The 55,536-nt window shown below is 68.0% G+C and carries 52 protein-coding genes (1 of these 52 cut by a window edge); 27 read left to right on the top strand and 25 right to left on the bottom strand.

What is annotated here, in order from left to right; all coding sequences use genetic code 11:
* A protein-coding gene (locus FHR96_RS04260) for an ATP-binding protein (RefSeq protein WP_183386414.1) crosses the window boundary here: on the bottom strand, positions 1-2,330 show its 5' portion. 409 nt of this gene lie to the left of the window's left edge; only the first 2,330 of its 2,739 coding nucleotides appear in the window; its start codon is at positions 2,328-2,330; its stop codon lies off the left edge, out of view.
* Positions 2,331-2,449: 119 nt separating this feature from the next.
* On the opposite strand from FHR96_RS04260, the gene cysM reads away from it, so the two are divergent.
* From cysM to FHR96_RS04230, 6 genes are all read left to right on the top strand, one after another.
* Positions 2,450-3,346, top strand: coding sequence for a cysteine synthase CysM (gene cysM, locus FHR96_RS04255; RefSeq protein ID WP_183386413.1), 897 nt, complete (start codon positions 2,450-2,452; stop codon positions 3,344-3,346).
* Positions 3,347-3,398: 52 nt separating this feature from the next.
* Complete coding sequence (locus FHR96_RS04250) at positions 3,399-4,781, top strand: TRAM domain-containing protein (RefSeq protein WP_221195685.1); 1,383 nt, start codon at positions 3,399-3,401, stop codon at positions 4,779-4,781.
* Positions 4,774-7,050, top strand: coding sequence for a GTP diphosphokinase (gene relA, locus FHR96_RS04245; protein WP_183386411.1), 2,277 nt, complete (start codon positions 4,774-4,776; stop codon positions 7,048-7,050). The genes FHR96_RS04250 and relA overlap by 8 nt, the downstream gene beginning before the upstream one ends.
* The gene (mazG, locus tag FHR96_RS04240) at positions 7,050-7,928 is read left to right on the top strand and encodes a nucleoside triphosphate pyrophosphohydrolase (protein ID WP_183386410.1); all 879 of its coding nucleotides are present in this window, start codon (positions 7,050-7,052) and stop codon (positions 7,926-7,928) included. Before relA ends, mazG begins: the two co-directional genes overlap by 1 nt.
* Positions 7,918-10,566: a phosphoenolpyruvate carboxylase gene (gene ppc, locus FHR96_RS04235; RefSeq protein ID WP_183386409.1), complete on the top strand. Its 2,649-nt coding sequence runs from the start codon at positions 7,918-7,920 to the stop codon at positions 10,564-10,566. Before mazG ends, ppc begins: the two co-directional genes overlap by 11 nt.
* Before the next feature lie 238 nt (positions 10,567-10,804).
* On the top strand, positions 10,805-12,007 hold the full coding sequence (locus FHR96_RS04230; RefSeq protein ID WP_281378365.1) for an MFS transporter: 1,203 nt from the start codon (positions 10,805-10,807) through the stop codon (positions 12,005-12,007).
* Between the two features lie 29 nt (positions 12,008-12,036).
* On the opposite strand, the gene FHR96_RS04225 is transcribed toward FHR96_RS04230, so the two are convergent.
* From FHR96_RS04225 to FHR96_RS04215, 3 genes are all read right to left on the bottom strand, one after another.
* Positions 12,037-12,567, bottom strand: a complete 531-nt coding sequence (locus FHR96_RS04225; protein WP_246392765.1) for a hypothetical protein — start codon at positions 12,565-12,567, stop codon at positions 12,037-12,039.
* 148 nt (positions 12,568-12,715) lie between these two features.
* Positions 12,716-13,615 carry a ketopantoate reductase family protein gene (locus tag FHR96_RS04220; RefSeq protein ID WP_183386406.1) on the bottom strand — a complete coding sequence of 300 codons (900 nt, stop codon included), beginning with the start codon at positions 13,613-13,615 and terminating at the stop codon, positions 12,716-12,718.
* Positions 13,612-15,612, bottom strand: a complete 2,001-nt coding sequence (locus FHR96_RS04215) for a DNA topoisomerase III (protein ID WP_183386405.1) — start codon at positions 15,610-15,612, stop codon at positions 13,612-13,614. Before FHR96_RS04215 ends, FHR96_RS04220 begins: the two co-directional genes overlap by 4 nt.
* A gap of 137 nt (positions 15,613-15,749) precedes the next feature.
* On the opposite strand from FHR96_RS04215, the gene FHR96_RS04210 reads away from it, so the two are divergent.
* Together FHR96_RS04210 and FHR96_RS04205 are read left to right on the top strand one after the other, a co-directional pair.
* On the top strand, positions 15,750-16,994 hold the full coding sequence (locus FHR96_RS04210; protein WP_183386404.1) for an ABC1 kinase family protein: 1,245 nt from the start codon (positions 15,750-15,752) through the stop codon (positions 16,992-16,994).
* Between the two features lie 61 nt (positions 16,995-17,055).
* Positions 17,056-18,876, top strand: a complete 1,821-nt coding sequence (locus tag FHR96_RS04205; RefSeq protein ID WP_183386403.1) for an SEC-C domain-containing protein — start codon at positions 17,056-17,058, stop codon at positions 18,874-18,876.
* Positions 18,877-18,934: 58 nt separating this feature from the next.
* On the opposite strand, the gene FHR96_RS04200 is transcribed toward FHR96_RS04205, so the two are convergent.
* Positions 18,935-20,296: an AmpG family muropeptide MFS transporter gene (locus FHR96_RS04200; protein ID WP_183386402.1), complete on the bottom strand. Its 1,362-nt coding sequence runs from the start codon at positions 20,294-20,296 to the stop codon at positions 18,935-18,937.
* A gap of 151 nt (positions 20,297-20,447) precedes the next feature.
* Here FHR96_RS04200 and rfaH point away from each other — a divergent pair, with 151 nt between their 5' ends.
* From rfaH to FHR96_RS04180, 4 genes are all read left to right on the top strand, one after another.
* Complete coding sequence (gene rfaH / locus FHR96_RS04195) at positions 20,448-20,990, top strand: transcription/translation regulatory transformer protein RfaH (RefSeq protein WP_183386401.1); 543 nt, start codon at positions 20,448-20,450, stop codon at positions 20,988-20,990.
* Positions 20,991-21,082: 92 nt separating this feature from the next.
* Positions 21,083-21,589: an FKBP-type peptidyl-prolyl cis-trans isomerase gene (locus tag FHR96_RS04190; RefSeq protein ID WP_183386400.1), complete on the top strand. Its 507-nt coding sequence runs from the start codon at positions 21,083-21,085 to the stop codon at positions 21,587-21,589.
* 149 nt (positions 21,590-21,738) lie between these two features.
* Positions 21,739-22,065 (top strand): hypothetical protein, encoded by a 327-nt coding sequence (locus tag FHR96_RS04185; RefSeq protein WP_183386399.1) that lies wholly within the window; start codon positions 21,739-21,741, stop codon positions 22,063-22,065.
* Positions 22,065-23,240, top strand: coding sequence for a PqqD family protein (locus tag FHR96_RS04180; protein WP_183386398.1), 1,176 nt, complete (start codon positions 22,065-22,067; stop codon positions 23,238-23,240). Before FHR96_RS04185 ends, FHR96_RS04180 begins: the two co-directional genes overlap by 1 nt.
* 359 nt (positions 23,241-23,599) lie before the next feature.
* Here FHR96_RS04180 and FHR96_RS04175 read toward each other — a convergent pair whose 3' ends face one another.
* The 5 genes from FHR96_RS04175 to FHR96_RS04155 form a co-directional block, all read right to left on the bottom strand.
* Complete coding sequence (locus tag FHR96_RS04175; RefSeq protein WP_183386456.1) at positions 23,600-24,037, bottom strand: lytic transglycosylase domain-containing protein; 438 nt, start codon at positions 24,035-24,037, stop codon at positions 23,600-23,602.
* Positions 24,038-24,275: 238 nt separating this feature from the next.
* Positions 24,276-25,988 carry a proline--tRNA ligase gene (locus tag FHR96_RS04170; protein WP_183386397.1) on the bottom strand — a complete coding sequence of 571 codons (1,713 nt, stop codon included), beginning with the start codon at positions 25,986-25,988 and terminating at the stop codon, positions 24,276-24,278.
* 230 nt (positions 25,989-26,218) lie between these two features.
* Entirely contained in the window at positions 26,219-27,130 is a 912-nt protein-coding gene (locus tag FHR96_RS04165) for a carbon-nitrogen hydrolase family protein (RefSeq protein ID WP_183386396.1), read from the bottom strand.
* The gene (locus tag FHR96_RS04160; protein ID WP_183386395.1) at positions 27,127-27,723 is read right to left on the bottom strand and encodes a GNAT family N-acetyltransferase; all 597 of its coding nucleotides are present in this window, start codon (positions 27,721-27,723) and stop codon (positions 27,127-27,129) included. Before FHR96_RS04160 ends, FHR96_RS04165 begins: the two co-directional genes overlap by 4 nt.
* Before the next feature lie 107 nt (positions 27,724-27,830).
* Positions 27,831-29,057: a benzoate/H(+) symporter BenE family transporter gene (locus tag FHR96_RS04155; RefSeq protein WP_246392764.1), complete on the bottom strand. Its 1,227-nt coding sequence runs from the start codon at positions 29,055-29,057 to the stop codon at positions 27,831-27,833.
* A 171-nt stretch (positions 29,058-29,228) separates the two neighbouring features.
* Here FHR96_RS04155 and FHR96_RS04150 point away from each other — a divergent pair, with 171 nt between their 5' ends.
* Positions 29,229-29,864, top strand: a complete 636-nt coding sequence (locus FHR96_RS04150; protein WP_183386394.1) for a helix-turn-helix domain-containing protein — start codon at positions 29,229-29,231, stop codon at positions 29,862-29,864.
* Here the strand turns inward: FHR96_RS04150 and FHR96_RS04145 are convergent.
* The 4 genes from FHR96_RS04145 to FHR96_RS04130 all read right to left on the bottom strand — a co-directional run bounded on the left by FHR96_RS04145 (position 29,783) and on the right by FHR96_RS04130 (position 33,258).
* On the bottom strand, positions 29,783-30,706 hold the full coding sequence (locus tag FHR96_RS04145) for an N-acetylmuramoyl-L-alanine amidase (protein ID WP_183386393.1): 924 nt from the start codon (positions 30,704-30,706) through the stop codon (positions 29,783-29,785). The two genes, FHR96_RS04150 and FHR96_RS04145, sit on opposite strands and share 82 nt — an antisense overlap.
* Before the next feature lie 4 nt (positions 30,707-30,710).
* Entirely contained in the window at positions 30,711-31,454 is a 744-nt protein-coding gene (locus FHR96_RS04140; protein ID WP_183386392.1) for a DUF3307 domain-containing protein, read from the bottom strand.
* On the bottom strand, positions 31,451-32,098 hold the full coding sequence (locus tag FHR96_RS04135) for a hypothetical protein (protein WP_183386391.1): 648 nt from the start codon (positions 32,096-32,098) through the stop codon (positions 31,451-31,453). The genes FHR96_RS04140 and FHR96_RS04135 overlap by 4 nt, the downstream gene beginning before the upstream one ends.
* Positions 32,099-32,265: 167 nt before the next feature.
* Complete coding sequence (locus tag FHR96_RS04130; RefSeq protein ID WP_183386390.1) at positions 32,266-33,258, bottom strand: NAD(P)-dependent oxidoreductase; 993 nt, start codon at positions 33,256-33,258, stop codon at positions 32,266-32,268.
* A gap of 355 nt (positions 33,259-33,613) precedes the next feature.
* Between FHR96_RS04130 and FHR96_RS04125 the strand changes: the two genes are divergently transcribed.
* The 4 genes from FHR96_RS04125 (at position 33,614) to trxC (ending at position 38,004) form a co-directional block, all read left to right on the top strand.
* Positions 33,614-34,252: a LysE family translocator gene (locus FHR96_RS04125; protein WP_183386389.1), complete on the top strand. Its 639-nt coding sequence runs from the start codon at positions 33,614-33,616 to the stop codon at positions 34,250-34,252.
* A gap of 2 nt (positions 34,253-34,254) precedes the next feature.
* On the top strand, positions 34,255-35,016 hold the full coding sequence (locus FHR96_RS04120) for a metallophosphoesterase (protein ID WP_183386388.1): 762 nt from the start codon (positions 34,255-34,257) through the stop codon (positions 35,014-35,016).
* Positions 35,017-35,071: 55 nt separating this feature from the next.
* The gene (locus FHR96_RS04115; protein ID WP_183386387.1) at positions 35,072-37,435 is read left to right on the top strand and encodes a DNA polymerase II; all 2,364 of its coding nucleotides are present in this window, start codon (positions 35,072-35,074) and stop codon (positions 37,433-37,435) included.
* A gap of 131 nt (positions 37,436-37,566) precedes the next feature.
* Positions 37,567-38,004 (top strand): thioredoxin TrxC, encoded by a 438-nt coding sequence (trxC, locus tag FHR96_RS04110; RefSeq protein WP_183386386.1) that lies wholly within the window; start codon positions 37,567-37,569, stop codon positions 38,002-38,004.
* 36 nt (positions 38,005-38,040) lie between these two features.
* Here trxC and FHR96_RS04105 read toward each other — a convergent pair whose 3' ends face one another.
* From FHR96_RS04105 to FHR96_RS04080, 6 genes are all read right to left on the bottom strand, one after another.
* Positions 38,041-39,264 (bottom strand): GGDEF domain-containing protein, encoded by a 1,224-nt coding sequence (locus FHR96_RS04105; protein ID WP_183386385.1) that lies wholly within the window; start codon positions 39,262-39,264, stop codon positions 38,041-38,043.
* 136 nt (positions 39,265-39,400) lie between these two features.
* A complete protein-coding gene (gene yejK / locus FHR96_RS04100) occupies positions 39,401-40,396 on the bottom strand; it encodes a nucleoid-associated protein YejK (RefSeq protein WP_183386384.1) in 996 nt (331 codons plus the stop codon).
* Between the two features lie 82 nt (positions 40,397-40,478).
* On the bottom strand, positions 40,479-41,066 hold the full coding sequence (locus FHR96_RS04095; protein WP_183386383.1) for an NAD(P)H-dependent oxidoreductase: 588 nt from the start codon (positions 41,064-41,066) through the stop codon (positions 40,479-40,481).
* Between the two features lie 69 nt (positions 41,067-41,135).
* Positions 41,136-41,897 (bottom strand): ABC transporter permease, encoded by a 762-nt coding sequence (locus FHR96_RS04090; RefSeq protein WP_183386382.1) that lies wholly within the window; start codon positions 41,895-41,897, stop codon positions 41,136-41,138.
* Complete coding sequence (locus tag FHR96_RS04085; protein ID WP_183386381.1) at positions 41,894-42,835, bottom strand: ABC transporter ATP-binding protein; 942 nt, start codon at positions 42,833-42,835, stop codon at positions 41,894-41,896. The genes FHR96_RS04090 and FHR96_RS04085 overlap by 4 nt, the downstream gene beginning before the upstream one ends.
* Before the next feature lie 217 nt (positions 42,836-43,052).
* Complete coding sequence (locus tag FHR96_RS04080; protein ID WP_183386380.1) at positions 43,053-43,331, bottom strand: peptidylprolyl isomerase; 279 nt, start codon at positions 43,329-43,331, stop codon at positions 43,053-43,055.
* Positions 43,332-43,459: 128 nt separating this feature from the next.
* Here FHR96_RS04080 and FHR96_RS04075 point away from each other — a divergent pair, with 128 nt between their 5' ends.
* Both FHR96_RS04075 and FHR96_RS04070 read left to right on the top strand, forming a co-directional pair.
* Complete coding sequence (locus FHR96_RS04075; RefSeq protein WP_183386379.1) at positions 43,460-43,918, top strand: HIT family protein; 459 nt, start codon at positions 43,460-43,462, stop codon at positions 43,916-43,918.
* 162 nt (positions 43,919-44,080) lie between these two features.
* Positions 44,081-44,704, top strand: coding sequence for a cell wall hydrolase (locus FHR96_RS04070; protein ID WP_183386378.1), 624 nt, complete (start codon positions 44,081-44,083; stop codon positions 44,702-44,704).
* A gap of 278 nt (positions 44,705-44,982) precedes the next feature.
* On the opposite strand, the gene FHR96_RS04065 is transcribed toward FHR96_RS04070, so the two are convergent.
* Entirely contained in the window at positions 44,983-45,540 is a 558-nt protein-coding gene (locus tag FHR96_RS04065; protein ID WP_183386377.1) for a hypothetical protein, read from the bottom strand.
* A gap of 189 nt (positions 45,541-45,729) precedes the next feature.
* Positions 45,730-46,680, bottom strand: a complete 951-nt coding sequence (locus FHR96_RS04060; RefSeq protein ID WP_183386376.1) for a LysR substrate-binding domain-containing protein — start codon at positions 46,678-46,680, stop codon at positions 45,730-45,732.
* Positions 46,681-46,799: 119 nt separating this feature from the next.
* On the opposite strand from FHR96_RS04060, the gene FHR96_RS04055 reads away from it, so the two are divergent.
* The 4 genes from FHR96_RS04055 to FHR96_RS04040 all read left to right on the top strand — a co-directional run bounded on the left by FHR96_RS04055 (position 46,800) and on the right by FHR96_RS04040 (position 49,987).
* Positions 46,800-47,669: a pirin family protein gene (locus FHR96_RS04055; RefSeq protein ID WP_183386375.1), complete on the top strand. Its 870-nt coding sequence runs from the start codon at positions 46,800-46,802 to the stop codon at positions 47,667-47,669.
* A gap of 76 nt (positions 47,670-47,745) precedes the next feature.
* Entirely contained in the window at positions 47,746-48,369 is a 624-nt protein-coding gene (ycaC, locus tag FHR96_RS04050) for an isochorismate family cysteine hydrolase YcaC (RefSeq protein ID WP_183386374.1), read from the top strand.
* Positions 48,370-48,429: 60 nt separating this feature from the next.
* The gene (locus FHR96_RS04045; RefSeq protein WP_183386373.1) at positions 48,430-49,371 is read left to right on the top strand and encodes a pirin family protein; all 942 of its coding nucleotides are present in this window, start codon (positions 48,430-48,432) and stop codon (positions 49,369-49,371) included.
* 55 nt (positions 49,372-49,426) lie between these two features.
* Positions 49,427-49,987 carry an antibiotic biosynthesis monooxygenase gene (locus FHR96_RS04040; RefSeq protein WP_183386372.1) on the top strand — a complete coding sequence of 187 codons (561 nt, stop codon included), beginning with the start codon at positions 49,427-49,429 and terminating at the stop codon, positions 49,985-49,987.
* 15 nt (positions 49,988-50,002) lie between these two features.
* Here the strand turns inward: FHR96_RS04040 and FHR96_RS04035 are convergent, their stop codons facing one another.
* Complete coding sequence (locus tag FHR96_RS04035) at positions 50,003-50,665, bottom strand: DUF1826 domain-containing protein (RefSeq protein WP_183386371.1); 663 nt, start codon at positions 50,663-50,665, stop codon at positions 50,003-50,005.
* Between the two features lie 127 nt (positions 50,666-50,792).
* On the opposite strand from FHR96_RS04035, the gene FHR96_RS04030 reads away from it, so the two are divergent.
* From FHR96_RS04030 to folE2, 3 genes are read left to right on the top strand one after another with little or no spacing between them, the layout of a single operon-like run.
* Entirely contained in the window at positions 50,793-51,224 is a 432-nt protein-coding gene (locus tag FHR96_RS04030) for a TraR/DksA family transcriptional regulator (RefSeq protein WP_183386370.1), read from the top strand.
* Entirely contained in the window at positions 51,221-52,471 is a 1,251-nt protein-coding gene (gene zigA / locus FHR96_RS04025; RefSeq protein ID WP_183386369.1) for a zinc metallochaperone GTPase ZigA, read from the top strand. The genes FHR96_RS04030 and zigA overlap by 4 nt, the downstream gene beginning before the upstream one ends.
* Positions 52,471-53,376: a GTP cyclohydrolase FolE2 gene (folE2, locus tag FHR96_RS04020; RefSeq protein ID WP_183386368.1), complete on the top strand. Its 906-nt coding sequence runs from the start codon at positions 52,471-52,473 to the stop codon at positions 53,374-53,376. Before zigA ends, folE2 begins: the two co-directional genes overlap by 1 nt.
* Before the next feature lie 44 nt (positions 53,377-53,420).
* On the opposite strand, the gene FHR96_RS04015 is transcribed toward folE2, so the two are convergent.
* Positions 53,421-54,245 carry a metal ABC transporter permease gene (locus FHR96_RS04015; RefSeq protein ID WP_183386367.1) on the bottom strand — a complete coding sequence of 275 codons (825 nt, stop codon included), beginning with the start codon at positions 54,243-54,245 and terminating at the stop codon, positions 53,421-53,423.
* Complete coding sequence (locus FHR96_RS04010; RefSeq protein WP_183386366.1) at positions 54,242-54,958, bottom strand: metal ABC transporter ATP-binding protein; 717 nt, start codon at positions 54,956-54,958, stop codon at positions 54,242-54,244. Before FHR96_RS04010 ends, FHR96_RS04015 begins: the two co-directional genes overlap by 4 nt.
* A 163-nt stretch (positions 54,959-55,121) precedes the next feature.
* Here FHR96_RS04010 and FHR96_RS04005 point away from each other — a divergent pair.
* Positions 55,122-55,536 (top strand): metal ABC transporter solute-binding protein, Zn/Mn family (locus tag FHR96_RS04005; protein WP_183386365.1); only part of this gene is annotated, 415 nt, incomplete at its 3' end.

The raw sequence follows: 55,536 nt of genomic DNA, 5'->3' as shown, positions 1-55,536 counted from the left end.
TCCAGCTCGGTGTCGCTGGACGGATCGGCTTGCGTGGTTTCGCCGGATTCCTCCAGTGCCAGGCCGACCCCCAGGTGGTGGCGCAGCAGGCTGGATAGCTGGGCGGTATCCAGCGGCTTCTCGAGCACTCCGTCCAGACCGCTTTGCAGCAGCTGCTGGCGTTGCTCGCTCTGCACGTGGGCGGTCACGGCGATGATCGGCACGTGTCGCCAGGGGCCGCCCAGGCCACGCAGGGCATGCGTCGTTTCCACTCCGTCCATGCCGCGCATGCGGATATCCATCAGCACCACATCGAAGTGAGTCTCCTGGGCCATGGCCAAGGCTTCTTCGCCGCTGGCGGCCAGCTTCACCTCCAACTGCGGTCCACGAATCAGCTCCTGCAGCAACAGACGGTTGGATTCGGTATCGTCCACCACCAATAGCTGCAGCGGGGCCGTGGCGCTCTCGGAGGGCGGGCGCGAGAGTCGGTCGCGGCGGGCCCGGGCCAGGATGCGGGAGACCGCCTCCACCAGCGTGTGGCGGGACAGCGGCTTGCTCAGCACCTCGCCGCCGTGGGGGAGCGTCAGGGTCGGTAGATCGGGCGGACTGGCGTTGACCAGCAGCAACGCCGGACAGTCAAGACGCTCCAGGCGCTGTTGCAGGGCAGCCTGGCCACTCTGGCCGAGGTCGGTCTCGTCCAGGCCGATCACCGCCAGGACGGCGCCTTCGGTCGGCTCTCTCTGCGGGTCGATGAGGCGGGCCTTCCAGCGGGTCAGCAGGTGTCGCAGGGCGGAGCGAGTCGGCGCATGAGACTCTTCCAGGATGACCCGCTGGCCGTCCAGTTCCAGTTCGGGAGCGCGCTGTTCTTCGCCCTGACAGGCCAGCGGCAGGGTAAAGGCGAAGGTAGAACCTTCGTCCGGCGTGCTGACGACGCTGATCTCGCCGCCCATCTGTTCGACGAGTTGGCGGCTGATGGCCAGGCCCAGTCCGGTGCCGCCGAATTCGCGCTGGTGGCTGGCGTCCGCTTGGCGGAACGCCTGGAAGAGCCGGCGCTGGGCGTCGGCGCTCATGCCGATGCCGGTATCGCTGACCGCCACTCTCAATACCACATGCCCGCCGGCGCGCTGATCGACCATGACGCGCACGATGACCTCGCCCCGTTCGGTGAACTTGACGGCGTTGCCGGCCAGGTTGGTGAGTATCTGCCGGATACGCAGGGGGTCGCCGCTCAGCGACTCGGGAACGTCGTCATAGACCAGGCCGAGCAGTTGGATGCCTTTCTGCTGGGCTTGGGGGGCCTGCAGGCCAAGCACTTCGTCGACCAGGGCCACCATGTCCAGTTCGGTATGCTCCAGCTCCAGGCGGCCGGCTTCGATCTTGGAGAAGTCGAGGACGTCGTTGACCAGCATCAGCAGGTTGTCGCAGGCGCGCTGGACGTGGTCGAGCCATTCTCTTTGGCGGGGGGCCATCTCGGTGCGGTGAAGCAGGCGACAGAAGCCGATGATGCCGTTCAGCGGGGTGCGAATCTCGTGGCTCATGTTGGCCAGGAACTCCGACTTGGCACGGCTGGCCTCCAGCGCTCGACGATGGGCCAGGTCCAATTCGATGTTCTGGACCTCGATGGTCTCCATGGATTCCTGTAGCTCCCCCGTGGCCTGCTCTATCTGGGCCTGGAGGTCTTCCCTGGCGGCGGCCAGGTGGTCACCCAGCGCGTTGAGGCGCTGGGCGAGGTGCCTCAATTCGGTCTCCTGCGGCACCGGCATCGGGCCCGGGTGTGCCCCTGCGGTCAGCCACTCCAGCTTCTGGGCCGCGCGTTCGAGGGGATGGGTCAGCCGCCGGGTCAGAACATGGGCGACCATGAACAGCAGCATGCCGACGATCAGCAGCAGCAGGCCGCCGCTGGCCAGATGGCGATAGTAGGCCAGCGGCAGCGTCGAGGCATCGATGTCGAGTGTCAATTGGGCGCCGGGAGCGCCAGATAGTGGCGCCTGTAGCTGCCAGTGACGGCCGTTCTCCACCAGTGTCGGGCCATCCTGTGGCGCGCGGGGCGCGGCCTGGCGCAGGCTTCCAAGCTCGAGGCGAGACCTGCCATCGGCGTCGTGGATGCTCAGGGCGCGGACGTCCTCCAGGTCGAGCAGGCGGTTGGCGAGGATGTCGAGATCAGCGGTATCGCCGGCCGCCAGCGCTCGCCCGAGGCTCGGCGCCAGCAGGTCGACCGCCTGGGTCAGGCGCTCGCGCATCTGCTGGTGGTGGTGGCGATCGTTCAGTTCCGTGACCGCTACCACCACCACGGCGATCAGCACCAGTGGCAGGGCGAGGATGGCCAGCATCAGGCGGGTCTTCAATGACATCGTGAGGGCTCGTCGGCTGGAGTGTCGTGGCCCAGTATGCCACAGCCGGGCAGGATGCCTGTCCAGTGTCGTTGCCCGAGGATATAATGCCGAAAAGACGTTTCCAGAAGGACAGTTGCATGCAGTTCCCCACCTTGGAGGAGACCATCGGCCATACGCCGCTGGTGCGCCTGAAGCGCATTGCCGCGGGGCGCAACAATACCCTGCTCGCCAAGCTCGAGGGCAACAACCCGGCGGGGTCGGTCAAGGATCGTCCGGCGCTGTCGATGCTCGAGCAGGCCGAGGCGCGGGGCACCATCTCGCCGGGCGATACGCTGGTCGAGGCCACGTCCGGCAATACCGGGATCGCGCTGGCCATGGCGGCGGCGATCAAGGGCTATCGGCTGATCCTGATCATGCCGGAGAATGCCTCCAGCGAGCGCAAGCAGGCCATGGCCGCGTATGGCGCCGAGCTCATCGAGGTCAGCCGCGAAGGCGGCATGGAGGCCGCCCGCGACCTGGCCGACACCATGATCGCCCGCGGCGAGGGCAAGCCGCTCGACCAGTTTGCCAATCCCGACAATCCGCTGGCGCATTATCGTGGCACCGGGCCCGAGCTGTGGGAGCAGACCGCTGGCACCATCACGCATTTCGTCAGCTCGATGGGCACCACCGGCACCATCATGGGCGTTTCTCGCTACCTCAAGGAGATGAGCCCGGAGGTGCAGATCGTCGGCCTGCAGCCCGAGGACGGCGCCAGCATTGCCGGCATCCGTCGCTGGCCCGAAGCCTACCTGCCGCGGATCTTCGATCCTGCCCGTGTCGATCGGGTGCTGGACATCGGCCAGCACGAGGCCGAGGAGCACATGCGTCGCCTGGCGCGGGAGGAGGGCATTCTCGCCGGGGTCTCGTCCGGCGGGGCGCTGGCAGGGGCGCTGCGTATCGCCGCCGAGGTCGAAAACGCCGTGATCGTGTTCATCGTCTGCGACCGCGGCGATCGCTATCTGTCCACCGGCCTGTTCGCCCCGGGGGCCTGAGGTGGTGCTCGGCAAGCGTCGGCCCGCGAGGGCCCGTTCAGGCGTCTCGGGATTGCAGGCACCCCAGCGTGGCAAGGCGCCACCACGGCAGGCGAACGACGATGCTGCGCCGCTGACCATCGAGGGCCTCGCCCACGACGGCCGCGGCGTGGCGCACACGGCGGCCGGCAAGACGGTGTTCGTCGAGGGCGGCCTGCCCGGCGAGCGCGTCGTGGCGGCAGTGCATCGTACCCGCAAGCGTTACGACGAAGCCCACGTGCGCGAGGTGCTCGACGCGTCTTCCGAGCGGGTTGCGCCGCCGTGTCGCCACTTCGGCGCTTGCGGGGGATGTGACCTGCAGCATCTCGACCTGGCTGGCCAGCGGCGGCACAAGCAGACGGTATTGACCGAGCTGCTGGCTCGCCAGGGCATCGCACCCGAGGGTGAGCCCGAGCTGCTGGCGGAGGCCGGTGAGGGCTATCGGCGCCGGGCGCGGCTGGGCGTCAAGGTCGATGCCGATGGCGGCGTGCATCTGGGGTTTCGTGCCCGCCATAGCCATCGGCTGGTGGATCTCGATGATTGCCCCATCCTGGTGCCGTCCCTGGCCAACCTGCTGGCGCCGTTGCACCAGCATCTCGCCGCCTTGGAGGCGCCGCGCCAGGTCGGCCACCTGGAACTCACGGCCAGCGATGCCGGTGTGGTCCTCGTGGTGCGACAACTTCGCGAGCAGACCGTCGATACTCGCCGCTGGCACGACTTCGCCATGGCCCGGGGTTTGCATCTGGCTCGCTGGGTGGGCCGAGAGTCGCCACGTTTCGAATGGCTGACTGCCGCGCCCGAGCCGAGTTTCGGATTGGCGGCGGCGGGGAGAGCGCTGACGCTCGGCTTTTCGCCGGGCGATTTCCTGCAGGCCAACGAGGCGGTCAACCGGCGCATGGTGGATACCGCCATGGCATGGCTGGCGCCCATGGCGCCGGGCGAGCGGGTGTTGGATCTGTTTGCCGGGGTCGGCAACTTCAGCCTGCCGCTGGCCGCGCTGGGTGCCCGCGTGCGGGCCGTAGAGGGCAGTCCTGCGATGGTCGAACGCCTCGCCGACAACGCCCGGCGCAACGGCCTGGAGATCGAGGCGTGCCAGGCCGACCTCAACGAGGTCACGGCCGGTGGATTCCCGCTCGATGCACCCGACTGCGGCACGCTGGTGCTCGACCCGCCACGTGACGGTGCCGAGGCGGTCTGTCGGGCCATCGCCGCGCACCCGGTGCCGCGCGTGCTTTACGTCTCCTGCGATCCGGCCACCCTGGCGCGGGATGCGGCCCACCTGGTGCGGGCCGGCTACGCCATCCAACGCTGGGCGGTGGCCGACATGTTCGCTCACACCGCCCATCTGGAATCCATGCTGTTGCTCGAGTACCCGAACGCAGGGCAGCGGTGCGAAGGAGCGTCAACCGATGGTTAAAGTGCGTGAAGACCAGCCCTTGAGTGCCGACGGCGGGGTCGACATTCCGCTGTGGGTCGAACGCCTCCAGGAGGACGTCAAGCTGCGGGCACCGGACGAGATGCGCGTGGTCTGCGAACTGGCCGAGCGTCTGGAGCGCGAGTCCGAGCGTCCCCACAAGGCCTGGCTCAAGGACGGCTCGAGCTTTCGCATGGGCCTGGAAATGGCCGATATCCTCGGCGAGCTGCGCCTGGATCAGCCGGCGCTCGAGGCGGCGGTGCTGTACCGTGCGGTGCGTGAGGGATTGATCGGCCTGGAGGCGATCGCCAAGCGCTTCGGCCAGGAAGTCGCCGGGCTGATCGACGGCGTGCTGCAGATGGCCGCGATCAGCACCTCCCAGACGCCCAGTCATGGCCTGAGCCAGCATGACCAGCAGGACAACCTGCGCAAGATGCTGGTCAACATGATCGACGACGTGCGGGTGGCGCTGATCAAGATCGCCGAGCGGACCTGCGCGCTGCGCCAGGTGCGTGACGCCCCGCGCGAGAAACGCCTGCAAGTGGCTCGCGAGGTGTTCGACATCTACGCGCCGCTGGCCCACCGCCTGGGTATCGGACACCTCAAGTGGGAGCTGGAAGACCTGTCCTTCCGCTATCTCCACGAGGGTGACTACAAGGCCATCGCCCGGCAGCTGGCCGAGAAGCGGCTCGATCGCGATCGCTACATCCACGACGTGGTCGAGACCCTGGAAGGCTTGATGGAGGCCCAGGGCATCCATCGCTATCAGGTCGACGGGCGCGCCAAGCACATCTATTCGATCTGGCGGAAGATGCAGCGCAAGCGCATCGACTTCTCGCAGGTCCACGACATCCGCGCGGTGCGCATACTGGTGCCCGAGATCACCGATTGCTACACCGTGCTCGGCATCGTCCACTCGCGCTGGCACCACGTGCCCCAGGAATTCGACGACTATATCGCCAATCCCAAGAAGAACGGTTACCAGTCGCTGCATACCGCCGTCTTCGGCCCCGAGGGCAAGGTGCTGGAGATACAGATCCGCACCTTCGCCATGCATGAAGAGGCCGAGCTCGGGGTCTGTGCCCACTGGCGCTACAAGGGCCACGACACCAATGCCCGCAGCGCCAGCTACGAGGACAAGATCGCCTGGCTGCGCCAGGTGCTGGAGTGGCAGGAGGAGGTCGGCGACTTCGGCGATATCCGCGAGGGGCTGACCAGCGACGTGGCCCCGGATCGCATCTACGTCTTCACGCCAGACGGCCATGTCATCGACCTGCCGCGCGAGGCCACGCCCATCGATTTCGCCTATCGGGTGCACACCGAGGTCGGACATCGCTGCCGCGGGGCCAAGGTCAACGGCCGCATCGTGCCGCTGACCTATCGGCTCGGCACCGGCCAGCAGGTGGAGATTCTCACCGCCAGCAAGGGCGGGCCGAGCCGCGACTGGATCAATCCCAGCCTCGGCTATGTGTGCACGTCACGTGCGCGGGCCAAGATCCAGTCCTGGTTCAAGCACCAGGCGCGTGATCGTAATCTCGACGAGGGTCGCGCGCTGTTCGAGCGCGAGATGAAACGCCTCGACGTGGGCGACATGGACCTCACCCGGCTGGCCAACCAGGTCAACTACCCCACACCCGACGACATGTATGCCGCGCTCGGTGCCGGCGACCTGCGCATCGGCCAGGTGCTTCACCAGGCCCAACAGCTGTTCGGAGAGAGCGACGATCAGGAGCAGCTCGACAAGCTGCTGGCCAAGCCGCGCAAGTCCGCGGACAAGAGCGGCGGCGATGGCATCACGGTGCTGGGGGTCGGTAACCTCAAGACCAGCATGGCCAACTGCTGTCATCCGGTGCCCGGCGAGTCGATCGTGGGCTTTATCACCCAGGGCCGCGGCGTCACCGTGCACCGCGAGGACTGCCCCAATATTCTCCAACTGCGCCTCGATGAGCCCCAGCGGGTGATCGAGGTGGAGTGGGGCGAGCGGGCCCGCACCCAGTATCCGGTGGATATCGAGATCCAGGCCTGGGATCGCTCGGGTCTGCTGCGCGACGTCACCGCCGTGCTCAGTCATGAGAAGGTCAATGTGCTGTCGGTGAACACCCTCACCGACACCGACGACGGTATCGCCCGCATGCAGATCACCCTGGAGGTGGACGGCCTGGAAACGCTGGGCCGACTGTTCTCGCGTATCCAGCAGCTGCCCAACGTCATCGAGGTGCGCCGGCTGCGCGCCGGCGGCAAGGGCAAGAAGAAACGCGGGGGCAAGCGCTGATGAGCGAGCAACGCTTCGGGCTCGACGACCTGCTGACGCTGATGGCGGTACTGCGCGACCCCGCGCAGGGCTGCCCGTGGGACGTCAGGCAGGACTGGGACACTATCGTCCCGCACACGCTGGAGGAGGCCTACGAGGTCGCCGACGCCATCGAACGCCGTGCCTTCGACGAGCTGCCCGGCGAGCTGGGCGACCTGCTCTTTCAAGTCGTGTACTATAGCCAGTTCGGTGCCGAGGAGGACCGCTTCGATTTTCACGATGTGGTTCACGTACTCACCGCCAAGATGCTGCACCGTCATCCCCATGTCTTCCCCGACGGGACCCTGGCCTCGCGACGCCAGGGTATCAGCGCCGCCGAGGTGGAAACCCGCCAGGTGCATTCCCGCTGGGAGACCCTCAAGGCCGAGGAGCGCGATGCTCGCTCGGCACTCGCCAGCGCCCAGGCATCGGTACTCGACGACGTACCGCGTAACCTGCCGGCGCTTTCTCGTGCGGCCAAGCTGTCCAAGCGCGCCGCCCGGGTCGGCTTCGACTGGCCGGATACCCGAGGCGTGCTCGACAAGCTGCGCGAGGAACTCGGCGAGGTCGAGGAGGCGTTGGTCGCCGGCGATCGTGACCATGCCATGGAGGAGATCGGTGACCTGCTGTTTGCCACGGTCAACCTGGCACGCACCCTCGGGGCGGACCCCGAGCGTTGCCTGCGTGCCACCAACGGCAAGTTCGAGCGCCGCTTCCGCCAGGTGGAGGCCGCCCTCGCCGACGAGGGCGTGTCGCTGACTGAAGCGGGGCTCGATCGCATGGAGCGACACTGGCAGGCGGCCAAGCACCGAGACGTCCATTCCCCTGATCGGAAGGAGAACAACGCCAATGAGCCATGACCTGCACGAATCGCTGCGCGATAACGTCCGCATCCTCGGCGATAGCCTGGGGCGGACCATCGCCGATGACCTTGGTGAAGGCTTCGTCGATCGTATCGAGGCCATTCGCGGGCTCGCCAAGCAGGGTCGCCAGCGTGAGGAAGGCAGCCATCGTCAACTGATCGATTACCTGCGCGGGCTGCCGGACAATGAACTGCTGCCTGTGACCCGGGCCTTCAACCAGTTTCTCAACCTGGCCAATATCGCCGAGCAGCACTATCGGGCGCGCTTCCGCCGGGTCGAGGACTACAAGCCTGGCGCCCAGCCTGCACTCGGCGAACTGCTCCAGCGGGCCCAGGGCGAGGGCCATTCGCCGCGCAAGCTGGTCGAGACCCTGGCCAACATGCGCGTCGAGCTGGTGCTTACCGCTCACCCGACCGAGGTCATCCGCCGGACCCTGATCCAGAAGTACGACGCCATCGATGACTGCCTGACCACCATCGAGTCCTCCTCCGACTATCCGGAGCGCGCCACTCGGGCCCGCGGTCGGCTCGAGGAACTGATCAGCCAGGCCTGGCACACCGATGAGATTCGCCACGAGCGCCCGACCCCGGTGGACGAGGCCAAGTGGGGCTTCGCGGTGATCGAGAATTCGCTGTGGCAGGCGGTGCCCGACTTCCATCGCGACCTGGACAACCTGCTGCTGGACACCGCCGGCGAACGCCTGCCGCTGGACGCCGCGCCGATCCGTTTCGCCTCCTGGATGGGCGGCGATCGCGACGGCAACCCCAATGTCACCGCCAAGGTGACCCGCGAGGTGCTGCTGCTGGGTCGCTGGATGGCCGCCGATCTCTACCTGCGTGACCTCGAGCAGCTCAAGGCCGAGCTGTCGATGTGGAAGGCCAACAGCGCGCTCAAGGCCGAGGTGGGCGACGTCGCCGAACCGTATCGCGAGCTGATCAAGCGCCTGTTGAGCAAGGTCGAGGCCACCCGTGACTGGGCCCAGGCCCAGCTCGACGGCAAGAACTATGACGGCGGGCCGATCATCGAGACCCGTGACCAGCTCTATGCCCCGCTGCTGGCCTGCTACCGTTCGCTGTGCGACGTGGGGCTCGATACCATCGCCAACGGCGTGCTCCTCGACACCCTGCGCCGGGTTTCGGTGTTCGGGGTCACCCTCACCAAGCTCGATCTGCGTCAGGAGTCCAGTCGCCACGAACAGGTGCTGGAGGAACTCACCGAAAGCCTGGGGCTCGGCCACTATCGCGACTGGGACGAGGAGCAGCGCCAGGAGTTCCTGCTTTCCGAGCTGACCTCACGGCGTCCGCTGATCCCGCGGCGCTGGGAGTGTTCCGCGGAGACGCGCGAGGTCATCGATACCTTTCGGGTGATCGGCTCCGAGCATGCCGAAGCGCTGGGGACCTACATCATCTCCATGGCCGGCCAGCCCTCCGACGTGCTGGCCGTGGCGCTGCTGATGAAGGAGGTGGGCGGCGACGCCATGTTGCCCATCGCCCCGCTGTTCGAGACCCTGGACGACCTCAATCGCGCCGGCGATGTCATCGACCGCCTGCTGGCGCTGCCGGGCTACCGAAAGCTGACCCGTGACCGCCAGGAAGTGATGATCGGCTACTCCGACTCCGCCAAGGACGCCGGCCAGCTAGCAGCGGCCTGGGCGCAGTACCGTGCCCAGGAGGCGCTGGTCGAGGTGTGTCGTCGGCACGGCGTGGCCCTGACGCTGTTCCATGGCCGGGGCGGTACCGTCGGCCGCGGCGGCGGCCCGGCCCACGCGGCCATCCTCTCCCAGCCGCCGGGGTCGGTGAACGGCAGCCTGCGGGTGACCGAGCAGGGCGAGATGATTCGCTTCAAGTTCGGCCAGCCCGACATTGCGCTGCGCTCCATGGAGATCTACGCCTGTGCGGTACTGGAAGCCTCGCTGCTGCCGCCGCCGACCCCCGAGCCGGCCTGGCGCGAAGAGATGGATCGCCTAGCCGGGGTGGCTCACCAGGCCTACGTCGGCGTGGTGCGCGAGGATCCCGACTTCGTGCCCTATTTCCGCTCGATGACGCCGGAGACCGCGCTGGGTCGCCTGCCGCTTGGTTCGCGTCCGGCCAAGCGTCGCCAGGACGGTGGTGTCGAGACCTTGCGGGCGATCCCCTGGATCTTCGCCTGGACCCAGACCCGGTTGATGTTGCCGGCCTGGCTGGGTAGCGGCGAGGCCTTCTCCGAGCGCATCCAGCAGGAGGGCGGCCTCGAGGTGCTGCGGGAAATGCGTGACCGTTGGCCGTTCTTCGGTACCTATCTGGACATGCTGGAGATGCTGCTGGCCAAGGCCGACGTCGACATCGCCGCCTACTACGAGCATCGTCTGGTGGATGAGCCGGCCCTGCAGGCCCTGGGCGAGCGGCTGCGCGAACGCTTTGGCCGGCTCAACGAGGCGGTGCTGACCATCCTCGACCAGGACGAACTGCTCGAGAGCACGCCGCTGATTCGCCAGGCCGTGGAAGTGCGCAATCCCTACATCGATCCGCTTCACGGGCTGCAGGCCGAGCTGCTGCAGCGTAACCGCGATGCCGATGGGGCGATCAGCGGAGACCTGTCGCGCGCGTTGATGGTGACCATGGCCGGCATTGCCGCCGGGCTGCGCAATACCGGCTGAAGCCTGAAGCTGTAAGAGCGCCGCTTCGCGGCTGGAAGAAAATACCACCCCCGTGGCCTTGCCACGGGGGTGGTGTCGTTCGGGGACTGTGATATTGGCCATGGATTCCTTTCTGGAATTCATAAAATAAATTATATGAATTTTTGTTATTTTATTGTTTGCTCTATGATCGCTTCATGGTGTTGGTGATAGACCACGTCATATCTTCGCCCCTTTCGAATCATGAAGTGAGAAGACGATGCCCGGAAGCGCAGCAGGCTGGAGGATCAATCTGTGGGTATGCGGGTCAGGGTCTTTCATCAACATCATTGCCATGACCATCATGCTGCCCTTTCTTCCCCATTATCTCGGTACGTTGGGGGACTATTCGGAGCGTGATACCTACCTTTGGTCGAGCCTGATCTATTCATTGACCTTCATTACTGCCGCATTGTTTGCACCACTCTGGGGGCGAGTGTCCGACGCTCATGGGTGCAAGATAAATCTGGTTCGGGCCAGCGTGGGCATGTTTTTCTGCATGACGCTGATGGGGTTCGCCACGACGGCCTGGCAAATGGCGTTTTTACGTTTGCTCGCAGGTGTCGCGGGGGGATATACCTCGGGTGCCACGATTCTCATGGCCAAGGAGGCTCCCGAGTCCCATGCGGGGCAGGCTCAAGGCGTGCTGTTTGCCTGCATTCTGTCCGGGAGTCTAGCGGGGCCGATGCTAGGGGGCTTCTTGTCGGCTTATGTTGGTATGCGCGAGGCGTTCCTGCTGTCAGGCGCCCTGATCCTTTTGAATGTCCTGGCAACGGTATTTCTGGTCCGGGAAGCGCATGTGTCACGTCGCCATACCGCGAAAGACCGTTCGCGAAAACGCCCCCTGAATGCGTCGATCTGGGCGCTATTGATCGCGACGATGGCGTTACTTGTCGCCAACTTATCGGTAGAGCCCATCATCTACAGCATCGTCGATGGCATCGACCATGAGCCGCTTGCGACGTCCTCGGCCGCGGGTATCGTGCTGTCCGCTACGGCGCTGGGAAGTCTGCTGTCTGCGCTCTGCCTCGGCAGACTCGCGGATCGCTATGGCGCAATGCGGGTCGCCATGGTCGGTTTCGGGGTGGGCGCAGTGCTCATCGTTCCCCAGGCCTTTGCAACCGATGCCTATACGCTGGCACTGCTGCGCTTTGCGATGGGGCTGGCACTGGGTGGCGTGCTGCCTTGTCTGAAAGCAGCGATCAAGCACCTTCATGCCGATGCCGGCAGCCTCGGGCACATCATGGGACTCTCGACATCTTTCCAGTACATCGGCCAGGTGGCCGGCCCCATGATGGGAGGCGTGGTGGCCGCTTACTGGGGGATGGCCACCGTCTTTCATGTCACGGCTGCGGTGGCATTGGCCTGTGCATTGATGCTGGCGGCAGTGACGGCATCCGCATCGCAGGTCAGGGATGTCTGAAAGAGTGCTGTCTCCCGATGCTGGAACGCCTAGAAGGGCATATGGATGGAGGCGGTGACCATATTGAGGTGTGACAGGGTAGGGTCGTCGACGCGCTCCACCTCGAGGCGGCTGACCCAACTGGCGAAACTCAGTCGCGCGCCGAAGCCATTGACGCGAGTGGTGCCGCCCTCTGGCAGGTCGGGATTGCCGCCCGCCGCATGGCCTTGCCACCCCGCCAGCCCGGACTTGGCATAGAGACCAAGGTGGCCGAGGCGCACGCCGGCCAGCAGGCTGCCGCCAAGGCTGGTGGTGTCGAGCAGGGTGTCGCGCGCGGCGACGGAAACGGGGACGTCATCGCTTTCCCGGTAGCGTACTTCAGCGCCGATATCGAGGCGTGGCAATCCTCTGGGCGAGAATCCGGCCGTCAGGCGGAACCCCGAGGTCACGCCGTCGGGGCTCTCGACGCCGTCGCCCTGAAGACGCAGACCGTTGTCCAGCAGGGCGATATCGGTGGCATCACCGGTATAGGCAGGTAGTTCGGCATCCGCGAGGGCCGATGAGGACACCAACAACGACAAGGGTATCAGCAAGGCAGATAGGGAGTGTCGCCATGCCGGGGGGATGTTCATGGATGCCGGGCCTTGAGATGAGACGTCGGGTCTTTGGCTTCAATCCATTGAAGTTAGCAGGCGACACCGTCGTTTGCCAGACGCTAATGTCTCAATCCTACAGCGGCATTCTCTCTGTAAAGCCAGCATGCAGCGCCGACAACGTCGGCGTGTCGAGGCCATGGTGTCGTGCGGCCTCGAGCAGCGGACCGAGAATGGCGGCATGCTCGGTGGGACGCCCGGCCAGCACGTCCTGAAGCATCGAAGCGCGATTGTTGGCGGTAGCCGACACCACCGACCATACCAGCGATGGCCAGCCATCCTCCGGCGCCGCGATGCCCTCGGCGGTCATGATCGCTGCCACCTCGGCGATTGCCGCGTCTACCATGGGGCGGAAAGGACGGTCGCGAAGCTGACCGTTGCGGATCCGAAAGCGTGCCACCAGGGGATTGATGGCGGCGTTGACGGCGAGCTTGCGCCACAGCCGCACGCGGATATCGTCGACCGCGCTGGCGGCAAGGCCCGCCGCACTGAGCCGCGCCGCGATCCTCCCTGCCAGTTCGGTGTGGCGGCCGGCGAGATCGCCGATCACGGTCTGGCCCCGGCCGGCATGCACTACCCGCGCGTCGCCGTCGAGATACACGCCCTCGGTGGTGCTGGCGCACAGCACCGGACCTGTCCAGGCCGCGCTGATCGGCTGCTGTACGCCGTAGCCGTTCTGCCACAGAACCAGCGGCGTGTTCGGGGCGAGACGCGGCGCGATGGCTTCGAAGGCGCCCTCGGCGGCGTAGGCCTTGGTGGTCAGATGGACGATATCGGCGCGCTCGACGAGCCTATCGGGAAGCGTCGCGGCCGTGACGCTCTCGATCTCGCGTGAGAGCGTTTCGCCGACCGGAGTGATCAGGGTCTGGCGGCGCGGCAGGGGGCGACGGCCGATCAGCGTCACGGGGGCGTTATCCGTGAGATGCAGGGCCAGCAGGCGCCCCACAGCGCCGGGTCCGAGAATCAGCGTGCTCATGAAGAAGAGCTCCGTCTGCGCCTGGGGCTGCTGCTGGCGCCGTCCTTCGCGGCCTTGCTGGCGCCGCCGCGTCGGCCGGTCGTCTTGCCGGCGCTCTTGTTCCCGCTCTTGCGTCCCGACCCGCGGCGCGCCTTGCCGCCCGACTTGCCCGAGCGAGCCGCCGGCTCGGCACCCTGGGCATTGGTCAGGGCCAGGCGCATGCGGCCGGCATCGGCGCGGCTGAGCAGCTCGCGCAGGTCGTGCACCAGGGCATCTAGGAAGGGCGCCGGGGCGTCGCCTGCCTCGGCGATGGCAGAGAGTCGCTGCTCCCACAGGGCGGTGCGCTCCGGGCGGCCCACGGCTTCCGGCAGCGAGGCGATCAGGGCGTCGCCCAGGCGGGTAGCGCGCAGCGCCTTGCCCTCGCGTACGAGATAGCCACGGGTTTCCAGGGTTTCGATGATACCGGCGCGGGTGGCTTCGGTGCCCAGGCCGTCGGTGTCGCGCAGGGTGCGCCGCACTTCCTGATCGTTCACGTAGCGGGCGATGTTCATCATCGCCTTGATCAGGCTGGCGTCGGTGAAGGGCTCGGGGGGGCGGGTCTCGCGGTCTTCCACGCCGACCTCTTCGACGCGGCAGGCCTCGCCCTCGGTGAGCGGCGGTAGCGGCGGGGTCTCGTCGCGGGTGGTGAACAGCGGCTTCCAGCCGGCTTCCAGCACTTCCTGGCCGCGGGCGCGGAACAGCTCGCCGGCGATCGTGAACTCGGCCTTCACCTCGCGAGTGGAAAGCGCAGGATAGAACTGGGCCAGCACGTTGCGCGCGATCAGCCGGAAGACGTCGGCCTCCTGGCGCGACAGCTTCGCCGGATCGGCGGTCTTGCCGGTGGGGGCAAGCGCATGGTGAGCGCCGACCTGCTTGTCGTTCCAGGCCTTGGAGCGCTTGGCGAAGTCGGCGCCGGCCAGCCAGCCGCGCAGGGTGTCGTCGCCGGCACAGGCGCCTTCCAGGGTACGTCGGGCGCCGGACCAGTGCTCCTCGGGCAGGTAGCGGCAGTCCGAGCGAGGATAGGTGATCAACTGGTGGCGCTCGTAGAGGCGTTGGCAGATGTCGAGCACCGCCTTGGCCGAGAGGCCGTGGCGGCGTGCGGCATCGACCTGCAGCGCCGACAGCGAGTAGGGCAGGGGAGCAGCCTGGCGCCTGTCGCGGCGCTCGAGCTTGGTCAGCCGGCCCTCGGCGCCGGGCAGGCGCTCGGCGAGGGCCGCCGCCGGGGCACGCTCGAGCAGCCGCCCCTGATCGTCCAGCGGATGCCCCTCGCCGGGGGCCCACCAGGCACGCAGCCGGCCGCGGGCGACGGCGAGATCGGCCCACAGCACATAGAAGGGCTTGGGCTCGAAGTCGCGGATCTCGGCATCGCGGCGTACCACCAGGCCCAGTACCGGCGTCTGCACCCGGCCCACCGACAGTACGCCGTCGTGGCCCGCCTGGCGGCCGACCAGCGTCCAGGCGCGGGTCAGGTTGATGCCATACAGCCAGTCGGCCCGGGAGCGGGCCTGGGCGGCCCGGTAGAGGGGCGCGTAGCGGGTATTGTCCTCCAGCCGCGAGAGCGCGCGCTTGACCGCCGGGGCGTTGAGATCGCTGACCAGCAGCCGTGATACCGGCCCCTTCCAGCCCAGGTGCTCGATCACCTCCTGGACCAGCAGCTGGCCCTCGCGGTCCGGGTCGCCGGCGTGGACGACCTCGCCGGCCTGCTTGAGCAGACGGCGGATCACCGCGATCTGGCCCCTGGCCTTGGGCCGTGGGGCGAGCTTCCAGCGCTCGGGCAGGATCGGCAGCGTATCGAGCCGCCAGCGCTTGAGGGCGGGGTCATAGGCCTCGGGCGGGGCCTGCTCCAGCAGGTGGCCGAGGCACCAGGTGACGGTGGTGTCGCCGGCCACCAGGGCGCCGTCCTCGCGGCGTACGGCGGCGGGCAGGGCGTCGGCGATGGCCCGGGCCAGGCTGGGCTTCTCGGCGATGATCAGGCGCATGGCATCTCGTCGGCGGCGTGAACGTCGAATAGGGTGAAAGTCATGGAGATTCTTACAGTATTTGCCGCGGGTCGCCAGGGGTAAGATGGGTGACCGCTGTACAATGCCTGTCACACTTTATCGGAGAGCCAAGGCTCATGCGCGAACGCGGTCGTACACGACGCCTGCTGGGGCTGGGGACCCGCACCGGCGGTGCCATGCTGCGCACTCGGCTGGGCGGACAGGCCGACTGGCGAGCCCTCGGCGAGGCGCTGTTCGAAGGGCTCGCCGAGCTCAAGGGGCCGGCCATGAAACTGGCCCAGATCATGGCCCAGTGGGACGACCTGCTCCCCCCGGAGCTGGCCGACGAGCTGGCTCGCCTGCAGCGCCAGGCCACGCCGATGCCCTGGGAGGCCATTCGGCGGACCCTGTGCGACCAGTATGGTGAGCTGGAGACCATTTTCACCGAGGTCGAGACCGAACCCTTCGCCAGCGCCTCCATGGGCCAGGTGCATCGGGCGGTGACTCGCGGCGGCGAGACGGTGGTACTCAAGGTACAGTATCCGGGCCTCGACGAGGTGCTGGAGAGCGATCTCGTCCAGCTGCGTCGGCTGATGCGCCTGGGTCGCTGGTTCAATGTGCCTCAGGCGCGCCTCGAGGCGCTGTTCGAGGAGCTCGCCGCCAGCCTGCGCGGCGAGCTCGATTACCGGGCCGAGGCCAGTGCCCTGACGCGCTATCGGGCTCGCTATGCGCACCTCGCAGGGCTGGTGATTCCCGAGCCGCTGCCGGCGCTGTGCGGGTCGCGAGTGCTGGCCATGCGCCATGTGCCGGGTACCCCGCTGCGCGAACTGGAGGGTGCCGACGATGCCGTGCGCCAGCGCCTTGCCGCGACGCTGGCCGACTGGCTGACCGAGGAGCTGTTCACCCACGGCGAACTGCACGCCGACCCCCATGCCGGCAATTTTGCCGCTGACGCGGCCGGCCGGCTGGTGATCTATGATCTGGGAGCGGTCATCACGGTGCCTCATGAGCGTCTGGCGGCGATGATGCGGCTGCTCGAGGCGACCCTGGATGCCGATCCCCTGGCGATGGACGCCGCCCTGCTCGCGCTGGGCGGTCGCCAGGGCGAGGGGGCGCCGCTGTCGCTCTACCGCGAGGCCGCCGAGGCCGTGGCACCGCTATTCGCTCCCGGCCCGCAGGACTTCGGCGACGTGCGGGTGCACCGCCGGCTGCGCGAGCTGAGCCCCCGGGTCTGGGCGGCCATGGACCGCCTGCAGCCCCCGGCGGATACCCTGCTGCTGTCGCGAACCCTCAACGGCCACTACTGGAACCTGGTGCGCCTCGGCGCGCGCCTGGACATGTCGGCGCGGGTGCGGCCGCTGCTCGCTCGGGCTGTGCGGTAAGCGGCTGCCAGCCCGTCGCTTGGCTGGTAGACTGTGCGATTTTTCGGCAGTGGAGACGGCAATGCTGGCGGTATGGGTGGAACAGCTGCTGGGGTTCGCCTCGGGCGCCCTCAAGGCGATTCGCGAAGACGAGCGTTATCCGACGCTGATGGCCTGGGCACGCGAGGAGGGACCCAAGCTGACCGGCGATCCGGCCCTGGCCCAGGCGCTGGCACCGGAGCTGTGGTCGCAGACCCCGCTGGCGCGCCTGGACTTCGCCAGCGAGGCCCTGGCTCGCCCGGGGCGCAACGAGCCCTGCTGGTGTGATTCCGGGCGCAAGACCAAGCACTGCTGCGGGGCCGTTACCTTGCCGGGCGAGGTGCCTGGCCATCTGATGTGGATGCTGTCGCTGCGCGACTGGAAGGGCGAGACCCTCAAGGCCGCCCTGGCCAGCGGGCGTGCGCCGGCCCAGGCGCTGCTCGAGGCCGGACTGATCGCCGCCGAGTCCGGCCAGCGCGGCCGCGCCCAGCAGATCCTCGAATCGCTGTTCGAGACCGCCGACTGGGCGCGTCTGCCGGAGCAGGCCGAGCCGGCCTTCGAGATCCTGGTCGATCTCTATCAGGAGCGTGGTTTCCACCGCAAGCGCGAGGCGCTGCTCGACGCCGTGCTCGATCGCGGCCCGCTGTTCCTGCGCGGCGTGGCGCTGGAGCGGCTGTGCCTGCTGCATCTCGACAACGATGATCTGGACAGCGCCCGGGCCGCCTTCGTGCGCGCCCAGCAGGCGCTGCCCGACTCGCCGACCCTGGCCTACATCGAGGCCATGCTGCTGCTCCATGAAGGCCACGAGGAAGAGGCCCGGGAGCGCTCGCGGTTCTGGTTCCGCCGGCTCTCCCGCCAGGGCGACCTCGATCCCGACCAGCTGCAGTTCCTCGCCGACCTGGCCGACAACCCCGGGGCGACGCTGGCAGAGCAGCTGCTCAACGCCGAGGAGGACCTGGCGGAGCCGCTGGTCGCTTTCCAGGCGCTGCTCGAGTCGCTGCCCACGGCACCCTGCCTGGACCTGCGCGTCGAGGAGGGGCAGCTTGCCTACCATCGTAGTGCCCGGGAGGACACCCTTTATGCGGCCTTCCGCGCCGTGTTCCCGGCCGAGGTCGAGAACGAGGCACCGCTCGGCTTCGATGCCGACCCCTGGACGGAGGCCGGCGAATGGCTGCCGGCGCTGTGTGCTCATCCGGAGTGGCTGGACTCACCGGCGGTGATGCAGTCCCTGTCGCTGGCCATGACCAGTCGCTTCGGCAGCCTGCCCTGGATGGCGCCGAGCCTGTTCGAGCCGCTGGCCGGTCGTCTGGAGCGCTGGCTCGACCAGGCCCGGCAGTTGGGGCAGGCGTCGCTGACCTGGGAAGTGGCCGACAACGCCGTGCTGCTGCGCACGGGGCTGGCGCTGGTGGTGGGCATGGAGCGCGGCGCCCGGCAGCGTTCCCGGCGGCTCGCCGAGCGGCTGCTCGAGCTGGATGACCGCGACAGCCTGGGACTGCGCGAGCTGGTGCTCGACCAGCTGCTGCGCGAAGGACGCGATGCCGAGGCCTTGGCGCTCAGCGAGTCCGCGCTGTCCTCGCCGTCCGAAGAAGAAGGCCTGCTGGGACTGCTGATGGGCCGGGTGCTGGCGCTTTATCGGCTGGAGCGCGGCGAAGAAGCCGCCGACGCCCTGCGCGAGGCGCACCGTCACAACCCTCATGCCCCGGCGCTGCTGTGTGCCGACAACCCGCGTCCTGCGGGGAGCGCGGACAGTGCCTCGGCGCCCGGCTCGCGGGCCGAGGCCTGGCAGTACCGGACCCTGATGCGCGACCAGTGGCGGACCACCCCGGGCGCCCTGGAGTGGCTGGCTGCTCGCCTGAACGCCTGACCCGGCGATCCCCGGCGAGTGGCCGTGCCCCGGTGCGAGGCACGCGGGAGCGACCGCGTCAGGTCGCGTCGGGCGTTGCCACCAGGCGGCGGTCGCGGCTGACCCAGATCGCCAGGGCGATGGCCGGCAGGCCCAGCAGCGAGGCCAGCAGGAAGAAGTCGGCGTAGCCCTGGGCCTCCACGACCAGGCCGCCGAAGCCGCTGAGGAACTTGCCGGGCAGGGTCATCAGCGACGAGAACAGCGCGTACTGGGTGGCGGTGTAGGCCCGCGAGGTCAGGCTCGACAGGAAGGCGATAAACACCGCGCTGGCCAGGCCGTTGGAGAGGTTGTCGCCGACGATGGTCACCACCAGCATCGGCAGGCTGTCGCCGGCAAGCGCAAGGCCCACGAACAGCAGATTGGTCAGCGCCGTGGCGGTGGCGCCGAGGATCAGGACCGGGCCCACGCCATAGCGGGCCACCAGCAGGCCGCCCAGCAGGCCGCCGCCGATGCTCATGGCGATGCCGAAGACGTTGGTCACGTTGGCGATGGCGGCCAGGCTGAACCCCAGGTCGATGTACAGCGGGTTGGCCATCGAGGCCATGGCCAGGTCACTGATCCGGAACACCGCCACGAACGCCAGCAGTCCCAGCGCCTTGAGCCCGTGGCGGGCGAAGAAGTCGGTGAACGGGCAGACCACCGCGCCGATCACCCAGGCGCCCAGGCGGCGCAGCCAGGTTGGCCGACCGCGGCTGGCGCGCAGGAAGGCGCGCACCCGAGGCTCGTGGATCAGCTGGGTGGACAGCGCCAGGCGCTCGGGCTCGGGACGCACCAGTACCGTGACCATGCCGACTGCCACCAGCGCGGCCATGGCGAGGTAGGCGGCGTGCCAGGAGACCAGCGAGGCGACGTAGAGGGCGCCGGCGCCGGCGGCGATCAGCCCGCCGCGGTAGCCGATGATGTAGGTGGAGGCCATGGCCGCCTGCAGGTCTTCCGGCGCGGATTCGATGCGAAAGGCATCGATGGCGATGTCCTGGGTCGCCGAGCCGAAGGCCACCAGCAAGGCGAAGACGGCGACCAGCGGTAGATGGTCCAGCGGGTCGAGGCTTGCCAGGCCCACCAGGCCGGCGGCTATCATGGCCTGGGCCAGCAGCATCCAGCCGCGGCGTTGACCGAGCGCCCGGGTCAGCACGGGCAGCGCCAGGCGATCGACCACCGGCGCCCAGAAGAACTTGATCGAATAGAGAATGCCGATCCAGGCGAAGAAGCCGATCGCCGCCACCTCGACGCCATCGCTGCGCAGCCAGGCCGAGAGCGTCGAGAACACCAGCAGGAAGGGCAGTCCCGCCGAGAAGCCCAGGAACAGCATGGTCAATACCGGGGCGTGCCGGTAGACCGATAGGGCATCGCGCCAGCTGCGCTGCGCGGTTGGGGTCGGCATGGTGAGGCTCTCCTTGCTTCAGGTCAGGTCACGTCCGGGGCATCGATGCTAAGATGGCGGCCTCAACCGGGGCTCGCATCGCGGGCGGCACGCGCCGCCGATTGTTGCAGAGCCCCGGCGCCGACACCAGCCAGATGCGACCGACAACGACATGAGTGACGACGACATTCGCCAGGATGACGCCGAGGATGCGGTGCCCCGCTGGTACGCCATCCAGTGCAAGGGCGGCGAGTCCTTTCGCGCTGCCGAGCACCTGGGCAATCAGGGCTACGAGATCTTCCATCCGGTGCTCGAAGTCCAGAAGAAGCGCCGCGGTAAACTCGAGTGGGTGAGCGAGCCGCTCTTCCCTTACTACCTGTTCATTCGCCTCGACCGCCTGGTCAGCAACTGGCGGCCTATCCGCTCGACGCGCGGCGTGCTCAAGCTCGTCACCTTCGGTGGCGGGATGCCGGTGCCGGTCGGCGACGCTTTGGTGGCGACCCTGCGTCGGCACGCCCAGCGTGACCAGGACGATACGGCCCATGTCTATTTTCGCGCCGGCGAGGCGGTGGAGATCACCGAGGGGCCCTTCAAGGACCTTCAGGCGATCTTCTCCAGCCACAAGGGCGAGGAACGTGCCATCGTGCTGCTCAACATGCTGCACCAGCAGCAGCGCCTGGAGATGCCCGTTACCCAGCTGCGTCGTCGCGACTGAGCGCGCCTCGTCATGCATCCGATCCGCGAGCGCGCCATACCCGAGCCGAGCCGCTGCGATGCCGATCCCATTTCCTGTTCCGGAGAACGCCCATGACCATTGCCCCCCAGCGGGTCGCCAGCCTGCACTATGTGCTCAGTGACGAGGACGGCCAGGTCCTCGACGACTCTCGTTCCCGTCAGACGCCGCTCGAGTACCTGCACGGCCATGACAACCTCATGGCGGGGCTCGAGCGTGCCCTGGCAGGCCGCGAGGCCGGCGCCGAGCTCAGCGTGACCCTGGCGCCCGGCGAGGCGTATGGCCTGCGCGACGAGGCGCTGGTGCGTGAGGTCGGTCGCGACGCCTTCCCGGTGCCTGACCTGGCCCCCGGCATGCGCTTTCAGACTCCGGGTGACGATGGCCCCGAGATCGTCACCGTGCTCGAGGTGCGCGACGATAGCGTCGTGATCGACACCAATCATCCGCTGGCCGGGCGGACCCTGCACTATCGCCTGGAAGTGCTCGAGGTGCGCGAGGCCACCCGCGCCGAGCTCGCCAAGGGGCATCCCCTGCCTCCGGGGACCACGCCGGATCAGGTGGAAGACAAGAAGATGGTCTGAGCGTCGCCAGGCGCGACCACCCGCCGTCGTCGGCTGGCGACGCGGCGGGTGGCAATATGCAGCGATCACGGAAGTCGCGGTTGGTCGGGCGTCGTGCGCCGGCGCAGGAGGTAGGCTAGGAGCATCCCGGCCCACAAGGATGCCTCACCATGCGCAACACGGATGCCTCATCCCCGACCTGTCCTCGCCGTCGACGCCTCCTGGCCGCCCTCGGCCTGGTCGGCATGGCCGCCTATGCGGCCCCGACCCTGACCAGCGTCGGCCAGTCCCATGCCGGTGGCTGGGACGATGGCCGCTGGCGCATCGTCTACGAGAGCGAGCCGCGGGCACGCGAACGCCGCTACGTCGACGACTATCGCGAGCATCGCCGTCATCGCGATCACCATCGGCGTCGCCATCATCACAAGCATCATCACCATCACCACTCGTGGTCTCGTCATAGCCGTCCCAGCTTCAGCCACCCCAGCCGCTGGTAATGGCGACCCTGATCGAGGATCTGCAGCCGGCCGGGCTGAACGTCCGCCTGCGCCTGGAGGATGCGCCGGACCTGAGCGCGGCGCTGCAGGCGGCAATGCCCGGCTGGCCGCTGGCGCGCCGGCCGGTGGCGGGGCGCATCGCGCTTCGCGGGCGGCGTGAGGGACAGGCCTATCGGTTATGGTCGGCAGGGGAATCGCGCTCCCGCCGGCTGACGGGCGTCGCTACCGTGGCATCGTGCCTGGTCGCCGACCTGATTCCCGAGGTTCTTGCGACCTGGCCGCAGGCCATCGGACTGCACTGCGCTGCGGTGGAGGTCAACGGGCGCTTGCTGGTCTTTCCTGCGACTCACCGAGCCGGCAAGAGCCTGCTCTGTGCGGCCTTCGCAGCCGCCGGATATCGCGTGTTCGCTGACGACGTGTTGCTGCTCACGCCCGAGGGCGCGGGCATGGCGCTGGGTATCGCCCCGCGTCTGCGTCTGCCCTTGCCGGACACGCTGTCGTCCCGCCTGGCCGGCTACGTTGCCGGCCGGGGAGGCGTTGGCGATGACCGCTACCGGTATCTCGACCTGGGGCGGGAAAGCCTGGCATCGCACGGCGAGCGCTGTCCGCTGGGCAGCATCATATTGCTCGAACGGTGTGGCGAGGCGGTGCCGAGCCTGACTCAGGTGTCGCCCGGGGAGGGGCTGCTGCGCCTGCTGGGCCAGAGTCTCGCCGGCACGCATCATGAGCCTGCCGAGCTGCTGCCACGACTGCTGCCCATGATGAAGCGCCTGCCTTGTCGAATGCTGCGCTTTGATGATCCGATGGCGGCCGTCGCACGCCTGGTGGGGGCGCACGCCTGCGATGATCGTCCCGAAATCCAGGCGTTCGGGAGCGACCGGAGCGCTGTCGACTGGCCTGACGAGATGGCCTGGCGCCGACGGCCGGTGACGGCCGAGTATGTCCTCGGTGATGAGCGCTTCCTGGTCGACGATCGCGGTGACGTGCATCGGCTCAACCCTCTGGCCAACAGCATCTGGCGGCTGCTGGGGCTCGAGCCATTGAGCCGGCTCGAGATCGTGGCGCTGCTGAGAGTGCGTTTCCCCGATATCTCCCCCGCGCGCCTCGACGACGATGTAGGAGGCTTGTTCGATGCGCTGGCCGCGCTAGGCCTGGTGGTTCCCGCCGACGACTGAAGCTTCTCGTGCCTGCCGCGCCCGAACCTGACCTGGATCAAGCCACGGTGGCGCGTTTCGCCCGGCCAAACGCCTAACTTGACTCAGGTCAGCGTATCTCCGTCGGCGGAGCGCTAGAGTGAGGTCATGCATCACGACGGAACCAATGCCTGGCAGCATCAGGCTCGGCGTTCCAGGCCCGGTCACCGTCGGCATGATGTTCGCCTTCATGGGCAGCCGGATCGCCTTGGCGCGCGTGACGACCATCGCCGCGACACAGGCCGAGCCAGCCGACCCGCCAGTCGTCAGGGGAGGGGGCTATCCCCCCACTGGGCCGATCCTTCGGGATCGGCTTTTTTTTTGTGGCGCCAGATACGCGGTCAGCGATCGACGGTCAGGCGACGGGGAAACGCCTGATCGGAGGGTGTCCAGCGAGTCGCCAGGGCATGCATTACCCGCTCGGGGTATCGGGTCTCCCCGAGGCTGCCATGGTAGCGGGCCAGCGCTCGAGTCAGGTCGCCGTTTTCCACTGCCAGGTAGTGGGCCAGGATGGTGCAGCCATAGCGCAGGTTGCGCCCGGGATCCGTCAGGTCGTCGACAGGCAGTCCGAGTTCACGAACCCAGAACGGCATGACCTGCATCAGGCCGATCGCGCCTGCGGGGGACACGGCGTCGGCGCGGAAGGCGCTTTCCACCTGGATGACGGACAGCACCAGTTCCGGGGCCAGGCCGGCCAGGCGCGCCTCCTGATGGATGCGAACCAGCAGCGCCCTGCGTCGCTCGAGGTCGGGAACATAGCCGGCCAGGCGAGGGGTCATGTCGTCGAGCCACTGGCGGGTGGCCCATATCGCAGCGGGCGCGAGAGGCGCTTGACGTGCGGCGGCGAGGGTCGGGCGCAGGGTCACGGGCGAGGGCGCCGCTCCCTCGGTTGTCGCTTGGGCCCGGGGCGGGAGAAGGGCAAGGGCGTCGAGGAAGTCGACCGCTTCCCGGGCGGGAAGCGGCGTCGTCAGGCCCAGGCCGCCGGCCGCCAGCAGCAGGGCGGCCGGGAGCCGGAGCTTACTGGACCTCGATCCGCTCGCGCAGGAAGTCGAGGATATCCCCGGCGGGGACCATGGTGGCCTCGCTGTCACGGCGTCCCTTGTATTCCAGTTCTTCCTTGTCCAGACCTCGATCGCCGACCACCAGGCGGTGGGGAATGCCCATCAGCTCCTGGTCGGCGAAGCGCACGCCCGGGCGCAGGTCGCGGTCGTCGAGCAGCACGTCGAAGCCGGCGGCGCGGAGCGCCTGGTAGAGGCGCTCGCTCTCCTCGCGTACCCGCTGCGACTTGTGGGCGTTCATCGGCACCACGGCGATGTGGAAGGGCGCGATGGCGTCCGGCCAGATGATGCCGCCGTCGTCATGGTTCTGCTCGATGGCGGCGGCCACCACACGGGTCACCCCGATGCCGTAGCAGCCCATCCACGGGTGTGCGGCCTTGCCGTTGGCGTCCAGCACGGTGGCATTCATCGCTTCGCTGTACTTCTGGCCCAACTGGAAGACGTGGCCGACCTCGATGCCGCGCTTGATCGACAGGGTGCCCTGGCCGTCCGGGGAGGGGTCGCCCTCGACCACGTTGCGCAGGTCGGCGACCTGGGGCAGCGGCAGGTCGCGCTCCCAGTTGATGCCGAAGTAGTGCTTGCCATCGATGTTCGCGCCGGCACCGAAGTCGCTCATCATCGCCACGCTGCGATCGATGATCACCGGCATGTCGAGGTTCACCGGGCCCAGGGAACCGGGGCCGGCGCCCGCTGCCGCGCGGATTTCCTCTTCGCTGGCCATGGTCAGGGGGCTGGCCACCTCGGGCAGGTTCTCGGCCTTGACCTCGTTGAGCTCGTGGTCGCCGCGTACCAGCAGGGCGATCAGCCCGCCTTCCGTGGCGCGCACCATCAGCGTCTTGAGGGTCTTCTCGATCGGCAGGCCGTGCTGCTCGACCAGTGCGGCAATGGTCTTGGCGTTCGGGGTGTCGACCAGGCGCAGTTCCTCGGCGGGGGCGGCGCGCTCTCCCCGGGGCGCCAGTGCCTCGGCCTTCTCCATGTTGGCGGCGTAGTCGGACTCGGTGGAGAACACGATGTCGTCTTCGCCGGAGTCGGCCAGCACGTGGAACTCGTGGGAGCCGGTACCGCCGATGGAGCCGTTGTCGGCGATCACCGGGCGGAAGTCGAGCCCCAGGCGGGTGAAGATGCGCACGTAGGCGTCATACATCACCTGGTAGGTGTCCATCAGCGAGGCTTCATCGATGTGGAAGGAGTAGGCGTCCTTCATGATGAACTCGCGGGAGCGCATCACGCCGAAGCGCGGGCGGATCTCGTCGCGGAACTTGGTCTGGATCTGATAGAAGTTCGACGGCAGCTGCTTGTAGCTGGCGATCTCCTTGCGTACCAGGTCGGTGATCACTTCCTCGTGGGTCGGGCCGACGCAGTAGTCGCGATCGTGGCGATCCTTGAGGCGCAGCAGCTCGGGGCCATACTGCTCCCAGCGGCCGGACTCCTGCCACAGCTCGGCGGGCTGCACGGCGGGCATCAGCACTTCCTGGGCGCCGGCGCGATCCATTTCCTCGCGGACGATGCGCTCGACCTTGCGCAGGGTCTTCAGGCCCAGCGGCAGCCAGGTGTAGAGCCCTGAGGTCAGGCGGCGAATCATCCCCGCGCGCAGCATCAGCTGATGGCTGACCACTTCGGCGTCGGCGGGCGTTTCCTTGAGGGTAGAGATCAACAGTTGCGTGGCGCGCATGGGTCGGGGATGTCCTCGAAAGCGTCTGTCAGGGAGGGGCGGTCGGGCCGCCCGGATATGAGCGGCCCGGATATGAACGACATTGTACGATCAAGCGCCAGCGGCGGCAAAAGCGGTAGCATGGAAGCAGAGGCGCGGCGCCAATCGGCCGAGCAGGCCGAGACGCGCTCGGTCTGAATCCCCCCTTCGGGGCGCCTCGAGGCCGCGCCTCGAAGCGGGAGGATGAGGCGCTAGGTGAGCGATTCGTGGGCGACGCCTGCAGCCAGGCAGGCGTCCTGCAGAGACCAGTCGGCGTGGTTGTTGACCTGGCCGCGGTCGCGCAGGGCGCGGATCGCGGCCAGATCGAGGCGGGCCAGCTGCCAGCCCGGCGTGGCGTCCCGGGCCTGGGTCAGCACGCCGTCGGGCGGGAAACCGTGGTCGCAGGGCGTATAGACGCCGGCCCGGCCGATGTTGATGTCCACCGCCGGTGACCATAGCGCCTCGCCCACCGTGGGCGAGTGCACGACCGCCACCTGCTGCTCGATGGCGCGGGCCTGGGCGCTGAGCCGTACCCGCTGGAAGCCGGCCTCGGTGTCGGTGCAGCTCGGCACCAGCAAGAGATCTGCGCCGGCGTCCACCAGCGCCCGTGCCAGCAGCGGAAACTCGCTGTCGTAGCAGATCAGCACGCCCAGCCGCCCGGCCGGGGTGTCGAAGACCCTGAGGCCCTGGCCGGCCTCCACGCCCCATTCGTCGTTCTCGAAGCGCGTCATCACCTGCTTGTCCTGGAAGCCCAGATCGCCGTCCGGGCCGCACAGCCAGGCGCGATTGACGAAGCGGCCGTCATCGAGCCGCCAGGGCAGAGAGGGGGCGAGCAGGGTCACGCCATGCTCGCGGGCCTGCGCGCGCCAGGTCTCGACGAAGGCGTCGCGCCAGGGCTGCAGGCCGTGCAACTGGACCACCAGGTCGCCCTGCTCGGAGGCGGGCAGCAGTGAGGCCAGCTCCATGGCGCCGTATTCGGGGAACACCAGCAGCTCGGCGCCCCGGCTCGCGGCATTCTGCACCCAGCGCGACGCCTTGCCCTGGAAGTCGCCGAAGCTGGCGAACGCCTCGATGGGATACTGGGCGGTTGCCACGGTCACCGTTGGCTGGCCGCTCACGCTCATGAATCCAGGGCCTTGAGCCAGAAGATCATCGGCTTGGCGGTCTCCTCGTCCGCATCGATGTCCTTCCAGGCGAAGGAGGTCGAGAGCGACGGCGTGCGACGATAGCCCCAGGCCTTCCAGAAGTCGTGCAGCGGCCGGTAGTCGTCGGGCTTGAGGGGATGGTCGACCGGGCGTTCCACGGCGCAGAAGGCCGCATGGCCGAAGCCCTCGCTCTCGGCGTGACTCTCGCGGGCTTCCATGAAGGCCTTGCCGATGCCGCGGCCGCGGTATTCGGGCAGCAGCACCGACTCGCCGTAGTAGAAGACGCCTTCGGGGCGGTAGCCGGCGGCCTCGAAGGGGGCGCGGAAGTCGTCGACCTCGTCGTCCAGCGGCTGGCCGGTAGCCGCGCCGACCAGGGTGTCGCCGTCGAAGGCCAGCACGAAGAAGCTTTCCGGGTTGGCGGCATAGCGCTCGAGGTAGCTGGCCTCGTAGGCCTCGTCGCCGTCGTAGAGATAGGGGAAGTCGCGGAAGACCCGGATGCGCAACTGGGCCAGGGCCGGCAGGTGCGGGGCGATGTCGCGTCCCCGGCAGATGGATAGAGTCGGGTTCGCCATGGGCATGCTCCAGGGAGGGATTTGTTATTGGGTCGCGGCACCGTAGCAGATACGCCCGGGGCGACGCAGTGCGGCGGCGACGCCAGCGGTGCTGAGGGCGACATGGCTCATGCACCGCTGCCCGCGGCGCGCCAGCGGCCGACGGCCAGCGCCACCAGCCCGGCCACGAGGCCCCAGAAGGCCGCTCCGATGCCGCCCGGCGCAATGCCCGAGGCGGTGACCAGGAAGGTGAGCAGGGCGGCGTCGCGCTGGGCGGCATCGCCCAGGGCGTCGGCCAGCGATGCGCCGAGGGTCGGCAGCAGCGCCAGGCCGGCGATGGCGACCACCAGTTCACCGGGCAGCGCGGCGAACAGCGAGCTCACGGTGGCGCCGAACAGCCCCAGCAGCAGATAGAAGCCGCCCGCCGCGACCCCGGCAGCGTAGCGTCGCCGCGGGTCGTGATGCGCCTCCGGGCCCTGGCACACCGCGGCGCTGATCGCCGCCAGATTGAGGGCGAAGCCGCCGAAGGGCGCGAGCGCGAGGCCGGCAAGCCCGGTGCCGCCGACCAGCGGCGAGATCGGCGGTTGGTAGCCGGCGGCGCGCAGGGCGGCCACGCCGGGCAGGTTCTGGGAGGCCATGGTGACCACGAACAGCGGAATGCCGACGCCGATCAGGGTGCCTAGCTCGAAGTTCGGCGCCGTATAGGCCGGCACCGCCAGCGCCGGAGTGATCGCCGCGAGATCCAGCAGGCCCTGGGCCTGGGCCACCAGGCAGCCCACGGCCAGCACCAGCGGGATGGCGTAGCGCGGCCACAGCCGCTTGGCCAGCAGATAGGTCAGCCCCATCGCCAGCGGCAGCACCAGCCGGTGCTCCACGGTCATCACCAGGTCGAGGCCGAAGCGCAGCAGCACGCCGGCCAGCATGGCCGAGGCCAGTGCTCGCGGCAGGCGGTGCATCAGGCGCTCGAAGAGCCCGGTCACGCCGCACAGGGTGATCAGCAGCGACGAGAACAGGAAGGCCCCGATCGCCTCGCTCATCGGTAGCCCCGGCAGGCTGGTGGCGAGCAGCGCCGCGCCCGGGGTCGACCAGGCGGTGAGCAGCGGCATGCGGTAGCGCAGCGAGAAGACCAGGGTGGTGATGCCGGAGCCGATGCCCAGCGCCCACAGCCAGGAGCCGATCTCGGCCTGGCTGGCGCCGGCCGCCTCGGCGGCCTGAACGATGATCGCCGCCGAGCTGGAGTAGCCGATCAGCACGGCGATGAAGCCGGCGGTGAGGGTCGATAGGCTGCTGTCGCGCCACAGCGAGGGACGCTCGGCGGTGGCGGGGCTCGGCGTTGGCCGGCTTGGCATGGACATGGGGGGGGGCTCCGGATAGCTGTGCGTTATAGCGCACGATGGCGCTACCCTAGCACCGTGCGCTATAACGCACAAATGGGCAGGCACGCCGCGGCGGCCGCGCTACAATGGCGCCTTTCCATCCATCCGAACGATCTATCAGAACTGTTCAAACGCGACCGGGAGAGGCCGATGCAGGAGATCTCGCAGCATATCGCCGAACGGCTCAGGACGCTGCGCCGCGCCGAGGCCTGGAGCCTCGATCGCACCGCCCGGGAGACCGGGGTCAGCAAGGCCATGCTGGGCCAGATCGAACGCGGCGAATCGAGCCCCACGGTGGCGACGCTGTGGAAGATCGCCAGCGGCTTCCGCGTGCCGTTCTCGAGCCTGTTCGAATCCGAGGCCCTCGCGCCGGACGATGGCGCGGCCGGAGCCGCGCGTCAGGCCGCGCCGGTCTCAGAGGGCGATGCGGCCGGAATGGCGGCCGTGCCGCTGTTTCCCTTCGACCCCGCGCTCGGCTTCGAGCTGCTGGTGGGCACCCTGGCCGCGGGCGCGGTCAGCGAGTCGGCGCCCCACGCCCCGGGTGTGGTCGAGCATCTGGTGGTGATCGAGGGCGAGCTCGAGGTAGCGGTGGACGGCGCCTGGCGCCGCCTGGCCACGGGCGAGGGGCTGCGCTTCGCCGCCGACCGGCCCCACGCCTATCGCAACCCGGGCCCGGGGCCGGCGCGCTTCCACGACGTCATCCACTACCCTCGCGGCGCCGGCGTCGCCCCAGGCGTCGACGCCGGCCAGGCGAGCGCCGGGTCGGACAGCGCTTCGGGGCGGTAGCGGGCGAGCAGCGCCCACAGCCGGGCGGCGGTGTCGGCGTCCGGTTGGCCACGATAATCATTGGGCCGATAGCGCATCTGGAAGGCGCGCAGCGCGCCTTGGGTCGCACTATCGAGCTCGCCGCTCGGCGTGACCGCATAGCCCCAGGCCGCCAGCGCCCGCTGCAGCACGGCGAGCGTCGGCGGGCCCGCGGCGAAAGCGCGCCGGAAGCGCACCACGTCGGCCGGCGCTGGCCAGGTGCCGATGCCGGCCGCATACAGGCGTTGCCAGGGGAAGGCCGGCCCCGGATCGATCTTGCGGGTGGGGGCGATCTCGGCGTGGCCCAGCACGTCGGTGGGCGCGATATCGTGGCGCGCGATCACGTCCTCGAGCAGGGCGATCAGCGCGTCGATCTGGGCATCGGGAAAGGACGCCCAGGTCACCGGACCGTCGCCCGCTGAGGCATCGGGCAGGTGGTCCGGCCCGGCGTTGACCAGTTCGATGCCGAGAGACGTGTCGTTGAGGTGGCGTCTCCCCGCCCAGGCGCTGGCGCCGGCGTGCCAGGCGCGGCGGGACTCGTCGACCAGGCGATAGACGCGCGGCGCGCCGAGATCGCGATCGGGATGGCGCGGAATCAGATAGTGGGCGCTGACGTGCGGCCCGGTGAGAATCTCGAGCGAGGTCGCCTCGTCCTCGTCGGTGTAGTGCAGTACCAGATAGCGCACCCGGCTGGAGTGGGCACCGGAGGCATGAGCGTCGTCGATCGCGTAGCCGGCGTCGCCGGCGGGGCGTTCCACGCTGGCGCAGCCGCCGAGCAGCAGGGTGGCGAGGATCGCCAGGGTCAGGGATGGACGGCGGCGCATGGCTTCAACCGCTCCAGGGCAGCTGGCGCACGACCAGACCGAGCGCCAGGGTGGCGGTGACGCTGAGCAGGGTGCCAAGCAGCACGTACTCGGTCAGCTTGCGGTCGCGGCGGGCGCGCAGGTCACCGAAGCGCAGCACCGACTTGGCGGTCAGCAGGAAGCCCACCGCGGTCAGCTCGTCGAGCAGCACCAGGGTCAGCACCAGCAGGCGCTCGAGGATGCCGATGCGGGCGCCAGCGGCGACCAGGGTACCCGGGTCCGTGACCTCCTCGCTCCAGGGGCGCATGGCCAGCGCGATGGCGATGGCCATGGGGCGGGTGACCAGCAGATAGGCCAGGGCATGGGTCAGCACCTCGGGCCTGGCCAGCCAGGCGGTCGCCTCGGTCACCGGGGCCAGGCTGCCTTGCCAGATCAGCCAGATGCCGACCAGCACGGCCAGGTGCAGGGCCTGGTCGATCAGGAACCAGGCCAGGCGACGCGGGTCCAGATGCGCCTTGCCCAGATCGATCAGCGCGTGGCTCGCGGCGATGGTCAAGGCGAGGGCCGCGGCGGCGAGTGGGTCGACGCCGGCGACGACCAGGACGGCCAGCGCCAGTAGCCCGTGCAGCCCGGCATGCAGGTAGAGGACGCCGGCGCGGGCCTTGTCGCGCTGGCGCGCCTCGACCCAGCGTCGCGGCTGGAGCAGGAAGTCGCCGACCAGGTGGGCGATGATCAGGGCGATCAGCGTCGCCAGTGCCGTGGGGGTCATGGGGTGGGAGCCTCCTGGGCCAAGCGCTCGCGAAAGTGCGTCAGGGTATCGGCCACGAGCGGCCAGCGCGCGGCGCGTAGCCGCTTGTGGACGCTGGGCTGGCGAATGCCGAGGCGCTTGGCCAGGGCCTGCTGTGTCTCGTCGTGCTCCAGGCGCAGGCCGACGATCTCGGCGGCGTAAGGCGACCAGCCATCGACCAGGGCGTCGAGATAGCGTAGCAGCAGCGTCTGGCACGGCTCGATGGGGCCGTCGGTCAGGTTCAGGGAGAGATGTGCGTCTCCCTCGTCCAGCGTATCCAGGGCCTGGCCCGAAGCGACGAAGACCGGGCCGTCGGCCGAAGCCAGTTCGTGCCCTGGACGCCATCGGTCGCGGCCCACCGCGATCGCCAGGCGGGCATCCCAGCGTCGGTCGGCATCCGAGTTCGCGATCAGCGCCGCGCGCAGCGCCATGGCGGCGTCCAGGGCCGCATCCGCCCGGCCCAGGGCGAGCTGGAAGCCGTCGCCCCGGTAGCGCTGGTAGGCGCCATCGTGGCGGTCGGCGAGACGCGTCAGAACGGCATCGAGCACCCGGCGAAGCCGCCGGGCGTCGTCGATGCGTCGTGAGTCGATGACATCGCCGGTGAGCACGGCGAGGCGGATGGCCATGGGGCGGTCTCCCGTGTTCCGTTGATTCGTCAGAATAGCCCATAAAGGCTATTTTTCAATTTAATAGCCTTTTTGGGCTATAAATATCCGATATTGCCCTCGTGGCCTATGGCTGCCTGTCGCCGCATCGACGACGCCCGGCGGCTCGAGGACCGCGCGCTGGGCGCTCAGTCGCCCTCCCGGGGGCGATAGGCCTCGACCAGAGTCGCCGGGTCCGCTTCGCCGTTACCGCGGGCGGCATGGCCGCGCATCAGCTGAGCCGCCAGGGCGCTCATCGGCGTGGCGCTGGTCACTCGCCCGCTTTGTGCCACCGCCATGTCCAGATCCTTGAGCAAGGTGCGAAGGTGCCAGGGCGGGGCGGTGAAGTCGCGCGCCGCCATGCGTGGCGCGAGGATGCGAAACGGCTTGGAGTCGGCGAAACCGCCGCCCAGCGCCTCGTCGAGCCGAGTCGCATCGACACCGCTGGCTTCGGCCATGGCGATCGTCTCGGCGATCACCGCGGCCTGACAGCCGACGATCATCTGGTTGCAGACCTTGGTCACCTGGCCGCTGCCCACCGGCCCCATATGGGTCACGCGGGCGGCCAACGGCGCGAGCACGGGGCGCACGGCCTCGATGTCCTCGGCGGCACCGCCGCACATGATGGCAAGCTCCCCGGCCTCGGCGCCGGCGACGCCGCCGGAGACCGGCGCGTCCACCCAGTCGACACCGCGGTCGGCCTTCATCCTGGCGGCGAAGTGACGCGTGGCGGCGGGGTCGCTGCTGGACAGGTCGATCAGGCGCTGACCCGGGCGAGCATGGGCGGCCACGCCAGCCTCGCCGAACACCACCGCCTCGACCACGGCGGTATTGGCCAGGCACAGCAGGATGACGTCCGAGTGTTCGACGAGTTCGCCGAGTGAGCCGGCCACGCGTGCGCCGGCGGAAGCCACGCCGACGATCTTGTCCGGCGAGCGGTTCCAGACGCTGACCGCGAAACCGGCGGCCAGCAGGCGGCGGGTCATGGGGTCGCCCATCAGGCCGATGCCGATGAAGCCGAGGCGAGGTTGGGACATGGAAGGTCTCCGCACATGGATAAAACGCCAGAATGCTCCATGGAAGGGATTTCCATCAAGTTGCAGGGCGCGATGCGCCAGGATGAAGCGGGGCGGCACGCTCATGGGGCCAGATGGTGCATGCTGGAGAGCCCAGGCCATGCCTGGCACGGTGAGATGGAAGTGATGTTTTCTGTAACTATATGATTTTACGTTTTATGAGAGAAAGTTGGTTCGACTTTTGTATTGCATTGGCTGTCGGCGGCTGGATCCTCCCGTGCCCGGGACCCGGATTCGGTCGTGTCGTCGATTGTTGTTGCGTCGCTGTAAGGCAATCGACACGACGAGTGAGCTGGCGTGCTCCAACTGGCCTCCCTTCGGGGAGGCTTTTTTTTATGTTGCCCGGTCGGGCCACTGGACGCGCTGCCTGGACTTGCCTAGCGTAGTGAGATCTTGCCTCTGCTCGCCGAGGTTCCCGTCGATGCTGGACTATCCCCTGACGCACTGGATGACCTTCCTGTCCGCCGCGGTGCTGCTGAACCTGGCGCCGGGGCCCGATATGGCCTTCATTCTGGGCCAGACCGCGCGCCATGGCCGGCGGGGCGGCGTGGCCGCCATGCTCGGCGTATGGAGCGGCGCCGGTGGACACGTGATCATGGCGGCGCTGGGACTGTCCGCCATCCTGGCCACTTCGGCGCTGGCCTTCGCCGCGGTGAAGTGGGTCGGGGCGGCCTATCTGGTGTGGCTCGGTATCCAGTCCCTCCGAGGTCGCCATGGCGGTGCGGCCAGGCCGATACAGGCTGCCACTCCCCGCACGGGGGCGATCTATCGCCAGGGCGTGCTGGTCTCGCTGCTCAACCCCAAGGTGGCGATCTTCTTCCTGGCCTTCCTGCCCCAGTTCGTGGTGGACGGGGCGGGGCCGGCGAGCCTGCAACTGGCCCTGCACGGGGCGCTGATCATCGCCGTGGCCGCGCTGATCGAGCCGCCCCTGGTGCTGCTCGGCGCGCGGCTGGCCGGTGCCCTGCGCGCCCAGCGGCGGCTGGGGGCCTGGCTCGAGCGGGGGCTCGGCACGCTGTTCATCGGCCTGGGCGTGCGCCTGGCCCTCAGCGACCGCGGCTGAGCATGCGGCTACGGGTACTGTCCGATCTGCATCTCGAACACTTCGAGGCGGGGCGCGAACTGCCCCGAACCGACGCCGATGCGGTGGTGCTGGCCGGCGACATCCATGTCGGATGCCGAGGCCTTGCCTGGGCCGCCGAACACTTCGCGGGCCTGCCGATTCTCTATATACCGGGCAACCATGAGTACTACGGCGCTTGCATGGCGACCCTGCGCCCCGAGATGGCCTCGGAAGCCGAGCGGCTGGGTATCCATCTGCTGGATTCCCGGAGCCTTACCCTGGGAGGCGTGCGTTTCCATGGGCTCACCCTGTGGACCGACTTCGCACTGTATGACGACGACCCGGGACATGATCCTGCCGAGACGGAGCGGGCGGCGATGCGCTGGATGCCGGACTACCGCATCATCGAGCAGCCCGCGGGGTCGGTCTTCCTCCCCGCGGAAAGCCGTCGCCTGCACGCCGAGTCGATGGCCTGGTTGACCCGGGAGCTGGCCCGGCCCTTCGCCGGCAGGCGGGTGGTGATCAGCCACCACGCGCCTCTGGCCGGCTGCATTCCGCCGCGCTATCGAGGCGATCCCCTGTCGCCGGCCTTCGCCTCCCGGCTTTCGTCGCTGATGGGGCGGATGGATCTGTGGATCCACGGCCACGTGCATGAGCCGGTGGATCTCCGGATGGCCGGTACCCGGGTCGTGGCCAACCCCGGCGGTTACCCGGGCGAGGTCGAGCCGCCTCGGTTCATCCCCGACCTGGTGATCGACGTGTGAGTCCACCGACGGCGAGGTAAGATCATGCCGACACGCGAGGAGACGAGGAGCGGCGGTGGCGACACGTCAGGGGTTCATCCTGAGCCGGCACTGGCAGGAGACGCCCGAGGGCAACGAGATGGCACTTTGGCTGGCCACCGAGGAGGGCCCCCTGCGGGTGCGCGTGCCGCCGCAGCCGTCGGTGGCCTTCCTGCCGGCGACACAGCGCCAGCGCGCCGAGGCCGTGCTGCACGCCGAAACCGGCGTCGAGCTGCGTCCCCTTGCGCTGCGCGACTTTCATCGGCGACCGGTGCTGGGGCTCTACTGCCGGCAGCATCGACGCTTGATCGCCCTGCAGCGGCGCCTGACGCACGCCGGCGTGGAAGTCTACGAGGCGGACGTTCGACCACCCGAGCGCTATCTGATGGAGCGCTTCATCACCGCGCCCGTCTCGGTGAACGGTCACCCCGACGGCGATGGCGGCATGGTCGCAACGCGGCTCAAGCCGGCACCTGACTACCGTCCGCGGCTCACGATGGTGTCGCTGGACATCGAGACCAGCGGGAGCGGCGAGCTGTACTCCATCGCCCTGGAGGGTGTCGGGCAGCGGCAGGTGTTCATGCTGGGCCCGGCCAACGGCACGGCCGAGGATCTCGACTTCCGCCTCGACTACTGCGATAGCCGAGCGGCGCTCCTGCAGCGACTGAACCGGTGGTTCGCCGAGCACGACCCCGACGCGATCATCGGCTGGAACCTGGTGCAGTTCGACCTGCGGATTCTGCAGGAACACGCCCGGCGGCTCGGCGTGCCCTTGCGCCTGGGCCGTGGCGGCGCCGAGCTGGAGTGCCACACCCTGGGACATCAGGCCAATCGCTTCGTCGCCTCGGCGGCCGGTCGGCTGATCATCGATGGCATCGAGGCCCTGCGCTCGGCAACCTGGCAGTTTCCTTCCTTCGCGCTGGAAGCCGTCGCCCAGTCGCTGCTTGGCGAGGGCAAGTCCATCGATAACCCCTACCAGCGCCTCGAGGACATCCTGCGCATGTTCGCCGAGGACAAGCCGGCGCTGGCGCGCTACAACCTCAAGGACTGCGAGCTGGTGACCCGGATCTTCGCCAGGACCGAGCTCCTCGACTTCCTGCTGGAACGGGCCACCGTGACCGGGCTGCCCGCCGATCGCACCGGCGGCTCGGTGGCGGCCTTCACCCACCTCTACCTGCCGCGCCTGCACCGTCTGGGGTTCGTGGCGCCGAACCTCGGCGAGGCAGAAGCCGTCGAGAGCCCCGGCGGCTTCGTCATGGATTCTCGTCCCGGCCTCTACGACTCGGTGCTGGTGCTCGACTTCAAGAGCCTGTATCCCTCGATCATCCGTAGCTTCCTGATCGATCCGGCGGGGCTGGTGGAAGGGCTCGCCGAGCCCTCGGACGCGGCCTCGATACCGGGGTTTCGCGGGGCGCGCTTCTCGCGTTCGCGACATGCCCTGCCGGACATCGTGGCGCGCGTCTGGGAAGGGCGCGAGGCGGCCAAGCGAGCGGGCAACGCGCCGCTCTCCCAGGCGTTGAAGATCATCATGAACAGTTTCTATGGCGTGCTGGGGTCGAAGGGCTGCCGCTTCTTCGACGCACGCCTGGCCTCGTCGATCACCATGCGTGGCCACGAGATCATGCGCCGCACCCGGGCGCTGATCGAGGCCGAGGGATATACCGTTATCTACGGCGATACCGACTCCACCTTCGTGTGGCTCGGTGGCGAGTATCCAGACGCGCAGGCGTCGGCGATCGGTCGGCGCCTGGTGGAGCACGTCAATGCCTGGTGGCGCGATCACCTGGCCCGGGAATACGGCCTGGAGAGTGCCTTGGAACTGCAGTTCGAGACCCACTACCGTCGCTTTCTGATGCCGACCATTCGCGGCGCCGAGGCGGGCAGCAAGAAGCGCTATGCCGGGCTGATGTGCGACTCGGCAGGGCAAGAACGGATGGTCTTCAAGGGGCTGGAAAGCGTGCGCAGCGACTGGACGCCGCTGGCCAAGGCCTTCCAGCAGGAACTCTACCGGCGCATCTTCGCCGGCGAGCCTCATCGGGACTTCGTGCGCGACTACGTGCGCCGCACGGTGGCCGGCGACTTCGACGATCGCCTGGTCTATCGCAAGCGACTGCGGCGCCCCCTAGCCGAATACCGGCGCAACGTGCCGCCCCATGTGCGTGCGGCACGACTCGCCGACGAGCTCAATGGCCGGCTGGGGCGCCCGCGCCAGTATCAGCATGGCGGCTGGATCCGCTACGTGATGACGGTGGCGGGCCCGGAGCCCCTTGAACAGCGGCGTTCGGCTATCGACACCGAGCACTACCTGGCCAGCCAGCTGCAGCCGGTGGCGGATGCCATCCTTCCCTTCGTGGGCGACGACTTCGCGACCCTGATCGATCGCCAACTCGGGCTATTCTGAGTCTGATCGTCTTCGCCACGAGCGTGGCGTATGGCTGAGCGACATTCAGCGCGCGATGGCTCGACAGGGATTGCCGGAAAGTGGTGGAGACGGCATTGTCGTCCCTTCATGTCCGAGAGCGGAGTCCTGCCATGTCCGAGCCCCTGCTGGTGGGCTGTGCCCACTGTGCCGCCGTCAATCGCGTTGCGGCCGATCGCCTGACGTCCGCTCCCCGTTGCGGGAAGTGCCGGCAGCCGTTGTTCACCGGGGAGCCCGCCACACTGACTGCCGACAACTTCTCGGCCCTGGTCGAGCGCGGCACCTTGCCGGTGGTCGTGGATTTCTGGGCCAGTTGGTGCGGGCCCTGCAAGATGATGGCGCCAGTGTTCGCCGAGGCCGCCAGGGAGCTCGAGCCACGCCTGCGGTTCGCCAAACTGGATACCGAGGCGGAACAGGCCCTGGCGGGGCGATTCGGTATCCGCAGCATTCCGACCTTGATGGTGTTCAAGGAGGGGCGTGAGGTGGCGCGACAAGCGGGGCTGCTCCAGGGGCGGCAGCTGCGCGAGTGGCTGATGCCGTATCTCGGCTGACATCGTCTCGGCCATTCTCGCCGCCGCCGTCTCGTCTCAGCCATCTACCACGACAAGGCGTGGTTCGTCCTCGACGCCGTGGACCATCACTCTGTTACGGCCCAGGGCCTTGCCGCGATAGAGCGCGGCATCGGCCCTGTGCAGGGCTGGAGTCAGCGTCGTCTCTCCGGGCTCGATGCAGGCGATGCCGATGGTGACGGAAAGTGGTTCGTGGACATCCAGCTCCAGCGTGGGTGTGGCCTCGATGCAGCGTCTCAGGCGTTCGTTGATGTCCAGGGCCTTGCCCAGGTCGGTGTCGGGAAAGGCGATGACGAACTCCTCGCCGCCGATGCGACCGATGATGTCGATATCCCGGATATGTCGGCGGCACTGGCCGGCCACCTGGACCAGGACGCGATCCCCGACGGCGTGTCCGTAGCGATCATTGATGGTCTTGAAGTGGTCCAGGTCGATCATGCAGAGGGTCATGGGGCTGCCGTGACGCTGCGTACGGTGCAAGGCATGTTCGGCGCGCTCGAAGAAGCGGCGGCGGTTATCCAGGCCGGTAAGTTCATCGGTACCGGCCATGTGCCGCAGGCGCTGCTCCAGGCGGGCACGTTCTCGAATCTCTCCCTGGAGGCGCCGGCAGTAGGCGCGCTCGTCGAGCAGCGAGGCATATTGCCGGCGCTGCAGGCGCGCCAGGCGGCGCGCACTCAAGAAGCCGACCACATTGGCAAAGCCCAGCACCAGCGACTGGACCAGGACCACGCTGGGAGGGGTTGATACCCATAGCGCCGTGGTCGCCAGGAAACCGAGCGTCAGGTAGAGGCTGGCGGCGACCATCCACGGCACCCGGTTGGGCACGAAGAGATACAGGGCCATCACCGCCACGGCCGCGGAAGGTGCGTGGGTGCTGAGCGTGTCGGGTCCCAGTGGAACGATCAGGATGAGCACCGTACAGCCCAGCCAGATCACCGGATTCAGCGGAGCGAAGCGAAAGGTCAGGTCGGGATTGCGGCGCACGGCCCACCAGGTCAGCAGGCAACCGGCGGCTGCCAGCAGCCGCAGCCCGAGCAGTTGGAAGAAGCTGTCGGTCGGGCCGAGACGGGGAAAATCCGCCACACCCAGCACCAGGAACAGCAGCGCTGCCGTCAGCATGGCGGCGCGCAGCAGACCGGCGGTGGTATCGCGTACCGACCGCCGAAAGGCAGCTTCCTGGCGACGATTCGTGAACTCGCCGCTCCAGGGGGTCATGGCCTCCCCGTTCTTTGTGTATCGCATTTTTCCCCTCCCTGCTTCTTAGAAAAGTTAGCCGGGGCGACAGGGGATGACGATACGAAAAAACTCATACTCCAGGGGGCCGAAGGCATGACTCGCCTCGGCGGGGCGCGGGTAGCCTGGAGGAGGGAGCCGACGCCTATTGCCGGCGCTTGAGCTGGTCGCGCAGGCCGTTCGGCACCTTCTTGATGATCAGCCGGTCGCCTTCCTCGTCATACTCCACCGCGGCGCCGAGCAGGTGCGAGTCGAAGCTGATCGAAACGCCGGCGGCGCGACCGGTGAAGCGGCGGAACTGGTTCAGGGTACGCTTGTCCGGGGGGATCTCCGGTGCCAGTCCGTAGTCGCTGTTGCGGATGTGCTCATAGAAGGCCTTGGGGCGCTCTTCATCGACCAGCTCCGAGAGCTCCTCCAGGGTGATCGGCTCGCCGAGCCGTGCCTGATCGCTGGCATAGTCGACCAGGGCGTCGGTCTTCTCGCGGCTGGCCTCCTCGGGCAGATCCTCGTGCTCGACGTAGTCGCTGAACGCCTTGAGCAGGGTGCGCGTCTCCTCGCCGGCGTCGCGCTGCTCGCGGGCCCCCAGCGTCTCGGCGAAGGCTTCGGCGAGTTTCTTGCCGCCCCGGTCGCGGGTCCAGGACAGGTAGGGATGAGACGCCGAGCCGGCCTGCCACTGGCCGATGTCGAGGCGGGCGGCGAGCGTCATCTGTGCCAGGTTGAGCTGGCGGTCGGGCACCACGCCCAGCGACTCGTCGATGGCGAAGCCCTCTCGGTGGTGCAGTAGTGCCAGGATCAGGTAGCGGGCATCGCCCTGGCGATGGTCGACGGCCAGTAGATGGCCGCCCACCGGCAGGTGATCGTCGATCAGCGGGGTGAGCCGCTCGGCCAGTGCCCGGGTCAGGGTCGCGAAGTCGCGTTCGCCGGCGAGATACTCCGCCAGCTCTGCGGCGAAGGCGGCTGGTGGCTCCTCGGCGAAGCGTCCCCAGTTCTTGGCCTTGCCGTGATAGGCGTCGTTGAGCTTCGCCAGCAGGTCGTCCAGGGCCGTGGACGGCGACAGCGGCGCGTCGGCGGGCACCAGGCGTGCCGGCGTCTCGCCGTCTCCCTTGTCGATGCGATGGATGATGCTGTGCAGGATCGGCATGGGGACCTCCCTCGGTGGACGGGGGAGGTGATGATACCGGCCGCGGCGCGACGGCGATAGCGGCCGGCGGCGTCAGCGCCCGTCAGCGGGCGGTGGCGCCCAGCCGTTCCAGATGCTCGAACCAGCGCGCCCGTGCCGTTTCGTCCTGGCTGTCCACCGAGCCGATCAGCGTCTCGCGGACCGGGGCGAAGCCCACGAAACCGAGGATGTTACGTTCCAGGGACTTGACGCTGTGGGCTCGGTAGAGATGGCGGTAGACGGCGGATGGCATGCCCATGGTGACGACGATCCGCGCCGAGCGCCCGGTGAGGCCCTTGTGGCCCAGCGGGTCGCCGGCCGCGTACTCGAAGGCGAAGCCGGGACGCAGTACCTGCTCGAGGAAGGCCTTGACCATGGCCGGCATGTCGCCGAGCCACAGGGGGAAAACCAGCACCAGGTGATCGCAGCGCAGAATGGCGCGCTGGGCCTCGGCCAGCGCTTCGCTCGGCATGCTGGCCTGCCACTCCTGCCGGCTGCGCAGCAGGGGGACGTCGAGGGTGGCGATGTCGAGTTGCGCGACCTCATGGCCGGCGTCCTCGGCGCCGTGCCGATAGTGGTCGGCCAGGGCATGGCAGAGGTGTTCGGCGCGATGGTCGGGATGGCCCTGCAGGATCAGAATGCGTGAGGACATGGTCCGGTTCCCCGGCGGATGACGTATCGTCAGCCTAGCCGGGGCGGGAAGGGGGCGACTTGCGCCGGGTCAAGGCTTGAGACGATAGCCGTTACGGAAGATCCAGCTCACCACGGCCAGCGCCGCCACCAGGAACAGCGCGACCATCGCCAGGCTGGCCCAGATGCTGACGTCGCCCATTCCGTAGAAGCTCCAGCGAAAGCCGCTGACCAGGTAGACCACCGGGTTGGCCAGGGTCACCGCCTGCCAGATCGGCGGCAGCATGTCGATGGAGTAGAAGGTGCCGCCGAGGAAGGTCAACGGGGTGATCACCAGCAGCGGCACCAGCTGCAGCTTCTCGAAACCGTCGGCCCAGATGCCGATGATGAAACCGAGCAGGCTGAAGGTCAGCGCCGTCAGTACCAGGAACAGCAGCATGACCAAGGGGTGGGCAATCGAGAAGGGCACGAACAGGCTCGCCGTGCCCAGCACGATCAGCCCCAGGATCACCGACTTGGTCGCCGCTGCGCCGACGAAGCCGAGCACCACCTCGAAGTAGGAGATCGGCGCCGAGAGAATCTCGTAGATCGAGCCCGAGAAGCGCGGGAAGAAGATGCCGAAGGAGGCGTTGGAAACGCTCTGGGTCAGCAGCATCAGCATGATCAGACCGGGCACGATGAAGGCCCCGTAGCTCACGCCTTCCACCTCACTGATGCGCGTGCCGATGGCGGCGCCGAACACCACGAAGTAGAGCGAGGTGGAAATCACCGGCGAGACGATGCTCTGCAGCACGGTGCGCAGGCTGCGCGCCATCTCGGCGACGTAGATGGTCCTCACGGATTCCAGGTTCATGCTTCCTCCCTGACCAGGCTGACGAAGATCTCCTCCAGCGAGCTCTGCCGGGTATGGAGGTCCTTGAAACGTATGCCGGCGGCGTCCAGGTCGGCCAGCAGCTCGGCGATGCCGGTCTGGTCGTCGCCGTTGCGCCGCGTCTCGTAGGTATAGATCAACGCCTGGCCATCCTCTGAGAGCGTCAGGCGCCGCCCGTCCAGCGCCTCCGGCAGGCGCTCGAGGGGTTCGCGTAGCTGCAGGGTCAGCTCCTTGCGGCCGAGCTGGCGCATCAGTTCGCGCTTTTCTTCCACCAGCACCAGCTCACCTGCGCGAATCACGCCGATGCGGTCGGCCATTTCCTCGGCTTCCTCGATGTAGTGGGTGGTGAGAATGATGGTCACCCCGCGCTCGCGCAGCCCGCGCACCACTTCCCACATGTCGCGTCGCAGTTCCACGTCGACCCCCGCGGTGGGCTCGTCGAGAAACAGGATCTCGGGCTCATGGGCCAGCGCCTTGGCGATCAGCACCCGGCGTTTCATGCCCCCGGATAGGGTGATCAGCCGATTGCGCCGCTTGTCCCACAGCGACAGCGATCTCAGTACCCGCTCGATGTGGGCGGGGTCCCGGGGCTTGCCGAACAGACCGCGGCTGAAGCTCACCGTGTCCCATACCGTGGAGAAGGCCTCGCTGGTCAGCTCCTGGGGCACCAGGCCGATCAGGCTGCGGGCGCGTCGATATTCCCTCACGTTGTCGTGCCCTGCCACCAGCACTTGGCCGGTGCTGGCATTGACCAGGCCGCAGATCACGCTGATCAGGGTGGTCTTGCCGGCGCCGTTGGGGCCGAGCAGGGCGAAGATCTCGCCGCGGCGGATCTGGAGGTCGACATTCTTCAAGGCCTGGAAGCCGCTGTCGTAGGTCTTCGACAGGCTCTCCACGCGGATCACGCTGTGCTCGCTCAAGCTCGATACCTCCCTGATCGGTCTGTCCCGGGTCGCGTCGGGATCCTGCAATACCTTAACGTTTTCCTGGCCCTGGAGGCACAGGCATTCCGAACCTCGTGGCCTTGAACGCCTGCCTGCTGGTCGACCCGCGCCGGGGCCAACGGCACCGGGTACCCGACGCGAAAAGGCCGCGCCGGGTACCCGGCGCGGCCTTGTGCGGCCTGGTGTGAGGCATTCAGCCGCGGCTGGTGACTTCCAGCAGGTGGTAGCCGAACTGGGTCTTCACCGGGCCCTGGACCTGGTTCAGGTCGGCGGAGAACACTACCTTGTCGAACTCGGGGACCATCTGGCCGGGGCCGAAGCTGCCGAGCTCGCCGCCCTGCTGGCCGGACGGGCACTGGGAATGCTCGCGGGCGACCTCGGCGAAGTCGCGACCGTTCTCGATCTCGGCCTTGAGGGCCTGGCACTGCTCTTCGCTGGCGACCAGGATATGGCGTGCGGTGGCCTGGGTCATGGGAATCTCCTTCGGGGGCAGGGTATGCTTTAGAACGAACCCGGGAGGATAGCATGCCGGCATGGTCGTGGGGCCATGTCGCGTGACGGTGCTCGCCGGATACTTCGGCGTTCGAGGAGCCATCACCCATGAGCTGCATCTTCTGCGACATCGTTGCCGGCAAGGCGCCTTGCCATGCCATCTGGGAGGACGAATCGCACCTGGCCTTCCTGTCCATCTTTCCCAACACGCCGGGGTTCTCTGTGGTGATCCCCAAGGCCCACCATTCCAGCTATGCCTTCGACCAGCCGGACGAGGTGCTGACCGGGCTGATGCTTGCCACCAAGCGGGTGGCACGCCTGCTGGATGCTTCCCTCGATGGCGTCGCTCGCAGCGGCATGTTCTTCGAGGGCTATGGCGTCGATCACCTGCACAGCAAGCTGTTTCCCATGCACGGTACCGGCAACGACGCCGCCTTCCAGCCCGTGGAGTCGCGGGTGGACAAGTTCTTCGACCGCTACGAAGGCTATCTTTCCTCCCACGATTATCGCCGCGCCGACGATGCGCAGCTGGCCCGGCTGGCGGCGCATATCCGCGGTTTTGCCTAGCCCATATCAGAAGTCGATCATGAGTTTCAGGCGGCTCACCAGTCCGCCTGAAGACGTTGCAGCTCCCGCCATGGCGCGGCTGGCCCATCGTCGCGCTACACTGTTCATATCGCGACCGCGCGTTCCTCGGGTCCCCCCCGGGGACGTCGTTGAGACTCCATCATGCATCGCTCCCCGTGCTGCCTTCTGCTTTGCCTTGCCATCCTGATCGCGATGCCGCTGCCGGGAGCGGAGCGGTCGGACGAGGCGGAGGCCGCCGAGCGCAAGGCGCAGCGCCTGGAGCAGGCGGTGGTGGAGGAGGGAGAGGCCGCTTCGGTATCACCGGGCATGGTCATCGACAAGCCCGAGGCCCAGGCGGTCGACCCCGAGGGCGAACAGCCTCTGGACGATGCTCTCACCTGCCTGGTGCGCACCATCTACTGGGAGGCGAGGGGCGAGGCGGTCGCCGACATGGAGGCGGTGGCCAGCGTCGTCATCAATCGGCTCGCCCACGAGGGGTTCCCCGACACCGTGTGCGGCGTCGTCAGGCAGGGGCTCGAGCAGGGCGACTGCCAATTCTCCTGGTGGTGCGATGGGCGCGTCGACGAGGCGGACGAGGAGGGCGCCTACGACATCGCCAAGGAGATTGCCCGGCGAGCCCTGAACCAGCAGTTGCCGGATCGTACCGACGGTGCCCTGTACTTCCATCTCAGGACGATGCAGCCCGACTGGGCGGCGCAGTACACCAAGACCGTCGATGTGGGAGGCTTCGCCTTCTACCGGCCGCAGGAAGGCGCGGCGCGCTAGGGCGCCGCGTATCGTATCGGCAGCCGTCTTGGGCGACTAGAGAGGAGAGACACAAGTCTTTGTCTGAAAAGTCGGTGAGCGAAGGCTAGGGCTAGCCCAGTTCCCGATGGGCCAACGCACTTCCCACCTCCGTGTGGGTCGCAAGGCAAAAATCGGTGGAAAGACGGACCGGGCTCGCGTGCGAGTTTACAGGCAGTAAATGAGTACTTTGACCGGGCTCGCGCACGAGCCGATTTTTAACGCCGTATAGCCGAGCGCAGGCACTTTTCCGACATTGCCTAGAGCCGATGGTGCCGGCAGCTGACCGAGGGGTTGAAGGGCTCGAGCGCTCCACGCGGGTTGTCGCGAAACCATACGTGCTGATCGTAGTGCGGGGCGAAGCCATGGGCCTCGTCGGCGGGTGTCGTCGGGTCGTCGGCCATGTGGTCCCACTGGCGTGATCCGAAGCGCGGCGGGGCCGTGTTGCCGGCGGTTTCCCAGGCCTTCTGGAACACCAGGTTCTCGACGCCGACCAGCATCATCGAGCCGTCCTCCTGAGGTTCGTAAAGCAGGATGGCGGGATCCAGGAAGTCGGTGTGGGTGCCTTCGCCGTCGACGCGCGGTTCGCTGGCGGTCAGGCCCAGCAGGTCAGGGCGCAGATAGTGAATGCCCATTCCTCCCAGCTCGGCCGGTAGCCCCTCGTGCGCGGCGTCGATGCAGTGCCCGGAAGGATCCGGCACATAGCCTGCCGCCAGTGCCGCGTTGACGTCCGCGAAGCGGGCGTTGGCCGCGCGAATCTCGTCGAGCGTCACCGCAGAGGCATCGGCGACGACAGCTCCCACCCATGGACCGACCATCGCGAGCCCCGCCAGGAGGCTTGCCCATCCCTTCGTGCCTTTCATGGATATGCCCTCACCGAGTCATGATCGACAGGCAGCGTCGCGAGGGTGGGCTTGGGCAGCCGTGCATCGTGCGTGGATGTCGTCGATTTCAGCTTAATGGGTTCGCTGGCATCGGATCTCGCGATGTTTTCATCTTGCCGGCCGTCATGATGCAGGCGAGGTCTCGTTGTCGTTCAGTTCCGGGAACCGGGTCGCCACGTCCTCGGCCTCGATGTTCGCGTCGAGGAAGTCCAGCAGGGCCCGCACCGAGGGCAACAGCCCTCGCCGGGATGGAAAGACCGCATGCAGGATGCCGCCCCGCGGCGACCACCCCGGCAGCACGTCGATCAGTCGACCGGCGGCCAGGTCGCATCCGCCGACCAGCAGCGCCAGCTTGACCACGCCCATTCCCGCCAGGGCCGCCTCGTGCAGCGTCTCGGCGCTGTCGGTGACCAGGCGCGGACGGTGCTGGATCCGGGCGCTCGCCCCGTCCGGGCCGACCAGGTCCCAGCAGTGCTGTCCGACGTACTGTTCGAAGTCCAGGCTCGGCAGTCGAGACAGGTCGGCGGGCACCCTCGGTCGGGGGTGAGTCTCGAACAGCGCCGGGGCGGCCATCAGCCGCTGGGGGCTCTGGGCGAGGACCTTCATGGTCAGGTCGCTGTCCTCCAGCGGCGGGAAACGAATGCGGATGGCCAGGTCGAAGCCCTCCTTGACCACGTCGACGCGTCGGCTGGTGGCCTCCACCTGGACGTTGACCTTGGGGCACTGGGTCATGAAGCGCACCAGCAGCGGCGTGATCAGGTAGTGCAGCACGCTGGGGGAGCAGCTGAGGCGCACGTTGCCCTGGGGTTCCGTTCGGTGACGCTCGATCAGCTCCTCGGCGGCTTCGGCCTCCACCAGCATGGCCACGCAGTGCCGGTAGTAGGCCTGGCCCAGTTCGGTCACCGAGAAGTGGCGCGTGGAGCGGTTCACCAGGCGCGTTCCCAGGCGTTCTTCCAACTGAGCGATGCGTCGGCTCAGCTTCGACTTGGGGATGCCCAGGGCGCGGCCCGCGGGTGCGAAGCCGGCATGGTCCACCACCTGGACGAAGTAATAGAGGTCATTGAGGTCTCGCATTCTATCGTCCTGTATATGGAACGCAGTGTGTGAATTCTACCATCTAGCCGATCCAGCGTTCCTCTCATAGGCTTTCTGCATCGGGCCAGCGCGCCCTTCCTGCCCACAGGAGCCTGACCATGAAGCAGATCCAAGCCATATACGGTGCCCCCCACGGTCACTGGGTCGGCGACGGCTTCCCGGTACGTTCCCTGTTCACCTACGACCGCATGGGCGCCGAGCATCTCAGCCCCTTCCTGATGCTGGATCACGCCGGCCCGCATACCTTCAAGCCGGCCAAGCGGCCGCGCGGCGTGGGCCAGCATCCCCACCGCGGCTTCGAAACGGTGACCCTGGTCTACGAGGGGGAGCTGGAGCATCGCGACTCCACCGGTAGCGGCGGCAGGATCGGCGAGGGAGACGTGCAGTGGATGACCGCCGGGGCCGGCATCGTCCACGAGGAGTTCCACTCCCGGGCCTTCACCGAGCGAGGCGGACGACTGGAAATGGTGCAGCTATGGGTCAACCTGCCGGCTCGCGACAAGGATGCTCCGGCGGCCTATCAGACGCTGCTCGACGGTGCGATTCCGACGGTTCCGCTGAATGACGCGGCCGGGCACGTCCGCGTGGTAGCGGGAAACTATCTTGGACATGAGGGACCGGCCCGGACCTTCACGCCTATCGAGCTGTGGGACGTACGTCTCGCGGCGGGCGGCGACGCGGTGCTGCCAGTGCCGGACGGCCATACCACCCTGCTGGTGGTGCTGGAGGGCACCGTGCAGGTCAACGGCGAGACCATCGTGCGTGACGAGGCCGTGGTGGCCTTCGAGCGCCAAGGCCACGAGCTGTATCTGGAGGCCAACAACGACGCCAAGCTGCTGCTGCTCAGCGGCGAGCCCATCGACGAACCGGTGGTCGGATACGGTCCCTTCGTGATGAACCGCGAAGAGCAGATCCGCCAAGCCTTCGCCGACTTCCAGCGTGGGAAGTACGGCGCCTTGAACGGCTAGCGAGGTTATGTCCGCTGGCGTTCGATCCCGGCGGCCGAGCCGCCGGGTTATCCCTCGATGCAATAGGAGAGCGATCATGTCCTTCACCTACCACCGCCTGAACAAGGACGATGTGGCACTGCTGATGGTCGACCACCAGGCCGGCCTGCTGTCCCTGGTGCGTGACTTCAGCCCGGATGAGTTCAAGAACAATGTGCTGGCGCTGGCCGACATCGCCAGGTTCTTCGATATTCCCACCATCCTCACCACCAGCTTCGAGGACGGACCCAACGGGCCCATGGTGCCGGAGCTCAAGGAGATGTTTCCGGATGCCCCTTACTTCGCGCGCCCCGGCCAGATCAATGCCTGGGACAACGAGGACTTCGTCGCCGCGGTCAAGGCCACCGGCAAGAAGCAGCTGTTGATCGCCGGCGTGGTCACCGAAGTCTGCGTGGCCTTTCCGGCGCTTTCCGCCCTCGAGGAAGGCTTTGACGTCTTCGTGGTCACCGACGCTTCCGGCACCTTCAACCAGACCACCCGCGACGCCTCCTGGGATCGCATGTCTCAGGCCGGTGCCCAGTTGATGACCTGGTTCGGCGTCGGCTGCGAGCTGCATCGCGACTGGCGCAACGACATCGAGGGCTTCGGCGGCCTGCTGGCCGGCCATCTGCCGGCGTACGCCAACCTGATGCAGAGCTATGCTCAGCAGGCGCGCAGCTGATTCGTGCGGCTCGGCCCGCGGGGCCGAGCCGTCTCGCTATCCACGCAGGAGATATCGCCCATGAGCAGCTTGATTCAGGACCCCGAGCCGCAGTCCTCGCTCGACTGTCCGATCGTCGACGGCAAGCGCCAGGTCCAGCACGTGCCGCCGCGCACCGCCGACGTCGGCGGCATCCCGGTCAATCGGGTGTTGCCGTCTCGCCATCGTCGCCTGGTGGGGGCCTGGTGCTTCCTCGACCATGCCGGTCCCAGCGTGTTCAAGGGCGACTCCCGCGGCCTGCGGGTCGGCCCTCATCCGCATATCGGTCTGCAGACCTTCACCTGGATGATCGAGGGCGAAGTGCTGCACCGGGACAGCCTCGGCAACCGACAGGTGATTCGCCCTGGCCAGGTCAATCTGATGACCGCAGGTCGCGGCATCAGCCACACCGAGGAGTCGGTGACCGGCGAGACCCATCTTCACGCCGCCCAGCTGTGGATCGCCCTGCCCGAGGCCGACCGGCGCACCGACCCGCGCTTCGATCACTATCCCGATCTGCCGAACTGGCAGGAGGATGGCGTCGATTTCACCCTGCTCGTCGGCGAGTTTGCCGGCCGTCGCGCCCCGACGCTGGCCTTTTCACCGCTGGTCGGCCTGGACCTGGCCAACCCAGGGGCGAGCAGCATCGAGCTCTCGCTGCGCGAGGACTTCGAGTACGGCGTGCTTCCCCTGGAGGGGGAGATCGACATCGAGGGAGAGACCTTCGTCGCCAATGAACTGGCCTATCTGGGGCGGGGACGCGAAGCCGTCACCCTGGCGCTTTCCGCCGGCGGCCGGGCCATCCTGATCGGAGGCGAGCCGCTGGGCGAAGAGATCCTGATCTGGTGGAACTTCGTCGGCCACAGCAAGGCCGAGATCGCTGAAGCCCAGCGCGACTGGGAGGCCGGCAGCGAGCGCTTCGGCCACATTCCCGACTACGATGGCGAGCCGCTGATGCCGCCGCCGCTGCCCTGGAAGGCCTGATCGGTCCCCCTTGTCATTTATCGAAAGAAGTCATTTATCGACAGAAGGCTTGCCCATGACCGAGACCCCGTCGGGCGATAGCGTCACCATTCGCATTCAGCATCGCGTGCGGCCGGAGGCTCGAGCGCACTACGAGGGCTGGCTGCGCCGCATCATCGATGTGGCAGGACGCTACTGTGGGCACCAGGGCGTGCACGTGCTGAGGCCCCCGGCGGATGGCTGTGACTACGAGATCGCGGTGCGCTTCGCTTCGGAGGAGCAGGCCGAGCGCTGGCGACACTCAGACGAGCGTCGTCGGCTGCTCGACGAGATCCTGCCCTCCCTGCAGCGCAAGGAAACGATCGAGATCCACAGCGGTATCGACTACTGGTTCACGCCGTCGACCTCGACGGCCAAGCAGCCGGTTCGCTGGAAGCAGTGGCTGGTGACCACCGCCGTGATCTGGCCGCTCACCATGCTGGTACCGCTGTTCTGGCAGCCGCTGTTTGCCGTTCAGCCGGCGTTGGCTACCTGGGGAGTGCGGCAGGGCCTCATCGCGGCCACCGTCGTGGCCCTGGTGATCTATGTGGTCATGCCGCGTGTCGTGCGTCTGGTGTCGCGCTGGATGTTCGAGTAGGCCCCCCGACCCGCCTCAAGCGGGGTCGATGCTCATCAACAGTCGTGGCTGGCCAGCCTCCAGCGCCGGGCTGCGATGCACCAGGCCGCGGGTCTCGTTGCCGACCCAGCCACTGCCCTTGAGCAGCGCTACGTCGCCTGCCTCCAGCCGGCGGATGGCGCCGTCCTCCGTCACGATCGGCGGCTTGTCGGGACGAGGCGCGCCGAGTCCGTCGCGGTTTACCGCCGTCTCGGGCAGCCATTCGCTGCCTGGCCCCAAGTAGGTCGTGACCAGCCGTACCGGCAGGTTGTCACAGTGAAAGCGCGGGCACATGGGAGCGTCGAGGACACGCAGGCGCAGACCCACGCTGTCGGTGTCGAAGAGGAAGGCCATGGCCTCGGCCAGGGTCGCGATGTCTTCCACCAGCGGGCCCGAGACGCCGGGTGCGTGCAGCGTCGCGAGCAGGTCGGCGCGTAGCGCATCGCCCGGTGCGCCGCGCCAGGAGAACGACAGCGGGCGCTTGGCGCGCATCTGAGCCAGGGCGCCGGCCAGCAGGTCGCTGGACAGCGGTCGGCGCAGCACCGCGAGGGTGATGGCGTCCTCGAAGATCCGCGGCAGCACCTCGATGCCGCCGCCTTCCGCCCAATGGGGCGGGGCATCGAGGTCATCGGGGAGGGGTGGGGCGGCGGCCATCGGCATCGCAGACTCCTGACGGAACGGAAGGTAGGTTGCTTTATTGGTATGTTATAACGTATCTTTCTTCGGCTTGAAAGCTCCCTGATAGCGACCGACCCCTTCGCCTTCCAACGCCAGGAGAGAGACCGAGATGGCATACAGCGCAGAAGAGCGTCGCCTGCTGGCGATGTCCGATGATGCCTACATGGACGACGAGCAGCGGGCCTTCTTCCGGTGTCGTCTACACGATGAGCGGGAGACCATCGAAGCGCGTCTTCGCGAGGTCCGTGAGTCGATCGCCCACCATGAGCGTGGCGGCGACGAGCTCGATCAGGCGGCGGGCGAGGAGGAGATGCGGCTGGCCTTGCGCCAGGCGGATCGTGAATCTCGCCTGCTGCGCAATATCGCCGCGGCGCTGCGCCGGCTGGATGACGGCGAGTACGGCTACTGCGAGGAAACGGGGCAGCCGATCGGCCTGGCCCGCTTGATGTTCCGTCCCACCGCCAGACTCTGCGTCGAGGCCAAGCAGCATCAGGAACAGCGGGAACACCATTACCACAAGCGAAGAGGAGAGGCCCGATGAGTCAGTTCGAGCCCCTGCCGGTCACCGTGCTGTCAGGGTTTCTGGGCGCCGGCAAGACCACCCTGCTCAACCATATCCTGGCCAATCGCGAGGGTCGGCGGGTGGCGGTCATCGTCAACGACATGAGCGAGGTCAACATCGATGCCGCCCTGGTGCGCCAGGACGCTGGCGATGCCACGCCGGGAGACGTGGCGCTCAACCGGGCGGAGCAGCGCCTGGTCGAGATGAGCAACGGCTGCATCTGCTGCACGCTGCGCGAGGACCTGCTCGAGGAAGTGGCGCGGCTGGCCCGGGAAGGGCGCTTTGACCAGTTAGTCATCGAGTCCACTGGCATCTCCGAGCCCCTGCCGGTGGCCGAGACCTTCACCTTCGAGGACGAATCGGGGTATAGCCTGTCGCAGCTGGCCAGGCTGGATACCCTGGTCACCGTGGTCGATGGGGCCAACTTCCTCGCCCAGTACCGCGAGGCGCGCTCCCTGGCCGAGGCGGGTGAGAGCCTGGGAGAAGACGACCAGCGCAACGTCGCCGACCTGCTGGTCGACCAGATCGAGTTCTGCGACGTGCTGCTGATCAGCAAGGCCGATCTGATCGACGAGGCCCAGCGCGCCGAGCTCGAGGCCGTGCTGCGCACGCTCAACCCCGACGCCGAGGTCATCGCCATGGCGCAGGGGCGGGTGCCGCTGGACAAGGTGCTGGACACCGGCCTGTTCAGCTTCGAGCGGGCCCAGCAGGCGCCGGGCTGGCTGAAGGAGATGCGCGGCGAGCATGTGCCCGAGACCGAAGAATACGGCATCGGCAGCTTCGCCTATCGGGCGCGTCGCCCCTTCCACCCGCAGAAGTTCCACGCGCTGCTGCACGCTGGCTGGTTCGGGGAAAGGCTGCTGCGCTCCAAGGGCTTCTTCTGGCTGGCCTCGCGCCCGCGCTTCGCCGGCCAGTGGAGCCAGGCAGGTGGCATCGCCCACTATGGTTTCGCCGGGCTGTTCTGGAAGGCGGTGCCGGAGGCGGACTGGCCGACCGACCCGGATTTCCGCGACGCCATCCTCAGCGCCTGGGAGGAGCCCTTCGGCGACATGCGCCAGGAGCTGGTGTTCATCGGCCAGGGTCTGGACGAGGCGCGCATGCGGCGTGCCCTGGACGACTGCCTGCTCGATGACGAGACCCTGGCGGCGGGCCTCGAGGCCTGGTGTGCGTTGCCTGATCCGTTCACCGACTTCGTTCCCGCCGCGCTCGATCCCGAGGAAGCCTGATGACGACGTCTCTCATCGATATCGCCGACGGCGCCGCCGATCAGCCGGGGCGCCTTTCCTGGGTCGGCATGGAGGGCATCGACCTGCCGCTGCAGGTGGCGGGGCGCCCGCTGGCCGGCCGGGCCGATGCGGGCGTCAGCCTGGACGATCCCGAGGCACGCGGCATTCACATGTCGCGGCTCTATCTGGCCCTGGAGCGCCTGACCGACCGGGAGCTGACTCCGGGGCGCCTGAATGAGGTGCTGGCGCACTTTCTCGACAGCCATCACGGGCTCTCGCAGCAGGCCTTCCTCGACCTGAGCGGGGAGGCCATGCTGCGCCGGCCCGCTCTGGTCAGCCCGCTGGCGGGTTGGAAGGCCTATCCCTTCGCAGTGCGTGGCCGGCTCACGGCGCAGGGGTTCGAGGCGCGGCTCGAGCTTTCCATCGGCTACTCCTCGACCTGCCCTTGCTCCGCGGCCCTGGCGCGCCAGCTGATACAGGAACGCTTCGATCGTGATTTCGCCGAGCAAGACGCCGTCGGTTTCCGGGCCATGCGTGACTGGCTGGGCAGCGAGCAGGGCATCGTCGCCACCCCGCACAGCCAGCGAAGCCAGGCGCATCTCGAGCTGCGGTTGGCCCCCGATGCCGAGTCCCTGCCCGTGGTCGAGGTCATCGACCGGGTGGAGTCGAGCCTGGGTACCGCCCTGCAGACGGCGGTCAAGCGCGTCGACGAACAGGCCTTCGCCCTGGCCAACGGCCAGAACCTGATGTTCTGCGAGGACGCCGCCCGGCGCCTGGACCGCGCCCTGCGCGAGCAGCCCGGGGTGGCCGGCTTTCGACTGCGGGTGGTGCACGCCGAGAGCCTGCACGCCCACGACGCCGTCGCGCGTAGCGCGTGGAACTGGCCCGGCGGGCAGGCCGGCTGAGTCTCCTGCGCCGCCGGCATGCAGGGAATGCCGGCGGCGCAGGGTCAGCGCGGGCTCGGCGCCCGAGAGGCCGCCGCTCGACCGCGGTGATGGCCGACCAGGCTGGCCGCCAGGAACAGCAGCGTGGCCAGGCAGACGATGGTGGGGCCGGTGGGCGTGTCGAGTCGATAGGCGGCGGCCAGACCGCCGTTGGCCGAGAGGATGCCGATGGCCGCCGCGACCAGGGCCATGCGTTCCGGGGTACGGCTGAATGGTCGAGCCGTGGCGGCGGGAATGATCAGCAGCGCGGCGATCAGCAGCACGCCCACCACCTTGATGGCCACCGCCACCACCATGGCCAGGCACAGCGTCAGCACCAACTGTTCGCGCTTTGGGTCGAGGCCGGCGGCATGGGCCAGATCGGGGTTGAGCGTGGCGGTCAGCAGCGCCGACCAGCGATAGGCGAGCAGGGCCAGCACCAGCAGGGCGCCGCCCCAGATGATGGCCAGATCCGTCCGGCTCACCGCGAGGATGTCGCCGACCAGATAGCCCATCAGGTCGATGCGTACGCCGGAGACGAAGGACACGGCCACCAGACCGAAGGCCAGTGCCGAGTGGGCCATAACCCCCAGCAGGGTATCCATGGCATAGCCGCGACCGCTCAGTACCGACACGGCCAGGGCCATCAGCAGCGAGACCGTCAGCACGCCAGCAAACAGCGAGGTCGAAAGTACCAGGGAAAGCGCCACCCCGAGAATGGCCGCGTGGGCGGTAGCGTCGCCGAAGTAGGCCATGCGTCGCCAGACCACGAAGCAGCCGAGCGGGGCGGCCGCCAGGGCAACGCCGGTGCCGCCGAGCGCGGCGCGGACCAGGAAGTCGTCGAGGATCATGCCGAGGCCTCCGCGGGAGAGGAATGATGTCGGTAGAAGCCCACCGCGTCGCACTCGTCGAGGCCGAGCAGGTCGCGATAGGCCGGAGAGCCGGCCACCGTCTCGGGGCTGCCCTGGCAGCAGATATGGCCGTTGAGGCAGATCACCCGGTCCGAGGCCTGCATCACCGCGTGCAGCTCGTGGCTGACCATCAACACTGCGCAGCCGATCTCCCGTCGCACCCGTTCGATCTGACGATAGAAGGCCGCGGTGGCGCGATGGTCGAGGCCCTGATTGGCCTCGTCGAGGATCAGCAGGTCGGGGTGGCCGAGCAGAGCGTGTGCCAGCAGCACGCGCTGGAACTGGCCGCCCGACAGGGTGGCCATCTGTCGCTCGGCGAGTCCATCGGCGCCGGCCTGCTCGAGGGCGGTGCGTACGGCGTCGGCCGGGTGGCGCCTTGGAAGGGCCATGAAGCGAGCCACGCTCATCGGCAGCGTGGCGTCGATATGCAGGCGCTGCGGCACATAGCCGATGGACAGGCCCGGTCGACGTGTGAGGGTGCCGCGGGTCGGTGCCAGGGCGCCGATGATCACCCTCATCAGGGTGGTCTTGCCGGAGCCGTTGGGGCCGACGACCGTCACGATCTCACCGCTCGACAGGGAGAGGTCGATGCCACGCAGGATGTGATTGCCGCGTCGCGAGAACGCGACGTCTTGCAGGGTGATCAGCGGCATGGATACCTCCGTGAGGGCCGTTCGGCCGTATGCGGGTCGATGAGAGCGTGAGGGCCAGCGGGGCGGCTCGTCATGGCGTGGTCCTGAGATTGAGGGTTGCAATTATAGTTATGTTATAACATTTTAATCGCTTCCATAAAGGATCCCACCAAGGAGATGCGTCATGCCCCTCAGTTCCCGCCCACTGCTGCTTACGCTGCTTGCCGCTCCAACCCTCGCGGTCGCCGACGTGCCCCGGGTGGCGGTAGACATTCCGCCGGTGCAGGCCCTGGCGGCACAGGTGATGGGGGATCTCGGCACGCCTGAGATGGTCATTCGGCCCGGTGCCTCGCCCCATGGCTATTCGATGCGCCCCTCGGAGGCCGAGAGCCTGGATCGGGCCGAGGTGGTGTTCTGGGTGGGGCCGGCACTGACCCCCTGGCTCGAACGCTCCATCGACACCCTGGCCGGCGATTCCGACGCGGTCGCGCTGCTGGAGGTGCCGGGCCTGACCCGCTACGACTTCCGCGAGGGGGCTACCTTCGCGGCCCACGAGCATGGCGACGAAGCGGGACACGGCGGTCACGATGCTGCCGACC

Origin of the sequence: Halomonas organivorans, from assembly GCF_014192055.1 — a bacterium.
GTDB lineage: Bacteria > Pseudomonadota > Gammaproteobacteria > Pseudomonadales > Halomonadaceae > Halomonas > Halomonas organivorans.
This window is presented reverse-complemented; position numbering and strand designations above follow the sequence as displayed.

Coding starts and splice junctions, on each gene's coding strand:
- cysM (WP_183386413.1), top strand. CDS start 2,450: ATGCAGTTCCCCACCTTGGAGGAGACCATCGGCCATACGCCGCTGGTG.
- relA (WP_183386411.1), top strand. CDS start 4,774: ATGGTTAAAGTGCGTGAAGACCAGCCCTTGAGTGCCGACGGCGGGGTC.
- mazG (WP_183386410.1), top strand. CDS start 7,050: ATGAGCGAGCAACGCTTCGGGCTCGACGACCTGCTGACGCTGATGGCG.
- ppc (WP_183386409.1), top strand. CDS start 7,918: ATGAGCCATGACCTGCACGAATCGCTGCGCGATAACGTCCGCATCCTC.
- FHR96_RS04230 (WP_281378365.1), top strand. CDS start 10,805: ATGCCCGGAAGCGCAGCAGGCTGGAGGATCAATCTGTGGGTATGCGGG.
- FHR96_RS04220 (WP_183386406.1), bottom strand. CDS start 13,615: ATGAGCACGCTGATTCTCGGACCCGGCGCTGTGGGGCGCCTGCTGGCC.
- FHR96_RS04215 (WP_183386405.1), bottom strand. CDS start 15,612: ATGCGCCTGATCATCGCCGAGAAGCCCAGCCTGGCCCGGGCCATCGCC.
- FHR96_RS04210 (WP_183386404.1), top strand. CDS start 15,750: ATGCGCGAACGCGGTCGTACACGACGCCTGCTGGGGCTGGGGACCCGC.
- FHR96_RS04205 (WP_183386403.1), top strand. CDS start 17,056: ATGCTGGCGGTATGGGTGGAACAGCTGCTGGGGTTCGCCTCGGGCGCC.
- FHR96_RS04200 (WP_183386402.1), bottom strand. CDS start 20,296: ATGCCGACCCCAACCGCGCAGCGCAGCTGGCGCGATGCCCTATCGGTC.
- rfaH (WP_183386401.1), top strand. CDS start 20,448: ATGAGTGACGACGACATTCGCCAGGATGACGCCGAGGATGCGGTGCCC.
- FHR96_RS04190 (WP_183386400.1), top strand. CDS start 21,083: ATGACCATTGCCCCCCAGCGGGTCGCCAGCCTGCACTATGTGCTCAGT.
- FHR96_RS04185 (WP_183386399.1), top strand. CDS start 21,739: ATGCGCAACACGGATGCCTCATCCCCGACCTGTCCTCGCCGTCGACGC.
- FHR96_RS04180 (WP_183386398.1), top strand. CDS start 22,065: ATGGCGACCCTGATCGAGGATCTGCAGCCGGCCGGGCTGAACGTCCGC.
- FHR96_RS04175 (WP_183386456.1), bottom strand. CDS start 24,037: ATGACCCCTCGCCTGGCCGGCTATGTTCCCGACCTCGAGCGACGCAGG.
- FHR96_RS04170 (WP_183386397.1), bottom strand. CDS start 25,988: ATGCGCGCCACGCAACTGTTGATCTCTACCCTCAAGGAAACGCCCGCC.
- FHR96_RS04165 (WP_183386396.1), bottom strand. CDS start 27,130: ATGAGCGTGAGCGGCCAGCCAACGGTGACCGTGGCAACCGCCCAGTAT.
- FHR96_RS04160 (WP_183386395.1), bottom strand. CDS start 27,723: ATGGCGAACCCGACTCTATCCATCTGCCGGGGACGCGACATCGCCCCG.
- FHR96_RS04155 (WP_246392764.1), bottom strand. CDS start 29,057: ATGTCCATGCCAAGCCGGCCAACGCCGAGCCCCGCCACCGCCGAGCGT.
- FHR96_RS04150 (WP_183386394.1), top strand. CDS start 29,229: ATGCAGGAGATCTCGCAGCATATCGCCGAACGGCTCAGGACGCTGCGC.
- FHR96_RS04145 (WP_183386393.1), bottom strand. CDS start 30,706: ATGCGCCGCCGTCCATCCCTGACCCTGGCGATCCTCGCCACCCTGCTG.
- FHR96_RS04140 (WP_183386392.1), bottom strand. CDS start 31,454: ATGACCCCCACGGCACTGGCGACGCTGATCGCCCTGATCATCGCCCAC.
- FHR96_RS04135 (WP_183386391.1), bottom strand. CDS start 32,098: ATGGCCATCCGCCTCGCCGTGCTCACCGGCGATGTCATCGACTCACGA.
- FHR96_RS04130 (WP_183386390.1), bottom strand. CDS start 33,258: ATGAGCGTGCCGCCCCGCTTCATCCTGGCGCATCGCGCCCTGCAACTT.
- FHR96_RS04125 (WP_183386389.1), top strand. CDS start 33,614: ATGCTGGACTATCCCCTGACGCACTGGATGACCTTCCTGTCCGCCGCG.
- FHR96_RS04120 (WP_183386388.1), top strand. CDS start 34,255: ATGCGGCTACGGGTACTGTCCGATCTGCATCTCGAACACTTCGAGGCG.
- trxC (WP_183386386.1), top strand. CDS start 37,567: ATGTCCGAGCCCCTGCTGGTGGGCTGTGCCCACTGTGCCGCCGTCAAT.
- FHR96_RS04105 (WP_183386385.1), bottom strand. CDS start 39,264: ATGCGATACACAAAGAACGGGGAGGCCATGACCCCCTGGAGCGGCGAG.
- yejK (WP_183386384.1), bottom strand. CDS start 40,396: ATGCCGATCCTGCACAGCATCATCCATCGCATCGACAAGGGAGACGGC.
- FHR96_RS04095 (WP_183386383.1), bottom strand. CDS start 41,066: ATGTCCTCACGCATTCTGATCCTGCAGGGCCATCCCGACCATCGCGCC.
- FHR96_RS04090 (WP_183386382.1), bottom strand. CDS start 41,897: ATGAACCTGGAATCCGTGAGGACCATCTACGTCGCCGAGATGGCGCGC.
- FHR96_RS04080 (WP_183386380.1), bottom strand. CDS start 43,331: ATGACCCAGGCCACCGCACGCCATATCCTGGTCGCCAGCGAAGAGCAG.
- FHR96_RS04075 (WP_183386379.1), top strand. CDS start 43,460: ATGAGCTGCATCTTCTGCGACATCGTTGCCGGCAAGGCGCCTTGCCAT.
- FHR96_RS04070 (WP_183386378.1), top strand. CDS start 44,081: ATGCATCGCTCCCCGTGCTGCCTTCTGCTTTGCCTTGCCATCCTGATC.
- FHR96_RS04065 (WP_183386377.1), bottom strand. CDS start 45,540: ATGGTCGGTCCATGGGTGGGAGCTGTCGTCGCCGATGCCTCTGCGGTG.
- FHR96_RS04060 (WP_183386376.1), bottom strand. CDS start 46,680: ATGCGAGACCTCAATGACCTCTATTACTTCGTCCAGGTGGTGGACCAT.
- FHR96_RS04055 (WP_183386375.1), top strand. CDS start 46,800: ATGAAGCAGATCCAAGCCATATACGGTGCCCCCCACGGTCACTGGGTC.
- ycaC (WP_183386374.1), top strand. CDS start 47,746: ATGTCCTTCACCTACCACCGCCTGAACAAGGACGATGTGGCACTGCTG.
- FHR96_RS04045 (WP_183386373.1), top strand. CDS start 48,430: ATGAGCAGCTTGATTCAGGACCCCGAGCCGCAGTCCTCGCTCGACTGT.
- FHR96_RS04040 (WP_183386372.1), top strand. CDS start 49,427: ATGACCGAGACCCCGTCGGGCGATAGCGTCACCATTCGCATTCAGCAT.
- FHR96_RS04035 (WP_183386371.1), bottom strand. CDS start 50,665: ATGCCGATGGCCGCCGCCCCACCCCTCCCCGATGACCTCGATGCCCCG.
- FHR96_RS04030 (WP_183386370.1), top strand. CDS start 50,793: ATGGCATACAGCGCAGAAGAGCGTCGCCTGCTGGCGATGTCCGATGAT.
- zigA (WP_183386369.1), top strand. CDS start 51,221: ATGAGTCAGTTCGAGCCCCTGCCGGTCACCGTGCTGTCAGGGTTTCTG.
- folE2 (WP_183386368.1), top strand. CDS start 52,471: ATGACGACGTCTCTCATCGATATCGCCGACGGCGCCGCCGATCAGCCG.
- FHR96_RS04015 (WP_183386367.1), bottom strand. CDS start 54,245: ATGATCCTCGACGACTTCCTGGTCCGCGCCGCGCTCGGCGGCACCGGC.
- FHR96_RS04010 (WP_183386366.1), bottom strand. CDS start 54,958: ATGCCGCTGATCACCCTGCAAGACGTCGCGTTCTCGCGACGCGGCAAT.